The following is a 41,934-nucleotide window of genomic DNA, read 5'->3' as shown; positions in this document are numbered from 1 at the left end:
TGACCTGGAACGCAGACCACCCTAGGCTCGATCACGTAATCGTCGAACATACCTCAGAACGAGGTTACGCCATGTGCGTCCCCAGGCCACGCGCTATGCCTTCAGCGACTCCCTTCTGGCGACGTGATCTGCCAAAAGTCGATGCCTCCGCAGCCACCCACTACTCAGTGGGATGGTGACCTCATGTGCACTAGCCAACGGGCGACAAGGCAGGCGCTTCTGTCCATACCATCTACGAGCCGGGAAGACTTGTTCGCGGCCACCGTGCGGCGCGGGCGAAGAGCACTAGCACCTACTGGGACCTAAAGCGACCGGGCGTCGGTGGTAAATCGTGCGCCGTCTGAGCTGACCGATCGGTATGCAGAGGCCAGGTAGCCTGTGGCGGCGACGTACGGCTAGAGCAGTGTCGTGTTAGTGAGATGCGGACATGCGCAGTCGTGTGTTGCGGACCGGCACCGATGATCGGCCTGTCAGTGCGCTGGCCTGGGCTCCAAGCCCATGCACCGCCTCCACCACCACCCATTGACAATCCCATCAGGTTTTCAGGACAGCAGTTTGATGAGGAACGGGCTGCATTACAACCGTTTCGGTATTAACGATCCGGTGGTGGGGAGGTTTGTTAGTCAGGATCCGATATGGTTTGGTCGCGGTTGAATATCTACGAATTGGTCCCAATCCGATCGATATCCGATCCGCTGTGACTGACTTGCAGACAAGCTTAGAAGAACCTAGCGTTAGCGGCCGTCCAGTTCCGGATGGGAAAACGCACCATATCGTTCAGAAAAATTGCAGAAATAGCAATTCCACGTAGTCACGTACAAAAATCCCTGATGATATCTTGCCAGGAACAAAATTGGAATAGACAGTGCTTCAAATGGGCTCGAGTAGGGGAACCAATATGTACAAATATCGAGCCGAATCATCCCGGTAAGTAGCCGCAGCAACACTAGGCAACTATCACGCGGGCGTCATATTCACAGCAAGCAAATGACAAGCTATCTATCAAGTGCTCAAAGTGTTGAAAAGCGTGTGTAATTTGGAAAACGCATTGGAAGACATAGGACGGCGTATGGAGTCGGTGCGCCTGGAAGACGAAATTTTCCTTGTTGCTGCAACTAGGATCTTAATATATTTAATGGAGATTCATTATTAAACAATTTTGCACTATTGTTCGAAGAAAAATTTCACCTAGCTCAGTACATCGATGAATTACTAAGTGCGTATAAAATGGTGGGGTGAATGAGAGGGGTTGGGACATAAGGGACTTAGAAAATCCTGAAATAAAGTCCATATCGATTCAGTAGCTTAGGCAAGAGTTTGACACACTACCAAGTCTGGATTGGTACGATATCTGAATATACTGAATCGTGTGTAGCAGAAGGGGTTCACACAAGGTGGAGATAGAGCCTAAAATGTTTGAAAGAGTAGTGAAGTTCTCGTCTGGAATGACAATTTCTTTCCCCGATCCCCTATTTCCTCAGTAAGAGAGCAAAGAGGTTCGATGTCGTGCTTCGGCACTCTTTATGAAGAGTGTACAACTAAAAATGTTGACAAGCTCGATGGCTAAGGGAAATACTGCGATCAGGATTTCTGTGCATGTAAATCATCTTGTGACTGTCAAGCCCAAGCGAGTCCAAAATGTGGAGGGGTTCGACGTGATGGGTATGGGTGTCTTGCATGCTTATTCAGTGCGTGATAAAATCCGGTGGACCATGAATTTTGAAATAATAAATTGCAAAATTTACCATCGATACCCCTTGGGGGTAGGGGTCGTTGGGGAGGGGGCGGGCGGTTGAATGCAAGAGAAAAAACTAAAGTAGCCGGCATGCATACGCTGGATTGATCTGAAAGATAATACCAAATTACATCATGGTGTTGGTGAGTCGTGGAGCAAGTTTTATTTTTGGGTGGTGAGGGTGGGTACTTTACAAATACTCTATCGGACCAGAGCCAATTTATGGCGCATAGTGATTATATCCAGCTGGAATATCTGGAGCATACTGACCATTTTCAGATATTTCCACTACGATAATGAAGAAATCTCAATAAAGTGACACATCTATGCGCAAGCTAATATGGTCATAGCATCTTAGATGTACGGTCCCTCAGGAAGTCAAAGGTGCATTCTCATACAGCTGAACAGTCGAATGGGTTTGGGGAATAGGGATAGTCATACTACTAGGCGGGGTAGCAATCCGCCGCATGGAGCAGCGCCCGCTACGACGCCGCGTATCCGCGCAGAACTCTCTAGCTAGCGACCTGGCTGCCATCGGGCCTTGTGCCAAGCTCTACGGCACAACCCCAAGCACCGTGGCCAAGTTGGCGTGCGCGCACCTGCACGTGCACGAAGAGCCTATGGTCCCACGGACATGGTGAGCAAGCCAGCATCCTTCCAAAGAGCAAGAACAGTTGGCTGATTGCGCGCATGCGCAAGCAAGGCAGCTATCTGTCGAAGGACGATCATCATGGGGCAATTCGTGGAGACAGCACACTCAAGCACAGCCATAGCGCCTTGCATCGATGCCAGCAGCGTCACGGATCTAAGCCGACAACCCACACAATCGCACTCTGCCACGTAAGGCACTGAAGATATGTCTTCAGATGGATATGGTTGAAGTGTGAAACGTACGCTGGTTTCGTGCACATACGCAGCGCCGTAAATGAAGATCTCCAGCGGCAAACAGCACATGTTTTTGTTGCCATAAGACCTGGCGTCACAAAATTCACACCATGACTGCGTTCATTGACGGGGTCCACGAAAGCCGAGAGCGCGCGAGCGAGCGATGCCTATCAGTACCTTCGCCGTACGACAACTGAAGGACCCCAGGCGCGTGCTGCGCTCAGACTGGATGCGCCGACACGTTAGGTGTTTTTCTGTTGGTGGGTGTTTGGGTGGGTAGGGCCGTGCCTTCGGCCAGACGACGACCGCATCACCTACCTGCCCCATGAGCAGTGTCACGCTGCCCCACCGACGGCCTGGGCCGTACACCACCTTGTGGGCCTACCACTGGGATGCCGCGCGTCAACATCATGTGGGTGGGTTGCGCGTTGATGTGCCGGTATACACCGTCATCGCGGAAGGCACGTGCCCGAGGTACAGATCATCGAGCAGTGACCCCCACCGATGCCACCGCGCGCCTCCGGACAGGCCGCATAGACCCCATCCCTGTGGCCGCCGCACCATACCTCTAGCGCTGTGTTCTGTAAGGGTGCGACTGCACGCGGCAACCTCTGTCCTAGATCGTATGGGCTGATGTATCAGCCTATGGTCCATGTTGGTGTGCCCACCATTGAAGTTTGATCGCTGCAATACAACCCGCTGGACCTGGTCACACGCGTTGTCCGCGACACTGGGTGTGGGTTGTGGATGGGTGGGGGATGGGGTGTGGATGGGACCCTTCTTTGCCGGGGAGGCGGTGTTTGGCAAGTGGGGGTGCAACTAGGAATACGAACAGCCGTGGCCTACCTTGTGCAGGCCACCGACCCCTTGGGCCGCACCACGCGCTACCGCCATGACGCCCGGGGCCGCACCGTGGAAGTCATTGACGCCAAGGGAGGCTCCAAGCGCCTTGCCTGGGATGAGGCCGACCGCCTTGTGGCCTACACCGACTGCTCAGGCCAGACGACGCGCTTCGCCTACGACGTCCTGGGCCAGCCCGTGCTGCGCACCGATGCGCTGGGCCAGCAGACCCGCTACGAATACAACGATGCGGGCCAGCTGATACGTGTCATCGAGCCATCCAGCCCCGCAGGCCCCAGCAGCCAGCCCGCCAGCCCCACCCACCTCTACGTCTGGAACGGCGAAGGCCACCTGCTGGCCTACACCGACCCCATGGGCCAGAGCACCCGCTACACCTACGACGGCATGGGCCGCCCGCTCACCAGGATTGACGCCGCAGGCCGCAGCCTCGCCTACCACTACGACCGCGCCGGCCGCCTTATTGCCCTGGACAACGAGAACCACGCCCGCACCCACTTCCGCTACGACCTGCGCGACCAGCTCACCGACGAAGTCGGCTTCGACGGCCGCTGGCAGCGCTACATCTACAACGCCGCCGGTGAACTGACCCACGTCATCGAGGCCGGCGGCAGCGACGCCGGGCCCGGCAAGGTCACCTGCTTCGAGCGCGATGCCCTGGGCCGTCTGCTGGCCAAGCGCGCCCTGGGCCACACCGGCCCCGTGGAAGAAACCACCTACCGTTACGACGCCCTGGGCCGCATCCTTGCCGCCCAGAAAAACACTGCAGGTGGATCGCCCAACTCGGGCCGGAACCTGGAAACCTTCGCATTCGACCCCGCAGGCAACCTGCTCAACCCCAGCCGTGGTGGAGACCTCAGCAGCGGCGGCACCAGCAACGAACGCGAACAGGTGCCCACCAACCGGCTCGCCGTCTACCAGGACCTGCGCTTCCATTACGACCTGCACGGCAACATCGTGGAGCGCCGCATAGGGTGGCACACCGTACAGCGCTTTCGCTACAGCGCCGAGCACCAGATGCTCGAATCCACGGTCACGCGCTACCACGACAGGCCCGAACCGAAGATCGCCGGCTCGAACGCGCAGCCAGAGCCTGCCGCCACCGTCCAGACCACGCGCTACCGCTACGACGCGCTCGGCCGGCGCATCGACAAGCACGATGCCTTCGGGCGCACCACCTTCCTCTACGACGGCGACCTGCTCGCCGGAGAAATCCGTGGCTCACGCCTGAGCGAATACCTCTACGAGCCCGACAGCTTCGTGCCCCTGGCCAAGCTGGAGTCGGAATGGAAGAGCGAGGAAAACCGCAACGCACAGGCAGAAGCGGACCAAGCCAGCTTCGCCACCTACTACTACCACTGCGACCAGATCGGCGCCCCCCAGGAGCTCACCGACGAAACCGGCCGCATCGTCTGGGCCGCCAGCTACAAGGTCTGGGGCCAGACCCAGCAGTTGCAGTACCTGCGCACCGGCACGGACGATGCAGCGGTGTTCACCCACGACCAGCGCCCGCTGGCCCTGGCCGCGCAGGGTGAGGTACAAAGCCTTGCGCTGGTGGAGCAACCGCTACGGTTCCAGGGACAGTACTTTGACGGCGAGACGGGGCTGCACTACAACCGGTTCAGGTATTACGATCCTGTGGTTGGAAGGTTTGTGCATCAGGATCCGATTGGGTTTGGTGGTGGTAATAATTTTTATATCTATGGCCCCAACTCTGGAAGTTGGTATGACCCTTTTGGCTTAGCCAAGCGGCCACCACACAAGCTAAAAGCAAAAACAAAGGATGAGAATGGGAATGTTAAATCCGAAAGAGATTATGTAAGCGGAGGGATGACAGAAGAGGATAAGAAGCTTGGATATCCCCTATGCTCATTGGTGACGCACACTGAAAGAAAGGCTCTAAAAGAGGATGACTATTCGCCAACAGATACAATTGAGATGCATGGAGAATATGCTCCATGCTCGCATTGCAAAGGCGCGATGAACACTGCAGTTGATAGTGGAAGAGTTGCCCGGATATTATATTATTGGAAAGGTAAAATATGGGAAGCCGGAGCAGCTGCAAGAAAGCTGCGGAATAAGAAAAAGCGCTCCGCAGGAATGTGTTCGAATGATTAATAAAGGAAAATCATGAATGATATAAAAGAAATTATGAGCGTGGAATTGTGGCAATCAGCATCAAATGATAGAAGAAAAGAAATATGCAATGAAATATTAAATAGGCTACCTAAGAGATACAAGTTAATCAAGCCATTTATTGCGCAAAATCCAATCAACAAACAACCTATTGAAGTGCCATGCTTTTATGATGAAAAATATGAGACGCCTCTGAATCTAATATTTGGAGGAAATTTCCAATATGGATCATCGCACTCTCACATGGAAGAAATAAGAAATAAACATTTCACTGAAGAATGGCACATGATCTCACATCTCATTCATCCATCAAATGGAAACGAAAGGAAGAATGTCAATCCATTTTTAATGAGCAGATTTCCTTTGTATGAGTGGGTTGCAGAGGATAACATTGATCTATCAAGCGAATTAGAAAGGCCGGATTTTTCCAGCGAAGATGGTCCTTTTCCCATATATATAAGCGTCAACGAAGCATCTCAATTTTTAAAGAAAACTGGTTATAGGGCTCCTTGGGATTTTGAATGGGAGTATGTTGCAAAGGACTATCAGAATAATCTTTTTATTAGTGGAAACGATATTCCAAATTCTAATACTTTGGAAAAAATCTGTCTTACACAATTCGGCGATGCAAAATTAAATAAAGAAGCCGCAAATAACTTCGGCATAGCATCCCTATCAGTAGCAACATTTACTAGAATTGGACAACAAGACAGTGACATCATTATTCGAGGAGGAGGTGCTGGATTTTATCCATTTCAGCAATATTCACAGTTCGCAACATTATTGACGGAAATTCAATTACCTCTATCTAACATGCCAGGAGAATTATCTGGATTAAGGCTTTGTCTTGATATACCAAACGCCAAATAATCAATAAATTAAGCATTCGAACCGCTTTAGCCTTCATTCGCACAATCTCACTGCAGAACTGAACATGTAAGCAGCAACAGACTGACCTAATGGCTCTACTACGGCTCGGGCCACCTGCACCAGATCTCGCTGACAGTCAAGTGCTCAGCGGCATCGAACACACCCAAGGCACGCTGACCAGCCGCTATGGCTGGGACCCCATGGGCCGCCTCACCTCGCACAAGGTCAGCCAGCAAGGCGCACTCCAGGGTCAGCCCGGCAGGCCTTCACCCCAGGCCCTCTGGGACCGGGATACTCCCCTGCCCTCCGGCCAGCGCATCGCCCGCCTGTACCAGTACGACCCCACAGGCAACCTAGTCGCCACGCGCGACGGCCTGCGCGGCGACAGCCAGTACCGTTACGACGCCCTGGGCTGCATCCTTGCCGCCCAGAAAAATGCTGCCGGCGGATCGCCCACCTCGGGCCGGAACCTGGAAGCCTTCGCATTCGACCCCGCAGGCAACCTGCTCAACCCCAACCGTGGTGGAGACCTCAGCAGCGGCGGCACCAGCAACGAACGCGAACAGGTGCCCACCAACCGGCTCGCCGTCTACCAGGACCTGCGTTTCCAGTACGACCTGCACGGCAACATCGTGGAGCGCCGCATCGGCTGGCACACCGTGCAGCGCTTTCGCTACAGCGCCGAGCACCAGATGCTCGAATCCACGGTCACGCGCTACCTCGACAGGCCCGGCCCGAAGATCGCCGGCTCGAACGCGCAGCCAGAGCCTGCCGCCACCGTCCAGACCACGCGCTACCGCTACGACGCGCTCGGCCGGCGCATCGACAAGCACGATGCCTTCGGGCGCACCACCTTCCTCTACGACGGCGACCTGCTCGCCGGGGAAATCCGTGGCTCACGCCTGAGCGAATACCTCTACGAGCCCGACAGCTTCGTGCCCCTGGCCAAGCTGGAGTCGGAATGGAAGAGCGAGGAAAACCGCAACGCACAGGCAGAAGCGGACAAAGCCAGCTTTGCCACCTACTACTACCACTGCGACCAGATCGGCGCCCCCCCAGGAACTCACCGACGAAGCCGGCCGCATCGTCTGGGCCGCCAGCTACAAGGTCTGGGGACAGACACGGCAGTTGCAGTACCTGCGCACCGGCACGGACGATGCGGCGGCGTTCACCCACGACCAGCGCCCTCTGGCCCTGGCCGCGCAGGGTGAGGTACAAAGCCTTGCGCTGGTGGAGCAACCGCTACGGTTCCAGGGACAGTACTTTGACGGCGAGACGGGGCTGCACTACAACCGGTTCAGATATTACGATCCCGTGGTTGGGAGGTTTGTGCATCAGGATCCGATTGGGTTGTTTGGTGGGAATAATTTTTATTCCTATGGACCGAGCGCTCTAAATTTTCTAGATCCGTTAGGGTTAAGAACTGGTAACTCGACAGCTTTAGGGAAAGCCATCACAGGAAAAGATAATTGGCCTAGACGAAGAGCACACCACATACTTCCATCTGAGGCATATGATGATCCGAAGCGTACAGGCAGTTCGATGTTACGAGCACTTCAAGGGTGCGGAAAATTCAATCTTGATGGCAAAGGCAATGGAATTATGCTGCCTGCTAAGAAAAATTCAGCAACAACCCGATCTGCACACAGTGGATATCACAGTGACTACAATGAAGCCATAATGCAAGAGTTAGATCATATAGCTGCGACATATCCATGCCCTAATGATCAAGGTAAAGCAGTTCAGCGCTTACAGCAGAAGCTGCATGAAAGTTTAAGAAAGGGAAATCTGGAACTTCACTTCAAGAATGGTTTGCAGCCTGGCGATTGGCATTCTTTAATAAAGACATTTAGAAAGTAGTACACAATGACTATTGAAAGCCTGTTTGTTACCTCCATGGAAATTATAGATTCCAACATCTTTTTGGCAGGAAATACTATTACAGAAAACACAATAGTAGAAAGAAATCCTCGAATAGCATTAGATCTTGCCCAAGATCAGGGAATCCAAGGATTTGAACTATGGACAGATCTGCGTGAACAAATAACAAAAAATATTAATGAACGCATTTTTGATTCCAACCTTTCAAAAAGTGAGTTACTGAAATACTGGTATGATGCCGCATTTAATAAAATTGAAAATAAAATTCCAGAACAAATATACGACGCCATAGACGATATTCATTATGACCTATTTTGCATAGCCCTAAACTCAAGCTTAGGTGGAAATAAGGAAGTATTCTTCTCTCAAATTGAAGAGATTTATAAACAAGGAGGATGGCCTTGTGGATGGAAGGGGACCTATCCCCAGGGAGAAATTATTGTTTTCTTACCAAAATAGAGACAACTCAGCATTCAGATGCAAGACATAAAAATAAATCGCTGGCAAGAAAATATCCGGTAATGGTAGCATTTTCTTCGACTATAAATACCGTTACGACGCGTTGGGCCGGCGCATCGACAAGAAGGATGCCTTCGGGCGCACCACCTTCCTCTACGGCGGCGACCTGCTCGCCGGAGAAATCCGTGGCTCACGCCTGAGCGAATATCTCTACGAGCCCGACAGCTTCGCGCCCCTGGCCAAGCTGGAGTCGGAATGGAAGAGCGAAGAAAACCGCAACGCACAGGCAGAAGCGGACAAAGCCAGCTTCGCCACCTACTACTACCACTGCGACCAGATCGGCGCCCCCCAGGAACTCACCGACGAAGCCGGCCGCATCGTCTGGGCCGCCAGCTACAAGGTCTGGGGCCAGACACGGCAGTTGCAGCACCTGCGCACCGGCACGGACGATGCGGCGGTGTTCACTCACGACCAGCACCCGCTGGCCCTGGCCGCGCAGGGTGAGGTACAAAGCCTTGCGCTGGTGGAGCAACCGCTACGATTCCAGGGACAGTACTTTGACGGCGAGACGGGGCTGCACTACAACCGGTTCAGATATTACGATCCTGTGGTTGGGAGGTTTGTGCATCAGGATCCGATTGGGTTGGAGGGAGGAGAGCTTCTATATCTATATTCTCCCAATCCAATATTTTACTTTGATCCTTTAGGACTGATACGAGTTACAGGAAAGACCAAAGGTGGGCAAAACAGAGTATCTACTACTTGGAGAAGCACTAACGGACCATCTGTTAATAGAAGGCATCACCTAATACCGCAGGAAATGCTAAAGAACAAATGTTTTGTAAACAGATTACAAGCCATTGGTGCTAAAAATCCTAAAGATTTCGTAGATCGACAGATAGCCGATATAACAAATCTTCTTCATTTTGATATTCACTCTGATGGATGGAACAACGATTTTAAGTCATGGCTTTGCCAAAATCCAAACTTCTCTCAATCCGATCTTCAATCACAAATAAAGAAAATGATGAAAGACTACAATATACCAAAAAGCGCAAGAAGCTCTGGAGGAGGATATGGTGGATAAGAAACATCTCGAATATTTCAAAGATCTTCTTGAAGGTAAAGCCGAAATTTCATTTCAAGGCTATCTTGCACTCCACGAGGATTCATTGAAAAGCCAGTTTTCAGCAGCCAGGTTCGCTAGAATAAAGTTCAAAAATATTGAAGAAATTGAGAAAATTCTTATCGAAGAGAATATACCACACTCTATAGATAAGGAATCGGTGAAATACGAAAAATACCTTTCGACTTTTCACCCTGACTCTCTAAATGGAAAAGGCAGGTTAAAAGATGGCTTCAAAGAAACTCTCTTCAACGGGTTATTCAAAAAATTCAAAGAAAATGGCATTGCAGCTGCTGCAGATTTATACAAATACATAGGGTTCAAAGAAGAAAAAAAATCAAAAATAAATATAGAAAAAATGGCGGATATTGAGTATTTTGCAGAAATAGAAACAAAATTCGGAAGCAAAGATTTTGGTTTATTTATACTAAAATCACTAGCCTCCATTGGCAGGCAATTTTCAACTGCAGACGATATTTGCATGAGAGCAAAAGAAGCCATTAAAAATTTAGACAATTGATCTATTCAATATTAAAAGATAAAATTAAATAATATGATACGCGTTGTCATATGCGAACTAATTCAATAATCAGCCAGACCAATACATCGATACTCAGGACGCACCATCTTCCCATAAAGCGGTGAACTACTCCCCGGAGAAATCTGCCGCTCACACCTAAGATGTACGGTCCCAAGAAAAGGTGCGGATGCCACAGAGATCCATGCGATATTACACGACACTGTGATCAACCATCACAACGTAGGCCCAAAGACTCGCATCGTGTAGTTCAAGACGAATGGGCCAAAAGTCAAGGATATGCCAAATATAATTCAGGTGATGCGCCTTCTATTCTCTTAAATAGAAGTCCAAATCATGCCGCAATCACCACGCAACAAAATGCCAGTCGCGATGCTCGCGTTGCAGCAGGCAACGGGAAATGGTCAAGCACAATTCGAGAGGAATTTGAATATTCTTCAAAGGATCTTAAAGCTGCTGGAGTCTCGGAAAAATGCCGAAAGAGAGCACTAAAGAAGAGTTATCAGTATTTTGATGAAATTTGAGCATTTTGATTATGAATAATATTATTGAATCTATAAAAAATAGAGTATTAAATCAATATGACCGTGACCCGCCCCTAGAAGAAAAAAATATTAATGATATATCCAAAATATTAAACCTACCTGCAAATTACGTTGAGTGGATGCGCTGGGCCAACGGAGGAGAAGGGAAATTTGGTAGTCTATATTTATCATTCTGGCCAATAGATGAGCTGGAGATTCTAAATAATGATTTTTTGGTTAAAAAATATCTTGGGGATAAGGCCCTGTGTTTTGCCACTAATGGCGGTGGAGTAGGCTATATATTCAAACATCTTCCCAGTGATTCTTCCGTCTGGGCTATGCCTCTTGGTGATTTAGACTGGGCAAGCGCAAAAAAAATAGGTGATGATTTTCTCGATGCATTGCTCAATGCATTAAATCGAAGCGTCACCGAAGATTAGTCATTATGTAAAACTGCTTCATATTCACAGCGGTGCATCTATTCGTAAGCAGCTGTGCTTTTCCGGAGGGTTAGACTTGTTTAATAGATCCGCCATACACATGGCACTTCAGTACTTCCATAGAGTGGCGCGACAACTGGACAACAATCCACTGTATTTTTTAGTGGGCGCCGCGCATTGATCGCGATATGCGTTCGAGCGCACCGCCCCGCGACATAACGGCGACCTGCTCGCCGGAGAAATCCGTGGCTCACGCCTGAGCGAATACCTCTACGAGCCCGACAGCTTCGTGCCCCTGGCCAAGCTGGAATCGGAATGGAGGAACGAGGAAAACCGCAACGCACAGGCAGAAGCGGACAAAGCCAGCTTCGCCACCTACTACTACCACTGCGACCAGATCGGCGCCCCCCAGGAACTCACCGACGAAGCCGGCCGCATCGTCTGGGCCGCCAGCTACAAGGTCTGGGGCGAAGCGGTCATGCGCAGTGTGTTGCGCACAGGGACCGATGATCGACCCAGCGGAAATCGCGCTTGGGGTTCAAAGCCCGTTGCACCGCCTCCACCACCGCCCATTGAGCAACCCTTCCGGTTTCAGGGACAGCAGTTTGATGAGGAGACGGGGCTGAATTACAACCGGTTTAGGTACTACGATCTAGGATTTAATAGTTCCACTATCACACCCACACCAGGAAACAGGTAATTATGAAAATTAACACGCAAAAAGCAAAAAACTCTATTTTATCTTTAGGAGAAGCTTTTTTTCAAGATGACAAAATCTCATTGGCACAAAAATTTCAATTAAGTGCAGATCAAATAGATGAAGGGTTTGATTCACTAAAAAGATACACAAAAAATGGCAATATTAATGATCTTTCATCCCCTTCTGTAGACTGCGAGATGTCAATTGAAGAAGATGATGAAGATGAAGAAAATGAAGAGGCTCCATTGAGAATTTACTCATTAGATAGTGGGGGATGGGGATACGAAATGGATGTTCTTTTGAAAAATCAGCCATCGGATATAACAATGCGAGGAGAATTATCAGCAGACTTCAATACAAGTGATTTTGGAATAAAATTCCATTTATTCGAAGTTATGTAGTTGAAGCCGGGCAGGGTTGCAACTATATACAGCCACGCTTAGAAATTTGGCCGCAGGACTTCCGCTACGACCCCACCGGCCGCATCCTCGCCAGCCTCCCGGCACAAGACAGCCCGCTGGCCCGCGAACTGTTTGCCTTCGACCCCGCCGGCAACCTGCTGGACTCCCTACCCGGCAAAGACGGCCAGCCCGTGGACACCACTATTGGCGAGGTGGACGACAACCGACTGCGCTTCTACCAGGACCTGCACTTTGAATACGACGTGCACGGCAACGTCACAAAGCGCACCCGGGGCAACCAGAAGGCCGGCACCCAGGAAGTGCTGGACCTGACCTGGAACGCAGACCACCAGCTCATCGAATCGAACACCACACGCCACGGAGTCACTCAGGCCACGCGCTACGCCTACGACCCGCTGGGCCGGCGTGTCGCCAAAAGCGATGCCTTCGGCAGCACCCACTACCTGTGGGATGGTGACCTCATGGTGCACAGCCAACGGGGCGCAAGGCAGGCGCTCTATACACAGCCAACGGGGCGCAAGGCAGGCGCTCTATATCTACGAGCCGGGGAGCTTTGTACCGCTGGCCACCATCCAGGGAGCGGGCGAGGAACACAGCACCTACTGGTACCAATGCGACCAGATCGGTGCGCCGCTGGAGCTGACCGACGAGCAAGGCCAGGTAGCCTGGGCTGCGGACTACAAGGTCTGGGGTGAGGCGGTCATGCGCAGTGTGTTGCGGACCGGCACTGATGATCGGCCCGTCAGCGCACGGGCTTGGGGCTCAAAGCCTGTTGCACCACCTCCACCGCCGCCCGTTGAGCAGCCCTTCCGCTTCCAGGGGCAGCAGTTTGATGAGGAGACGGGGGCTGCATTACAACCGGTTTCGGTACTACGATCCGGTGGTTGGGCGGTTTGTTAGTCAGGATCCGATTGGGTTGTTTGGTGGTGAAAATTTCTATTTATATGGGGTCAATCCAATTGAATGGATTGATACTGCTGGTCTATCAACCCATCGAAATAGAATGGATCGGGTAGCAGGTAAATCTCCAGTTCATCAAACACATCAAAAAGTACCACAAGATATTTTTAACAAAAGACCTATTCTCAACTGCATAGACAGACACGCTTTGGAGAATCTTATTAATTTACCCAAGAAACAGGGCAGTTTGGAGGAAAGAAGGGAAAATGGTTTGGAAAATCCACCCACAATACTAATCACAATGACTATTCCGACGCCATATTGTCTGCAATAGATAGAGAAATAGCATCATCGGGCGGATGTCCCAAGCAACTCTCAAAAAGAGTAAATGAAATGCAGGATTTCTTACACAAAGAGTTAAAAAAGGAACACCAATAATGAAAAGTGAAGGATCTACATTCAAACTTTGGGACGATCTCTTGAAAAAAGGAGGATTCTAATGACGACCATAACTGACTTTCCGGCAGATGTGCAGGAGATTTTAATTTTCATGAGGGATAATACATTTCTCAGCACTATATATAAAGGCAGTGATAAAAATACAGAGATTGTCACAAATATACATAGAGCCTTAGAAATATATACAAATCAGGATATCAAAAAACCCTATTATTTTTTACAAGATATATTTTCCTCCGCACAAAAGAAAATTGGAATCCCGCCTCCACCCAATTATTTGGAAAAATTTGCAATACATCGAGACTCGGAAAATTATTACGAAAAAATAATAAATAACAACAAACATCTTATTATGGAATTAGGTATAGATGACGATGACTATGAATTTCTAATTAATATATTTTATGAAGATTTGTTGTTTTGCGCAAAATCCAGATTATTCTCCGAGGAAAAAATAGATTTCTTTGAAAGAGTATTTAAAATATATAAGTCATCGGGATTTCCTTGTGGTTGGAAGGGCAGTAGCAATCCGAACAAAGGTAGTTTTGTGGTTTATTCCAAGAATTAGACTCTTGGCCAATTGAAAATTGATTCGCAAAAAAAACTGTTTTCAGACGATCATCACCCATGAAATTTAATTTCATTGAGTTGAAATCGCGGAAAACTAGATTTTGCAAAACTCCTCTCAAGCAGCCTGTGCGTACATAGGCTACCGACAGCCACGACGCACTGGGCCAGCGAATCGACAAACACGATGCCTTCGGGCGCACCACCCTCCTCTACGACGGCTGCTCGCCGGGGAAATCCGTGGCTCACGGCTGAGCGAATACCTCTACGAGCCCGACAGCTTCGTGCCCCTGGCCGCCCAGGGTGAGGTACAGAGCCTGGCGCTGGTGGAGCAACCGCTACGGTTCCAGGGACAGTACTTTGACGGCGAGACGGGGCTGCACTACAACCGGTTCAGGTATTACGATCCTGCGGTAGGGAGGTTTGTGCATCAGGATCCGATTGGGTTGTTTAGTGGTGAAAATTTCTATGCATACGGTGTCAATCCAAATGAGTGGATTGACCCAAATGGTTTAAGCACTCATAGAAATAGAATGAATAAGGCCGCAGGGTTAGCACCCAAACATCAAACTCATCACAAAATTCCACAAGCATTGTTTAAAAAACGCCCAATATTAAAGTGTATAGATCAAGATGCTCTTGAAAATCCTATTAATCTACCTAAATATGCCGGAAAATTTGACGGTAAAAAAGGAAAATATTATAGCAAATCAACTCACAGAGGAAGTCACAACGAATATAGTGATGCGCTGCTAGATGCCATTGATAGAGAAATATCTTCTGCCGGCGGCTGTCCAAAAAAACTATCTAAAAGACTTGGTGATATGCAAAAACTTCCGCACAAAGAATTGAAGAATTGCACTCCAATACGAAAATCTGAAAGATCAAATTTCAAGTTGTGGGATAATATCTTAAAGAAAGGCGGTTTCTAATGATTTTAGAAAATGATTTTCCCACTAATGTTCAAGAGATTTTCCACCTCATGAAAGATGGGCCACTACTGCAAGCAACAGACAGAATTTCAGAAGAGCGAATATTAGATATTGATAAGGCGATGTACATGCAACAAGATGAAGACATAAAAAAACCTTATCGATTCATCATTGACATTACCGAAGATGCATCCGGAGAAATAGATTCTATACCTTTTGATGAGAAAAGAAAAAAATTAACAGAATTAATTGGAAACACCAATTATTTTGATCATCTCAGGGAATATTTCTCAAAACATGCCATTAGCAAAATTTTGGATCCCCAAGAAATCACTGACATATCAGAAGCCATTTATGAAGATCTGATATTATGTGCGAAAGCGAGATTGATGATGCCTAGCTCTCATCCATATTTCGAAAAAATGCTAGATGTTTATCTAAGGCAAGGATTCCCGTGCGCATGGATTGGCGGTAAAAATTGGAAGAAAGGAGATTTTGTAGTTTACTCACGAGAAATATTGGTGTAATAAAATATATCAAAATGATTCAGCTGATACGCGGGGCTGCTATCTGATTAAATCAGGCAACGCAGCCTTTCACACGGCTACGATGAACTGAGCAACCGCACGGACTGCTGGCTGCCCGGGGGCCGCCACGTCCAATGGCTCTACTACGGCTCGGGCCACCTGCACCAGATCCTCGCCGACGGCCAGGTGCTCAGCGACATCGAACGCGACGCCCTGCACCAGGAAATCGAACGCACCCAAGGCACTCTGACCAGCCGCTATGGCTGGGACCCCATGGGCCGCCTCACCTCCCACAAGGTCAGCCAGCAAGGCGCACTCCAGGGTCAGCCCGGCAGGCCTTCACCCCAGGCCCTCTTGGAGTCGGAATGGCGGAGTGAAGAACACTGTAACGTGCAGGTAGAGACGGAAGCAGCTCAGGCCAGCTTTGCCACCTACTATTACCACTGCGACCAGATCGGCGCCCCCCAGGAACTCACCGACGAAGCCGGCCGCATCGTCTGGGCCGCCAGCTACAAGGTCTGGGGCCAGACCCAGCAGTTGCAGCACCTGCGCACCGGCACGGACGATGCAGCGGCGTTCACCCACGACCAGCGCCCGCTGGCCCTGGTCGCGCACGGTGAGGTACAAAGCCTTGCGCTGGTGGAGCAACCGCTACGGTTCCAGGGACAGTACTTTGACGGCGAGACGGGGCTGCACTACAACCGGTTCAGGTATTACGATCCTGTGGTGGGCAGGTTCGTGCAGCACGATCCGATTGGTTTTTGGGTGGAAATAATTTATTTATGCAAACAATCCTCTCGAGGGGTTGCCCGGCATGGAGCGCATGCCCACCACCAGGCCTTCCTTCAATGTGGTGGCGATGCTGACCTTCACGCCGAACTAGTACGCTGTCCTGGCCTTGCCTTTGCGGATGCATTCCACCTCGGGTGCGTGCAAGGCGTACAGCTTTTCTTGTCCTTGGTGCGTTGGGCCAGGATACGGCCTGTGCGTTGCAGCAGGTCCTGGACCTTGGCCTTCGCCGCTTCGGGCAGCACGTGCATTTGGCGCTGCACCTCGCGGTGCACGCGCCCGACGCGGGTGCGCAGCGTGCGAACGGCGGGGCGCATGCGCTTGAACTGCTTGGCGTGCGCATAACGCCCGATCTGCGCGGCCAGGAATGGGGCCACCCGGTTGTAGTTCTGGCGCAGCCGCAGTCGAGATGCAAAGAACCATAAGAAAAGAACTAAGAAAAGGAACGCCTATAAATGAACAAAGAGGGAGACAGCTTCTCTCAATGGGATAAAATTTTACGAAGCTCTGGATTTTAACATGATTGATATAAATTCATTTCCTGCAAAAGTTGTTGAAGTTCTAAATTACATAAAGCAAGGTTCCATTATGGAACGAGAATACACTCCCAATGGGGATGATAAAAATGTTGCTACAGATATAAAAACAATATTGGCTGAGTATCTTGATCAAGATATCAACCCACCACATTTCCCATTGGTTGGAATAACTCAGGATGCCTCCTCAGAAATTCCGTACCCAATGGATGAGCCACTTCGAACGTTAAGGCGTTCTTTAATAGAATTTTCTGAGCAAGAAAATTTCTATAAACTTATCGCTCCAAGAATATTGTCGATTAAAGAATTCAGCAAAGATCAAGCCGAGCTTATAGCCGATGCAATCTGTAATGATCTGCTTCTTTGTGCATCATCAAGATTATTAATGACTGATTCGCATCCATATTTCGAAAACATGTTCAGCATATATAAAAGACAAGGTTTTCCCTACGGTTGGTTAGGCCAAGAAGACTGGAAATCAGGAGAATTTCTTATTTTTTCCAGGCCAACGACCTGCACGGCAACATCGTGAAGCGCCGCATAGGGTGGCACACCGTACAGCGCTTTCGCTACAGCGCCGAGCACCAGATGCTCGAATCCACGGTCACGCGCTACCACGACAGGCCCGAACCGAAGATCGCCGGATCGAACACGCAGCCAGAGCCTGCCGCCACCGTCCAGACCACGCGCTACCGCTACGACGCGCTGGGCCGGCGCATCGACAAGCACAATGCCTTCGGGCGCACCACCTTCCTCTACGACGGCGACCTGCTCGCAGGGGAAATCCGTGGCTCACGCCTGAGCGAATACCTCTACGAGCCCGACAGCTTCGTGCCCCTGGCCGAGCTGGAATCGGAATGGCGGGGTGAAGAAAACCGCAACGCACAGGCAGAAGCGGACAAAGCCAGCTTTGCCACCTACTACTACCACTGCGACCAGATCGGCGCCCCCCAGGAGCTCACCGACGAAACCGGCCGCATCGTCTGGGCCGCCAGCTACAAGGTCTGGGGCCAGACACGGCAGTTGCAGTATCTGCGCACCGGCCAAAGCAAAGAATTGGGAAATATCAAAGACTAGATCCTTGTGGTCCAACGGCACAACAGACCGTCGTTGTACAAGGAAAATCTTGTGTAGTTTTTGGCGGCATTGAAGCCAAAATGGTAGCCGACCATATTGACCCACTTGTTGTGGAGCACTATCGAACTGGAACTAACGATGTAGTTAAACAGACACAAGTTTCTTCAGTTCAGTCACACGGTCCCACATGCTCTAGAATTCAAGGCGGGCAAGCATTTGTATTCTCTAAATGTATGGCTTGGAAAATATGAACGATCACAGCAAAATCAATTCTCTTCAGAAAGAAAAATGTATTCTGGCTGGATCTCCAGAATCTTATCCGGATGATAGTTTAAAAATTGGCATCGCCTTGCAAACGAAAGGAAAACAACCCGTAACAGGAATGAGAGCCCATCCTGAAAATGGGACTGCCGGCTGGTATATTTGGGCAGGAGAGTACTCTGAAGATCCTGATTTTTTTAAGCCAATACACATTGGCCACGTCCCAGATGTATGGCCCGCACTCATGCCGTACTTGGCTCTTGCACCAGGTTATAGATTTATCATTGACAATGAGGGTTACGAGGATATTTGGCATGAGCCAGTTATTACGAAAAAATAAGAACCTTCTGCAAAACTCAGCTCTCCAAAACTTTATCTCCATCAAGTCAACTTGATACAATTTACAATTGGCCGAAAATAAAGATTTTATGCATCACCCCAAAACTAATTGGGTAAGTTCATCAACAAAGAAGCCACTTCATCACAAGGAACATCTCCTTTTTAAAAATGATTATAGATTACCAAAAAATCAACCTAATATTAAGAACATATATTAATGGAGATATATGCACAAACATTGAATCAAAAGATAAAACGCCCTCAACTAGAGAAGATGCAGTAGCAATGGGTTTCGACGGAACAGGAGATCCAAGCGATCATGAATTATTTGAAAAATACTATCCGACAGTTCGAAAAAATCAAGGTGTTAATTTTAAATTGTACACATTCAAAGGAGAAATATGGAGTAGTGGTCTTGATTTCCACGGATTTAGACTGTCAAATATTTTTAAAATAATTAATGAAAAAATAAACACAAGATTATTCATGGATGAATCAAAAACAAATGGAGCAGTTATAATAAATGACTTATGCGTTTGCAGATTTTCATATTTCAAAAAAAATCCACTTGCTCTTACTTTTGAAACTGACAAGGGAATATTTTAAGAAATGAGTGGAAAAAAAATATCCACGACTGCCATCAATAGTGAGTTCAAAGAAATATTTATAAATCAAACAGGAAGAAATAACAAAAAAATAAACAAATTGAAAAATATCATAAATCAAAATTAAATATTAATTTAATAAAATTCATTAAAATACCGCCATGCAAACTCCCCGTGCGGCCGGCAGGACTTCCGCTACGACACCACGGGCCGCATCCTCGCCAGCCTGCCCGCACAATGCAGCCCGCTGGCCCGCGAACTATCTGCCTTCGACCCCGCCGGCAATCTGCATGGCATCCATGCCCGGCAAAGATGGCCAGTCCGTGGACACCACCCTGGGAGTCGTAGGCGACAACCGCCTGCGCTTCTACCAAGACCTGCACTTTGAATACGACGTGCACGGCAACGTCACCCGCCGCACCTGCGGCAACCAGAAGGCCGGCATTTCAGCAGGTGTTCTGAACCTCGGTGTCTTCCTTGGACGCTGGTTCAATTGCCTTGCGATCGCATCCAGGCCCGCTTGCGAGTAGCCCGACAGGTCGAGTCCTTTGGGAAGATACTGCCTGAGCAACCCATGCGTGTTCTCGTTGGTGTATTGACCCAGCAGAACCTGCACAGGTCAGGCCCAACGCCGCCCCTTTTCCAGGGCCGATAGGCAACACCTCGGGACTGGTCATCCCCGACACGGCCCCCCACCTCCACGGAGCCACGGCCCCCCATCAAACCCCTCGCCTAGGAAAAAAAGCTGGTGGCAGCGCCGGGGCAGCGACGTTGTGCACACAGGTCTGGATGTCGTGGGCATCATCCCCGGCGTTGGCGAAATTGCCGACGGCGCCAATGCTTTGATTTATCTTGCCGAGGGCGATAAAGTCAACGCAGCCATGATCCCGGCCGCTGGGATGGCGGCCACCGGAGTCAAGTATGGGAAGAAGGCCGCAGCAGCGGCAACAGAGGAAGCTCTCACCCTTATGGAATAACAGAAGATGAAGGTCTTGTTATCTGTGTGGATGGTGAGAATATCTCTATGTCGAAAGAACACGGAAAGATTCATGCGATATACGATCCATTGGAACAGAGGGCAGGGCTTGATGGAAACCCTCCAGACACAGCACCACTTGGTGTACTTGAAGCCGCTGGCGCAATATTGGCTGGAAGAATAACTGGATGCAATCCTATTTTAGTAGAAGCTCAGCTCCGTATTTTTCATCAATCGAAAGGATTGGATTCCGCCATTGTACGAGCAGACCCCATCGGCAAAATACCAATAGGCTCCTGAAAAATTGGACCAGGAAAAACCACTCAAGGAGGTCCGCATAGATAGCGGAGCACATATGAAATCCACACCCATAACTTTTGATAAATGTCTGGCGATCGAGGATGATTACTATATGTTTTCATCAAGGCCGGATGGCATCGATGATTCTGCAGAGTTCAGTAGGATTTTCTTTTATGATGCTCAATCTTCGGGAGATCCTTGGAGACACCTAGATTTGCCTAATTTCACAACAGTTAGCATCTGCTCTTCAATCAAGGCTATGGGAGATAGGAGAAAATATGTAATTCTATCGAATAATGGGGAGGTATCAGTTTATTGGCCTGGTGGCGCGAGCACCGAGAATATCGCAGAAGCAGGATTGGACAAAGAACTTCCAATATATGGATATTTGAATTCTTTAAAAGAAATAGATGGCGTATTATACGCATGTGGAGGTGGAGGTGGAGGACAAATATATAAACGCGGCACAAATGGATGGTGCGATATTGCAGGAAAACTCAGGAAAAAGAGCCCTACCCCAAAGGCTAATTTATCACTAAATACTCTTGAAATAGGTGATGATATTTCTGATATAGATGGTTATTCAGAAGATGATCTTTATGCTGCTGGACGAGATGGAATATATCACTTTGATGGAAAATTGTGGAGTGAAGTTGATATTTCAACTGACGAAATAATCATGAGTATTTTCTGTGCCCCAGATGGAGCTATCTGGGCATGCGGATTCAACGGGGCCATACTTCGAGGTGATTTCAAGAATGGCTTCAAAGACATGAGTCATTATGATGACAACATGATTCTGACCAAGATGGTTTTCTTTCAGAACAAAATATATTTCTCTTCCAATAAAGGACTTTTTTCATTGGACTATAAAAAAGAAAAATCCAAATTGTATAAAATCAAAGAAATAAAGGAATGTGAGGATATTTCGGTTCACAAAGAAACCTTGATATGCATAGGTCCAAAAAAGATAACTATTTTCAATAACAACGGTCATCGCGAATTAAAGCATCCCGATTTAAAATAATTGGGGTTCACTATTTTTCAAAAAACAAAAACAACTCATTGAGCAAACGCCACAGGTGCCATCAAAGGCCGCATCGGCCCGCGAGACCTAGTCGCCACACTTCGCGAAGCCCTGGGCCACGAGTGGCAACAGGAATACGACAGCCGGGGCCACTTTGTGCAGGCCACCGCCCCCCTGGGCCGCACCACGCTGGTACCAGTGCGACCAGATCGGCGCGCCGCTGGAGCTGACCGACGAGCAGGGCGAAGTAGTCTGGGCTGCGGACTACAAGGTCTGGGGTGAGGCGGTCATGCGCAGTGTGTTGCGGACCGGCACCGATGATCGGCCGGTCAGCGCTCGGGCTTGGGGCTCAAAGCCTGTTGCACCACCTCCACCGCCACCCATTGAGCAACCCTTCCGCTTTCAGGGACAGCAGTTTGATGAAGACACCGGACTGCACTACAACCGGTTTCGGTATTACGATCCGGTCGTTGGGCGGTTTGTTAGTCAGGGTCCTATTTGACTCTTGGGTGAATTTAACTTAAATCAATACACCATAAATCCTATTGAGTGGTTTGATCTACTTGGTCTCCCTGGAAGAAAATAACACAAACCTCGAATCGAGCCGGGAAATAGCAGAGAGGGATTCCAACATATTGACGAAAGACATATAAGTGGCACTCATCCCGATGGTTCTGGTGATTTGCTTGAACCAGGTACAGCGCAAGCAGAGTTACAGAAATTTTGTGAATACCGTGTAAAAAATGGAGTAAGAGTTAGTGATCCCAAAAAACGCATTCAAACTTACGAAAAAAAGAATGCTAGTCAATGGAAAAGCTGACAGAATCAAAGGTGTTTTTTATTCGCACGATGGCAATAGAACAATTACGGTATATAAAGCTAGAAGCGAGCAAATAATGATAGCTGCATCCTTTTCGAAGGTAAATGAAGAAAAACCATCTGGTTTTGATTTGGGAGACATGGAATTTATATTAGATAATGAAATAATTACATCAAAAATAAACAAAAAATTCAAGATGATGATTTATCTATCACTAATTTCATTGATCGATGATTTGCTATCTATAAAAAATGGTGGAAAAACAGAGTTCAGCGCTACAGATTCTTCATTCTCATTGTCATTCTCAAACAATAAAAATAGACTTTATATAAAGCATCAAGGAAAACAATTTGGACCATATGAATTTCACTATTTCATGCGAAAAATTTATATTGCCTCACAAGAATTTTATTCATTAAAAAACTCCATAGATAGAGAAGATCCGGCATTTCATGATTTAACCGATGCCTTTGATCAGCTGAAATTTTTCATCAAAAATAGTTAATCGCCTTAATTCAATCATTGAATACATGAATTCAGGAAATATGAATATCTGATTTTGTAGATATTATTTACGCAAGGTGCTATAAATTTTTCAAATTATGGGAGATCTCACCCTGCAGTCCAGATTAAAAATTCCGTAAGTCGTCGATGTTATCTGACGTATTCAAATAGAATATTCTTAAATCAGTGAATACAGTTTGCGTAATTCTTAGTAGACATTAAGCAAACACCAGAGCGCGAGCTTGCAATAATCTTAAATCTTTAGCGCATGTTACGAGCCTACATGCAAGCTGTTAATTCCATCGAAGAATTTTTCATACTCATTTTCTCAAAACACAGGTAATTGCTCGTCGTAAAAGAAAATTTCTCAAAGTGCATAACCCGCTCTAGAGGTCTATGAGCTACTACATCGAGCAGAATTCCTTGGAATAAATAATATGCAAGATTCAACACTAGATAAATTTGGCGAAGACATTATCCACACAGTTAGAGACTCATCTATAGAAAGAGTCACCGACTGTGCAAACGGGAAATACACAACAGATGAAGCAAAGAGGTTGCAAGAGTTTTATGCATCACTTTCAGGAAATCAGAAATTTCATTTTGATTTCCTAGTCGCTTTCGCAGTTGATTCCGCTTTATTCAGAATTCTACGAATGGCAGAGCAAGAAGTTATTGGCATAAGCTATCAAGGAGTTGAAGATATATCAGAAATAAGTGACGGCTTAACTGGCGAAATTTATGGCAATAATGGCTGGATAAAAAAATACAGCAAATTCATAAATTCAATGGAATAGATCCCCGCTGGAGCTGACCGACGAGCAAGGCCAGGTAGCCTGGGCTGCGGACTGCAAGGTCTGGGGTGAGGCGGTCATGCGCAGCGTGTTGCGGACAGGCACTGATGATCGGCCCGTCAGCGCGCGGGCCTGGGGTTCCAAGCCTGTTGCACCACCTCCACCGCCGCCGATTGAGCAGCCCTTCCGGTTACAGGGGCAGCAGCTTGGTGAAGAGACAGGGCTGCACTACAACCGACTTCGGTATTACGATCCGGTGGTGGGGCGATTTGTTAGTCAAGATGCTATCGGGATACAGCGAGGACAAAATGTATATGCAGATAGCCGCAGTGAGGTAATCAGTCTTGCGAAAAGGTGTGCTTGTGGTGCGCCTATGGAGCATCCCGCCCACCCTAACAAAAAACAGGCAGTACAGAAGGTCGTCTACCACATGTTCATCCGAATAATCATGAAGAAACCGTAGGCGATTCACACAATTCATCCTAAATAATTATGTCATCATTTTTATTGTATTTTGAAGAGAAAAATCAAGAATCTAAAAATTACAAGGAATTTACTGAAGTTGGATTATTTCGGATACCTGAAACAATATTTGCCGGCAGTATTCGTGCAACCATTAACGGACGCAGTTTTAATGCGGCAATAATTTCAGATAAGTCGCATCAAAGTTGCAACGAATTTTTTCAAAAAAATAGTGAGCGCGAAGATAATATAAAAATATTGTTCAATTTTATTGAAAATAGATTATCCAATGATTGCATTATCCCAAATATCGCAAAATTCATCTTTAACAATCAATCGACCATTAATTTAAATGCGAAAGAGTTTTCAATAAATATTGACGATGCAAGAAATAATTTTAATCGTGATTTTTTTGATAAAGGATATTTTCTTAGAATTAGGTGAATGTGCAAGTTTGTTAGGCATGCTCAAAAATCAAATTAATCCTTACAAACTCGGACCGGCAGCGGCGGTGGATTCAACCTGTCAACGCAACACCTTCATCAAACATTTCAGCAGGCGTTCTGAACCCCAACGTCTGCCTGGGACGTCGGTTCAATTGCCTTGCGTAGGCGAAATTGCCGACGGCGCCAACGCTTTGATTTATCTTGCCGAGGGCGATAAAGTCAACGCAGCCTTGAGCGAGGCAGCCATGGTCCCGGGCGCTGGGATGGCGGTTACCGGAGTCAAGTTACAGAAAATCTCAATGAAGCTGCAAAACGGATACAGATGCCATCTCCAATGGTTATGGAAAATGAGGATCACGGATGCAAGAATACCTATGGCAAAGCTGCGCAAGAGTTGAGAAACCTGGATTGGGATCAACATATTAAGAACGCCAGCACCAACGTAACAAAGGCAAAGAAATGAATGCAACAGAACTGATGTTTTTTTTAGGCCATAGCAGCACGCATGAGCCGCTCGACGAATTTTTAACCAAAAATGGCATTAAGAGTCGACCGAAAATAGGCCGGTCATTGGAAACGCTTATCCCCATAAAAGGACAAGGTCTTTCAATGTCATTTGAAATAGATGCAAAAGGAACTGGGATAGCACCCAAAAGCGAAGGTGCTTTCATATTTAGCCAACTTGAAATTCGAATATCTGGAGATGCCGGGAGGAATGGAATTTACACCGGACCTTTACCTTATGGTTTAAGCGCAAATGACAGCAGAAATGCTATAGAGAAAAAACTGGGACAGCTCAAGCGCAGAATGCCGGAGATTGATAACTATTTTCTTGACAGTATTGTATGGACAGTCGCTTTTGAAGAGGATAAATTGGAATTCTTTCAGCTTGGTGTTCCTACAAATGTCAAAAGAAAACATGGACTTTGCCCCTGATTGAGATGTACGGTCCCAGGAAGTCATGGTGCATTCTTCAGCCTGGAACAGGAGAAAGCACTATGGCAATCCGCCTGCATGGCAGCGCCCGCACAACGCCGCGTATCCGCGCAGAGTTCCAGCTAGCGACCGGCTCCCATCGGTCCTTGGCCCAGCTCTACGGCATCAACCCCAAGACTGTGGCCAAGTGGCGCGCGCGCACCTCGGTGCTCGATGAGCCCATGGGTCCTCGGGACAGAGCAAGCCAGCATCTTTCCCAGGAGCAAGAACACCTGGCGATTGCGTTACGCAAGCAAGGGCATCTGTCGCTGGACATTCGTTCAAGGCTACAACTTCGGCAAGCACTCGAAGGCGCACAGGTGGAAGACGCCATTTCGAGCGATTTGCGAGGCATGGGAGAAAGATCCAGGCCGCTTTAGACTTCATCAGCACCATCTCACTGTGGGACTGAACATCCAACTGTAGCAAACAGGAAATGACTGAATCATACTTGGAAAATAATCCTAAAATCATTTCTAGTATAAAATCAATAATAAAAGAAATGGCCAATGAAAATTACGACCTATTGCATACAGAAAAACTGCTAGGCAATGCATCGCCACAGGAATATACTGAGCGTTCTCGTGACATCTTTCGCGGAAGATTAATTACAATGCCACCCGACGATGCATTGCAGAAATCATACATATTTGATCTTCCAGAAGATCCAAATGATAAATACGCCATCGATGTATTTCTATGGAGCAACGGCGAAGAAAGTGACGCCGTGGCGACCTTTTGCGTAAGAAGAAATCCGAAGTCCAATGCTCAAGCAGTTTATCTTTATGATCTAAAAACTCCATAACACGTCCGGATATACGCCCCACCGGCCGCATTCTCGCCAGTCGGCCCTTCCAGGGAAGCCCATGAGCCGGGAAGTTTTGTGCCACCGGCCAACATTCAGGACGCGGGCGAAGAACCCAGCACCTACTGGTGCCAATGCGACCAGATCGGCACGCCGCTGGAGCTGGCCGACGCACAGGGCAAGGTGGCGTGGGCTGCGGACTACAAGGTGGCAGCGCTGGGGCAGCGACATTGTGCGCACAGGTCTGTATGTCGTGGGCCTCATCCCCGGCGTTGGCGAAATTGCCGGCGGCGCCAGCGCGTTGATCTATCTTGCCAAGGGCGATAAAGTCAACACAGCCTTGAATGCAGCAGTCATGATCTTGAGGGCCGGCATGGTGGCCACCGGGACCAAGTATGGAAAGTAGACAGCAGCGGCGACCACAGAAGCCCAGGAAAGAAGTTTGGCGTGAAGCAGCAGAAACTGGTTCATAAAAGCAGCCCCACATGCTAAAGGCGCTGTAGCGGAGAAAGCAGATGACCAAGGGGGTGGAAAAGATAAAGTCAATCCCACGAATCACAAGGATTCCGGTAAAAAATCGACGATGCCTTTGATGAGTACATGCAATCGTTTTCAAGAGTTAAATAGTCTTGATTTTGATAAATACGTGGAAGACATGGTTCTATCTCATAGAGCCGTCAAACCAAAACTACCATCAACATAAGCAATCACAATGAACATCGAAAAATTGCTATCACTCTTGGGCCATACTTCTACAAGCGATAGTTTTAAGTATTTTCTTCTAGAAAATGGCATAAATAAATTACCAAAAGGAGATTTCACAACAAGAATAAAAACCAAGGACAAATTGATTTCCATGGAATTTGATCCCACGGATTCATACAAGGAGAAATATCTTTCTCAACCCATTGGGGATGGCGGGTTCACTTTTGAATCCATCGACATCAACAAAGGCTTCGAAGAAGAAATACCATTCAAGCTCGACTTCACAATGGATAAGAGCCAAGTCGAAGAAAAATTGGGTAAATCGGTCAGCAAAAACAAGGAAGACCTTGTCCAAATATATCAAAAAGAAACCTATATAGTTATTCTATTCTATAAAAATAAATGGAAAGGCATAGAAACAATAAGAATAAGGAAGATGAACAAATTTGACGAAAACAATCTCAGCCTCAAATAGGCCCTCCTGTTCCAAGGGATGAAAACTCTTGAAGAACAATAATCACCATATATTGCATGAGCTGGATCTAACAGAAGATGAGCACGCCTTTTAAATTGGAAGACATTCAGTATTTTGGAGAAACCGAAGCAAAATTCGCCGACCAAGAGTTTGGCTTATTTATACTGGAATAAATTTCATCCATCGGCAGAAAATCCTCTGAGGCAGATGAACGCGAATTGGATGCGCCGGTCCAATGAAGGCGCAGGAAATTTTGGCGACCTATACCTGACGTTCTGGTCGCTGAACGAACTGGAGCAACTCAACAAAGTGATATTAGCCACTTATAGGAAATATTTGGATGAATAAAGAATATTACATCATGGCCATCAACGAGGAGTTTGGATGTCCTGCTGGATTTTATCATTCCGTACTTGCTAAAGATTTTGAAGAGGTAAAAGCGGACTATGGTTATAACCCCTGGTATGCCGGCCCCAAAAGATACGGAGGAACACTACCATCGCTTCCTGAGAAACTTATTTTGATGGAGAAAAATGAATATAACTATGATGTTCGCAAGGGTGCAGATTACTTTTATGTCATAAGTGCTGGATTCGCAAGATGTCTTCCAGAAATCAAACATAATTTTTCCGAAATCAAGCGTGTTGATTGCGTCGATAGCAAAGGTATTGCTAGAAATACCAGGGATGTTTTTATTGCAATACCAAAGAAGTTCAAAGCCGAAAACTGCTTGGATATTTCAAAGAGCAAACAAATATCCCCAAGAGGCGTTGAATATGAAAGCCTCCATTTCAAGGAGGACTTGGATTTTGACATTTTCGACATTGTGAATATCTCGTCCAGCCAGGCAAGTCTAATTTGTTCAGAGAAGGCAAAAAAGATATTCGAAGATCATGGCATACGATGTGTGAAATACATACCCATAAGTGATATAAACGCAAGCATGCAATCGCATATGAGTGAGCTATACAAACCCGTTGGATTTTATGATCCGGTATGAAAATTCAATTTTCGCTGGCTATTTGATTAAAGTAGAGTATCGATATGAGCATTGGCTCGTCTAAAATTTCTTTTGAAAATATGCACAGGATTTGAAGAAACCAACACCCCATAGAAAAAATAGAATCACCACCTTTCGACGAAAGAAGAAGCAAACTCATTGAGCTATGCGGCACATTAATTACTTCGATTGTCTTGTTGAGTATTTTTCCAAGCACAAGATCAGCACCCTTCTTGATCCTCAAGAAATCATGGATCTTTCCGAGTCCATATATGAAGATCCTATGCTGTGTGCAGAAGCAAGACTGCTAGTGCAGGATTCACATTCTTATTTTGAAAAAATGCTCAGCGTATATCATCGACAAGGCCATCCCTGTGCCTGGACTGGTGGTAATAACTGGAGAAGTGGAGATTTTGTTGTCTATGCGACATAACTATCGACATCAATGACGTTTTGCTATTTGAAGTGTTGTCACGGAATCTATGTCAATGGTCAAAGATATTCCAAATGCAAAAATACAGATCATGGATCTATTGAAGATCATCTGCAATCATCAAATTACCCAAAACAAGCAAATTTTGGACGAAGATAACTCATTCGAAATTTCACGTGTCTTAGAAAACTACATTTCCAACCCAAAGCACAAGAGGCAGAGGTACACGATGCCTCCAGAATCAAGTGTGGCAGAAATGGAAACACGGGAAGGATTGGGGCTATTTGACAAGCTTTCAGACATTGATCTCTGGATTGATGGAGAGCCATCTGATTTAACTGCTGTATTCAGAATAAAAACATCGGCATGCACTGGTGAATCCACTGTATTTCTTTATGACTTGAAGGTATTATAGATATTCAATCGTACAACACAGGAAAATGTCCCGCATACTTTTGCGATCGCATTATTCCAAATTTGATTTTCATGAGCAAGATGACAGCACCCCTCATTAATAAACTCATTATTCATCCATGAAAAATCTCATCAATCTCAAGAAAGTCATTGAGGAAATTTCCATTAATGAAGGATGGCTATACGCAAAGACTGATATCGATATAGAAGATGATGCCAAGGTATTTTTCTATAGCGCGGATTTAAATCAGAGTCCCCAGGATGAATTACAAGTTAGAGAATTATTTTTCAGGGCAGGATTTTCCCCCTATCTTTCAAAAGAAGATGTGGAGGATATAATCGAAAATCTGGAACAGCAAGTGGAATTCCCCACCATCGTTGACTATATAAATGCGATACGTTTTTATAAAAAGCATGATGCATTTATCGTTATGTGACAATGATCAAAAAACCCCAAGGAATGACAAGTGATGGCAGCAAGAGGAAGCGCAGCGCTTTCTGGCCGCCACGGGCTATCGCCTGCCTTGGGACCATGAGTGGAAGTACGTTGCGAAGGCGGGCACGGAGCGGCTGTATGTGTGCGGGGACGTGGTTCCCCAGCGCGATCCGTCCGGGGATGTGTGCCTGACCCAGTTTGGCGATGGACAGGGCCATATGGGCCAATCCGTGCACAGCCGTTGTTGTGGCGCTCCTGGCACAGCAATGTTCTGGTGGCGTCATTTTTCGGCTTTAGGATGGCGGGCCATGCGCAATTCCCACTCCCTTTGGACGGCAGCAGCCCTGGGCCTGGCAGCCTGTCTCGGCACCAGCCCGGCCCACTCGGCTCGCCCCATGATCACGGACGATGCCCGCATCGTCGATGCCAAGTCCTGCCAGCTGGAAAGTTGGGTCAAGTCCAGGAAGGACAGCACGGAATTCTGGGCGCAGCCGGCCTGCAATTTCACGGGCAATCTGGAGCTGACGCTGGGCGCGGCACGCACGCGCGAGGACGGCAGCAGCCGGACCACGGACGTGGTGATCCAGGGCAAGACCCTGTTCAAGGAACTGCAGCCCAATGGCTGGGGCTGGGGCCTGGCCGTGGGCAATGCCCGGCATCCGAATGACGAGGGCCAGGGCCGGGGAGATCTGTACGCCTATGTGCCCGTCACGTTCTCGCTGCGCGATGACCGGCTGTTCTTCCACACCAACGTGGGCTGGCTGCGCACGGCGCAGACACATCGCAACCTCATGACGTGGGGCCTGGCAACCGAGGCCCAATTGAGCCAGAGCACCTGGCTGATTGCCGAGACATTCGGCCAGAACCAGGGCAAGCCCTTCTACCAGATGGGCCTGCGCTACTGGCTGGTGCCTGGACATGTGCAGATCGATGCCACCTACGGCAATCGCGCAGGCAGCAGCACGCAGGAGCGGTGGTTTTCCATCGGCTTGCGGCTGCTGTCTTCGCCGTTCCTGCCCTGAGTCCTTTCCAGCTTGCGCCCTGCCCGGCCCTGCCCGCTGCTCACAGCGCGCCAAACCGCCTGAGCACCATGAAGGCCGCCATGGCCAGCACGCCCAGCATCAGAGAGAGTTGATTGGCGCAGGCCAGATTGCCATCCAGCACGTTGTTGTAGATGGCCAGTGACAGGGTTTCCGTCCGGCCGATGATGTTGCCGCCCAGCATGAGCGACAGGCCGACCTCGCCCAGCGCACGGCCCCCCGACAGGATCAGGCCGGCCGCAATGCCGCGCCGGGCCAGCGGCAGCTCGATGCGCCAGAACACCGACCAGGGGCGGTGCCCCAGCATGGCCGCCGCCTCCAGCAAGCGTGGCGAGGTGCCGGCAAAGGCGGCCTGCGTGGGCTTGACCATGAGCGGCAACCCGGCAATGAAAGCCGCAATGACCAGGCCCGTTTGCGAAAAAACGATGTCGGGCCGCAGCACATCGGGCAGCAGCTGGGTGAGCAGCCCCTGCCGGCCCAGCAGCACCAGCAGGCCGTAGCCGAGCACGATGGGCGGAAACACCAGCGGCAGGCTGACCAGCGCGTCGACCAGCTGGCGCCCCGCAAACCGGCGCCGCGCCAGCAGCCAGCCCATGCCTGCACCTACCAGCAATTGCAGCAGCAGGCTCCAGGCGATGACCTGGGCGGTCAGGGCCAGTGGCGCCTGGGCGCAGACGGAGGTGGCCATGGATTGTCAGCTGCCAGCAGGGAATGGGTGGCCCATCAAAGGCCGTGCCGCTCCAGCACCTGGCGGGCCTGCGGCGTGGCGATGAAGTCCAGCAGCGCCTGCAGTTGCGGCGAAGCGGCGCGGCCCTTGAGCACGGCCAGGCTCAGTTCGATGGGCGGATGGCAGCTGGCCGCCACCGGCACGCTGGCGCCCACGCGGTCTTTCAGGGCCAGGGCCTCGGTCTTGTTGACAAAACCTGCGTCCACCTCGCCGGTGGTCACATAGGCGCTGACCTGGGGCACCGTGGCCACTTCGACCAGGCGTTCGCCCAGCGTCTGCGCCAGGCCCAGGCGCTCCAGGCAGATACGCGCCGCGTTGCCGTACACGGCCTTGCTGCGGTCGGCGATGGCAATGCGCTTGAATTCGGGCCTGGCAAGGTCCTGCACGCTCTCCAGGCGCCGGCCGCGCGCGGCGACCAGCACCAGCTGGCCCTGGCCAAGGGTGATGTAGCGCTCGGCCAGTTGCATGGGCTCGACAAAGGCGCGGTCGCCGATCAGCACGGCGATCTCGGGGTTCTGGCGGGCCTGGGTCTCGATCTGCTTCATGTTGCCGAAGCTGGCCTCGGCGCGAATGCCCGTGGCCTGGCTGAAGGCCTGCAGCAGTTCCAGCACGGGCTTGCGGTAGCCGGCGCCAGCGGCCAGCAGCAGGCCCTCATCGGCATGGGCCAGGCTGGCCGAGCCAGCCAACAACAGCGCCAGGAGCGGCGCCAGGAGCGGCGCCAGGCCGCGGGACAGTATGCGTTTGAACATGGATTCCTCCTCTTGGAACACGGCGTTGAAGCCTGCGCCCCTCTCTCTACGAAATGTTCAATCGTATACGACGAATCAACGCATCCACCCCTGCGTGCCTGCTGCAACGCCCGTAAAAAAGCCTCCATGCATGACACATGGAGGTCGCCAGGCATGGCTGCCTGCGTCTTCGGCCAAGGTGTCTGGCCGCAGCGCTTACTTGTTGGGCTTGGCCGCAGGGCCGGCAGCGATGGGCGCCACGCCTTCGGGCTTGACGTAGGTGACCGAGGTCACGTAGTGCACGCCGTCGTATTTTTCTGCGCCGTTTGGGCCGATGCGCTCGCCGCCGCTGCGCTCGTCGTGCGTGGCTTCGGCCACGTAGGTGCCCTTCCAGGGCATGTCGAACTGCACCAGGCCCTGCTCGTCGGCATGGGCTTCCTTGCTCCAGCCCGATTGCACGGTCAGAACCACCTTGGCCTTGGGCAGGGGCTGGCCCTTGTAGATGACCTTGAACTCGCCGGCCTTGCCCGAGGGCACGACATCCAGAGTCAGGCGCGGGGCCTGGGCGGCAAAGCCGGTGATCAGGCGCGCAGCCGGGTGGTACCAGTTGCGCAGTTCCTGCTCGCCCTTCTTGCTGGTGTACAGCGGGTAGCCGGCATCCTCGGCCACGATGCTGTCGCCCTGGCCGGCCTTGAAGGGCAGCGCAAAGCCGGTGCCGGTCTTGCGGCCATCGGCCGCCTTCTCGCCCTGGGCAGACACCAGGGTGGCCACGGGCTTGCCGAATTTGTCGAGCAGGCCCGGCGATGTCTCGCGCAGGTTGTCGCCAAACTCGCCAAAGCGGATCACGGCGGTTTCGCCGGCCGGCTGTTCCAGCCAGATCTGGTGGGCCTGGCTGGCGCCGCTGGCGGCCAGGAGTGCGGAGACAAGAATCCAGTGTTTCTTCATTGCAGCTTCCTCAAAGGACAAAAAAACAGCCATCGGCGCCACAACGGGCCGACGGCATGAAGGTGCTTGGGGAGTGGGGTGCGGCCGCATGTCGCCGCATTGATTATTGAATGCGAATGGTTTGCATTCTATGCGCATTGCACACCGCCCCGGCGCAGTTCACCAGGTGGCTGCAATCGGGTCCGGCCCAGCGCTCAGGCGGCATCCTCGATGCGCACCGGCTCGCCCGTGAAGGCCAGCGCCTCGGCGGCCTGCTCCCAAGGGCTCCGGTCAGCCGCCCTGGCCGGGCGCAGCACAAAGCCCTCGCCTTCCGCATGCGTGGTGCTATCGGCGGGCGGCAGCGGCAGGCCCATGCGCTCATGCGCCTGGGCCACCAGGGTGCGGGCATAGATTTCCGCAGCCATGCTGCGCAGGCGCGGCTTGTAGACCTTGCCCACGTTGGTGGTGGGCAGCGCATCGATGATGCGCACATAGCGCGGGCGCGCAGGCGCTTCGTCCACGCCGGCTGCGGCGAAGGCCAGCAGTTCGGTTTCATCGGCCCGGGCGCCGGGGTGGAGCGCGGCAAAGGCCACAGGCACCTCGCCCGCATAGGCATCGGGTGCGCCCACGGCGGCGCAGGCCTTGACGGCGGGATGGCGCTCCAGCGCCTGCTCTATCACCTGCGGATCGATGTTGTGGCCGCTGCGGATGATGACGTCCTTGGAGCGCCCACGCAGCCGCAGCAGGCCATCGGCGCCCACCGAGCCCAGGTCGCCCGTGATCAGCCAGCCGTCATCGGTGAGGTAGCTGGACGGCTCAATGCCGCCCAGGTAGCCGGAAAACAGGTTGGGCGACTGGAACACCACCATGCCGGTTTCGCCGGCCGCCGCTTCCTGGTCCGATGGCCTGCCGTCCGGCCCCATGCGGCGCACGGCCAGCCGCGCAAACGGCAGGCGCAGGCCCACATGGCCGGCCGCCGCGTGCAGGCCGGGCGGCGTGATGGTGGAGATGCCCGTCATCTCGGTCATGCCCAGGCTCTCGTGCACATGGAAGCCGCTGTGCGCCTTGAAGCGCGCCGCCACCTCGGGTGACAGCGGCGCGGCGCCCGTGCGGAAGTAGCGGATGGAGGACACATCGGCCCCCTGCAGCGGCACCTCCACCAGCGCGGCCAGCACCGTGGGCACGGCCGACATCAGCGTGGGCCTCCACTGCGCCACCATGCGCCAGAAGCCGGCAATCACGGCCTTGTTGCGGAACAGCCCCGTGGTCGGAATGATGACGTGGGCCCCGGCCGAGAAGCAGGCCAGCGAGCCCGGCAGCACGCCGGCCACATGGAACAGCGGGTAGCCGTTGATGGTGCGGTCGGCCGTGTTCAGGCCCTGCATCTGCACGCTCGCCCAGGCGGTGTAGACCTGGGCGCCATGCGTCTGCACGGCGATCTTGGGCGCGCCCGTGGTGCCCCCGGTATGGAAGTAGGCCGCCACGTCGCCGGCCTGGGGCTGGTGCCCGCTCACCAGCCGGTCGGAGGGCTGGGCGGCCAGGGCGGCATGCAGATCGCTGGCGGGCCAGCGCTGTCCATCCCCCTGGGGAACCCGGCCTTCATGCGAGACCCAGAGCACATGCGCCAGGTCCGCATCCAGCGCCGTGACTTTCTCGCGGATGCCGGCATCGTCCTCGTCCGCCCAGGCGATCAGAAAGCGCGCGCCCGTGGTCCGCATCAGGGCGGAGATCTTCTCGGCACTCAGCAGCGGATTGATGGGCTGCACGATGCCCGCCGCCTCGCCGCCCCACAGCGCAAAGTGGTACTCCATGCAGCCGGGCAGCAGGATGGCCACCGTGTCGTCGGCGCCCATGCCCAGCGCATGCAGGGCGTTGGCCGTCTGGTGGATCCTGCCCAGCAGTTCGGCATAGCTCAGGTGCAGGGCGTCATGAACGCTGCCGGCCTGGGGCAGGAAGCTCAGGGCCCTGCCCTGGCCGTGCTCACGCGCGGAGTTACGAAAGAGGTCGTAGACCGTTTGCGCCGTGATCAGCCCGGCCATGGGCCGGCTTTCGATGGACTCCACATCGGCCAGGGAACGCACGGCCCGCAGGGGCCGGAACATGGATTGCGCAGGGAGAGGACTCATGGCCATGGATTCACTCCGCGCCCAGGCCGTTGGTGCGCACCACCTCGCCCCAGCGCGTGTAGTCGCTGCGGATCAGGGCCTCGGTGTCCTGGGGGTTGAGGTAGGCGGCCGTCACGCCGATCTTCTCGAAGCGGTCGCGCACCTCGTCGGTGGCCAGCAGCTGGCGCGAGGTGGCGCTGAGCTTGTCGATGATGGCGCGCGGCGTGTCCCTGGGTGCCACCAGGCCGCCCCAGGACGATGCCTCATAGCCGCCAAAGCCCTGCTCGGCCATGGTCTGCACGCCGTCCAGCGCCTTCACGCGCTGGGGCGTTCCCACCGCCAACGCCCTCAGCCGGCCACTGCGGATATGGGGCAGCGCAGACACCATGTCCGCATAGATCACCGGCACCACGCCGCCCAGCGTGTCGTTCATGGCGGGTGCGCTGCCCTTGTAGGCCACGTGTTGCATGGTGTGCAGCCTGGCGGATTTCATCAGTTCCATGCTCAGGTGGCCCGAGCTGCCCGCCCCGGAGCTGGTGTAGTCCAGCGTGGCGGGCTGGGCCTTGGCGTACTGGAACAGCGATTTGAGGTCGGTCACCTTGGGCAGCGACTGCGCATTGACCGCAATCACATTGGGCAGGTCATAGATCTTGGTGACCGGGGCGAAATCCGTGGCCGGGTGGAACTTGACGTTCTTGAAGAAATGCGGCGCCATGATGGTGGGCGTGACCATCATCATCAGCGTGTAGCCGTCGGGCGCTGCCGTGCGGAACTGGCCTGCCGCCACCGCGCCCGATGCGCCGGGCTTGTTCTCTATCACCACGGGCTGGCCCAGCTGCCGCGCCAGCGCCTCGGCGTAGACGCGCGCCGCGCCATCGGTGGGTCCGCCCGGCGGGAAGGGAACGACCAGGCGAATCGGCCTGTCGGGCCAGGCGCCGGTATCGGTATTGGCCTGCGCCGCGCCGCACAGCGATGCGAACGCAGCCACGCCGATGGCGCCCAGCGCCATGCCCTTGGCCAACGCCTGTCTTTTTGTGATGCCTGCCATCTTGTCTCCTTGAATGTCTATCTGTTCTGGCTGGCCCATTCTGCCCAGCGCACCCTCTTTGACAATGGTGGCGGTGGTTGACATCATGTCAAAGAATATTGACACCCCCTCGGACTGCAACGCATGGATCTCCTGGCATTCAACATCCTTGTCCAGATCATCGAGCACGGAAACCTGAGCCAGGCGGCAAAGTTCTTGAACATGTCGCGGGCCAACGTGAGCTACCACCTGGCCCGGCTGGAGAAGTCCCTGGGCGCATCGCTGCTGCGCAGAACGCCCCAGGGCGTGGAGGCCACCGAGGTCGGCCAGCGCATCTACCGCCATGCCCGCAACATCCTCAACGAGACCGAGCTGGTGCGCGAGCTGGCGCAAAGCAGCACGGATGAAATCTCGGGAAAGATCGGCCTGAGCGTGCCCACCGGCTACGGCCACCTGGTCATGGCGCCGTGGCTGATCGAGTTCAAGCGCGCCCATCCGCAGGTGGTGCTGGACATCCGCCTGGAGAACTTCATAGACAACCTGCTCAAGGACAGCGTGGACATCGCCATCCGCGTCATGTCCGACCCGCCGCCCATGCTGGTGGCGCGCGACATGGGGCCGGTGCGCTACAGCCTGTGCGCCTCCAGCGACTGGGCGCAAAGGCACCGCCTGCCGCAAACCCCGTCCGAGCTGACGCGCGCACCGCTCATCACCTCGGGCGGCGAAAGCGGCAAGGTGTGCCTGCAGATCGCCAGAAACGGCCAGCCGCTGCAGGAGCTGGACATCACGCCCACGCTGATGTCGCGCAGCTACCCCTTTCTGTGCGACTGCATCACCTCCGGACTGGGCGTGGGGCTGGTGCCGGACTACATGGTGCGCCGCGAGGTGGACGATGGCCGCGTCGTGCTGGCCATGCAGGACTACGAATTGCGCATCAACCAGGGCCGCATGTTCATGCTGTACATGCCCAACCGCTTCCAGTCCGCCGCCACACGCGCCCTGATCGATTTCCTGAGCGACAGGATGGGGCTGGCGCGGGTGATCAGACCGGGGGATCTTCCCGATGCCCCAGACGCGTCGCAATCGCCAGGCCGAAGTTTGTAGACGACTGGTCGGTTTTTGCGCTAGACTCTCACCCCATGAAGAAACCCGCACAGGAAACACGCCAGCACATCCTTGATGTGGCCAAGGCGTTGATGACCCAGAAAGGCTATACGGCCGTCGGCCTGGCCGAGGTCGTCGCGGCTGCGGGCGTGCCCAAGGGCTCCTTCTACTATTACTTCAAGTCCAAGGAAGAGTTCGGCCAGGCCCTGCTGCAGGAGTACTTCGACGAGTACCTGGCCAAGATCGATGCGCTCATGGAAACGCCCGATCCGGCCATCTCCCGGCTGATGACCTACTTTCGCCAGTGGACGCAGAACCAGTGCTCGGCCCATGCAGGAGGCCAGTGCCTCGTGGTCAAGCTGGGCCCCGAGGTCTGCGACCTGTCCGACGACATGCGCTCGGTGCTGCGCACCGGCACCGACTCCATCATCACCCGGCTGACCGACTGCGTGCGCGCCGGCCAGGCCGATGGCTCCATCACCTCGGATCTGGACGCGCCTGCGCTGGCCGAATCGCTGTACCAGCTGTGGCTGGGCGCCTCCCTGCTGTCCAAACTGGGCCGGCATGAGGAGCCCTTTGCGGCCGCCCTTGTTTCCACCAGGCGGCTGCTGGCCTGAGCAGGTCCGGCAGCCGCTTTTTATTTGCCTTGCTTGTAGACGACTGGTCAACTTCAACCACCAATCTCACCCGCCTCACCGTTTTCTCCTACCCCTTCAACCACCACCTTCAGACACCATGACCGACCACAGCCTCCATACCGATCTGTTCTCCCCCACCCAACTGGGCGGCCTGTCGCTGGCCAACCGCTTCGTCATGGCACCGCTGACCCGCAGCCGTGCCGGTGACGACGGCGTGCCCACCGAACTGCACGCCGCCTACTACGCCCAGCGCGCCAGCGCGGGCCTGTTGATCAGCGAAGCCGTCAACATCTCCGCCCAGGGCCGGGGCTACAACCTCACGCCCGGCATCTGGACCGAGGAACAGGTCGCCGGCTGGAAGAAGGTCACCGACGCCGTGCACGCGGCCGGCGGCAAGATCGTGGCCCAGCTGTGGCACGTGGGCCGCTACTCGCACGTGGACCTGCAGCCCGGTGGCGTGGCCCCTGTCGCCCCGTCTGCCATCAAGGCCGAAGGCGTCACCTTCACGCCCAACGGCGTGGCCGAGGTGTCCATGCCCCGCGCCCTGGAAACCGGCGAAATCCCCGGCATCGTCGAGCAATACCGCCATGCGGCCGAATGCGCCAAGCGCGCAGGTTTTGACGGCGTGGAAGTGCACTCGGCCAACGGCTACCTGCTCGACCAGTTCCTGCGCGACTCCACCAACCACCGCAGCGACGCCTACGGCGGCAGCATCGAAAACCGCGCCCGCCTGACGCTGGAAGTCACCGACACCGTGGCCAAGGTCTGGGGAGCCGACCGCGTGGGCATCCGCCTGTCACCCGTCACGCCCAACGCCGGCAACACGCCGCTGGACAGCGATGTCATGGCCCTCTACGGCTACCTCATCCCCCAGCTCAACCGCTTTGGCCTGGCCTACCTGCACTTCGTGGAAGGCGCCACCGGCGGCTCGCGCGAACTGCCGCCCGGCGTGGACCTGGACGCGCTGCGCAAGCTCTTTGACGGCGCCTACATGGGCAACAACGGCTATGACCTGGAACTGGCCATGGACCGCCGCGCCAAGGGCCTGGTCGATGCCGTGGCCATCGGCCGCCCCTTCATCGCCAACCCCGACCTGGTGGCGCGCCTGCGCCACGGCAAGGAACTGGCCGTGGCCCCGCACGAGGCCTACTACGGCGGCGGCGCCCAGGGCTACACGGACTGGCCAGTGGCCGCCTGAGCCGGCCATCCGCCCCACGATCTGCGGCACACTGGCTGACCTGCGTCCTCATCGAATGACCCATCGAAAGACCAAGCCATGCAACTGCTGATCGTGGGCGCCACGGGGCTGGTGGGCAGCCAGGTGCTGCAACAGGCCCTGGCCGACAGCCGCATCACCCGCGTCGTGGCCCCGGTACGCCGGGCGCTGCCGGAGCATCCCAGGCTGCTCGCCCCCATCGTCGATTTCGAGCACCTGCCCGAAGAAGCCGACTGGTGGCGCGCCGACGCCCTGGTCTGCACCCTGGGCACCACCATCAAGACAGCCGGCAGCCAGCCGGCGTTTCGGCGCGTGGACCATGACTATCCGCTGCTGGCCGCCCGCCTGGCGTGGCAGCATGGCACGCCCACCTATGTGCTGAACTCGGCCATGGGCGCCGATGCCGGCTCGCGCATCTTCTACAACCGCGTCAAGGGCGAACTCGAGCACAACCTGCAGGCGCAAGGCTTTGCCTCCCTCACCTTCGTGCGCCCCGGCCTGATCAGCGGCCCGCGCACCGAGCACCGGCCGGGCGAGCGCCTCATGGTCGGCGTTCTTGGCGCCCTGGGCCCGCTGCTGCCCCGGCGCTGGCGGCTCAACCCCGCGCACCGCATTGCCCAGGCCTTGCTAGAGGCAGCGGTCAACGCCAGGCCCGGCGTCCATGCCGTGGGCTCCGGAGCGCTGGCCGAATGACTCTGCCGCACAGAACAGAACCTCTCAGGAAGCTCGCATGAATCCGCATATCGCTCCGGTCGATCTCGCCAAGTCCTACCGGCTGATCAACCACGGCCCCACCGTCCTGGTCTCGGCCCGCCACGGCGGCGTGGATAACGTCATGTCGGCAGCCTGGTGCTGCGCGCTGGACTTTGCGCCCCCGAAGCTCACCGTGGTGCTGGACAAGGCCACGGCCACGCGCGCCCTGGTCGAGCAAAGCGGCATGTTCGTGATCCAGATCCCCACGGCCGCCCAGTTGCAGCTCACGCACCAGGTCGGCACGCTCAGCCTGTCCACCAATGCAGACAAGCTCGCCGCCAGCGGCGTTCAACTGTTCGGCATGGAAGGGTTCGACCTGCCCTTCGTGGACGGCTGCGCCGGCTGGCTGGCCTGCCGACTCATCCCCGAGCCCCACAACCAGCAGGCCTACGACCTGTTCATCGGCGAGATCGTCGGCGCCTGGTCCGACACCCGCGTGTTCAGCGACGGCCACTGGCACTTCGAGGACGCGGACCCGGCCTTGCGCAGCCTGCACTATGTGGCGGGCGGGCAGTTCTATGCGATTGGGGAAGGGCTCAAGATTTAAAGGGTTCATCCTGTCTATCCTGAGCCCTTTGCCAGCAAACCGGGCGCTGCCGGATCAACTCATGCCTACGATTTTTGAATCCACTGCATTTCCAGCCCCCTGTACTTTATGTATGAACACATGGTGAACAAACAGCGCCGTTTGCCCTGCACCTGGCCTTCAAAAAGTATTACGACAGATGGGTGGGGACTGAAGCCATCCCGCAAATGCGGTATGGCCTGATGCACCACGACTGGGAAGACTTCTGCCTAGGCGGACGCGGGAGGCCATCGGATCCGTCCGCCGCCAATTCCCAATGGTTTGAAAGGCAGATACCCAATGATCAAGCAGACCCCCATATTGCGCCCTACCCTCATCGCCGGAGCCGTGCTCGCGCTTGCGGCTTGCGGAGGTGGCGGAGGCAACGAAGTGACGCCACCGGTTGCACCACCAACGCAAACGACACAGGAGTTGGTGCAGAAGTACATGGACGCCAGCCAGGCCTTGACCGCCACCCAGTTGCCCGCCAAAGGCACCGAGCGCTTTGCGCATCTCGACGACTGCTACCTGGGCAACGGCAGCAGCAAGGCGCGCCTGATCACCAATTGGGATGAAAACCAGGCCCAGATCCAGACCTCCAATGCCTACCAGATTGGGCGGAGCTTCGAAAATCTGCAAATCCTGGCGGAGCGCAAAACCACCAATGCCGACGGTTCCGCCCGGCATGAGGTGGATATCAGCTACGACGAAAAATTCACGGACGGGACCAGCACAAGGGACCAGCGCGAAACACTGATCGCAGGCAACAGCAGCGGCACCTGCTCCACACCCCGCAATGCAGCCGAGATGCGCGCCCTGGGCAATCAGCGCGTGGTAGGCGTGGGACTGGTGTCGCGCAACCGCGCCAATGTGATGCGCCAGCTGGCCGACGGCCAACCATCCGCCAATCCGTTTCAATTGCGGCGAGAGGTGCAGTTTGGCATTACCGATCCTGCTCGGCTGGCAACT

43 protein-coding genes and 11 pseudogenes (1 of these 54 only partly in view) are annotated in these 41,934 nt (G+C 52.7%); 47 read left to right on the top strand and 7 right to left on the bottom strand.

Annotated elements, in window-relative coordinates; genetic code table 11:
* Positions 1 to 3,463 precede the first annotated feature (3,463 nt).
* The 18 genes and pseudogenes from ACFPFG_RS33555 to ACFPFG_RS33575 all read left to right on the top strand — a co-directional run.
* Positions 3,464 to 5,596 (top strand): annotated as a pseudogene (locus ACFPFG_RS33555) (RHS repeat-associated core domain-containing protein); the annotation flags it as partial.
* Positions 5,597 to 5,608: 12 nt separating this feature from the next.
* On the top strand, positions 5,609 to 6,484 hold the full coding sequence (locus ACFPFG_RS33550) for a hypothetical protein (protein WP_183021401.1): 876 nt from the start codon (positions 5,609 to 5,611) through the stop codon (positions 6,482 to 6,484).
* 1,014 nt (positions 6,485 to 7,498) lie between these two features.
* Positions 7,499 to 7,579 (top strand): annotated as a pseudogene (locus ACFPFG_RS33540) (hypothetical protein); the annotation flags it as partial.
* Positions 7,580 to 7,612: 33 nt separating this feature from the next.
* Positions 7,613 to 8,344 (top strand): RHS repeat-associated core domain-containing protein, encoded by a 732-nt coding sequence (locus ACFPFG_RS33535; protein ID WP_374617790.1) that lies wholly within the window; start codon positions 7,613 to 7,615, stop codon positions 8,342 to 8,344.
* A 6-nt stretch (positions 8,345 to 8,350) separates the two neighbouring features.
* Positions 8,351 to 8,824: a hypothetical protein gene (locus ACFPFG_RS33530; RefSeq protein ID WP_183021407.1), complete on the top strand. Its 474-nt coding sequence runs from the start codon at positions 8,351 to 8,353 to the stop codon at positions 8,822 to 8,824.
* A gap of 319 nt (positions 8,825 to 9,143) precedes the next feature.
* Positions 9,144 to 9,536: pseudogene (locus tag ACFPFG_RS33580) on the top strand (RHS repeat-associated core domain-containing protein); the annotation flags it as partial.
* A gap of 364 nt (positions 9,537 to 9,900) precedes the next feature.
* Positions 9,901 to 10,470 carry a hypothetical protein gene (locus ACFPFG_RS33520; RefSeq protein WP_183021408.1) on the top strand — a complete coding sequence of 190 codons (570 nt, stop codon included), beginning with the start codon at positions 9,901 to 9,903 and terminating at the stop codon, positions 10,468 to 10,470.
* Between the two features lie 161 nt (positions 10,471 to 10,631).
* Positions 10,632 to 11,012 carry a hypothetical protein gene (locus ACFPFG_RS33515; RefSeq protein ID WP_380110180.1) on the top strand — a complete coding sequence of 127 codons (381 nt, stop codon included), beginning with the start codon at positions 10,632 to 10,634 and terminating at the stop codon, positions 11,010 to 11,012.
* Positions 11,013 to 11,023: 11 nt separating this feature from the next.
* On the top strand, positions 11,024 to 11,452 hold the full coding sequence (locus tag ACFPFG_RS33510; protein ID WP_197956205.1) for an SMI1/KNR4 family protein: 429 nt from the start codon (positions 11,024 to 11,026) through the stop codon (positions 11,450 to 11,452).
* Between the two features lie 376 nt (positions 11,453 to 11,828).
* Positions 11,829 to 12,104, top strand: a pseudogene (locus ACFPFG_RS33505) (RHS domain-containing protein); the annotation flags it as partial.
* Between the two features lie 50 nt (positions 12,105 to 12,154).
* Positions 12,155 to 12,553 (top strand): hypothetical protein, encoded by a 399-nt coding sequence (locus tag ACFPFG_RS33500; protein ID WP_374617777.1) that lies wholly within the window; start codon positions 12,155 to 12,157, stop codon positions 12,551 to 12,553.
* Between the two features lie 191 nt (positions 12,554 to 12,744).
* Complete coding sequence (locus tag ACFPFG_RS33495; RefSeq protein WP_380110179.1) at positions 12,745 to 13,269, top strand: hypothetical protein; 525 nt, start codon at positions 12,745 to 12,747, stop codon at positions 13,267 to 13,269.
* A pseudogene (locus ACFPFG_RS33490) lies at positions 13,181 to 13,562 on the top strand (RHS repeat-associated core domain-containing protein); the annotation flags it as partial. The gene ACFPFG_RS33495 and the pseudogene ACFPFG_RS33490, both read left to right, overlap by 89 nt.
* A 411-nt stretch (positions 13,563 to 13,973) precedes the next feature.
* Positions 13,974 to 14,501, top strand: coding sequence for a hypothetical protein (locus ACFPFG_RS33480; protein WP_380110177.1), 528 nt, complete (start codon positions 13,974 to 13,976; stop codon positions 14,499 to 14,501).
* 334 nt (positions 14,502 to 14,835) lie between these two features.
* A pseudogene (locus ACFPFG_RS33475) lies at positions 14,836 to 15,015 on the top strand (RHS repeat-associated core domain-containing protein); the annotation flags it as partial.
* Positions 15,016 to 15,033: 18 nt separating this feature from the next.
* Positions 15,034 to 15,432: an AHH domain-containing protein gene (locus ACFPFG_RS33470; protein WP_380110389.1), complete on the top strand. Its 399-nt coding sequence runs from the start codon at positions 15,034 to 15,036 to the stop codon at positions 15,430 to 15,432.
* Positions 15,432 to 15,959, top strand: a complete 528-nt coding sequence (locus tag ACFPFG_RS33465; protein ID WP_380110175.1) for a hypothetical protein — start codon at positions 15,432 to 15,434, stop codon at positions 15,957 to 15,959. Before ACFPFG_RS33470 ends, ACFPFG_RS33465 begins: the two co-directional genes overlap by 1 nt.
* A 72-nt stretch (positions 15,960 to 16,031) precedes the next feature.
* Positions 16,032 to 16,718: pseudogene (locus ACFPFG_RS33575) on the top strand (RHS repeat domain-containing protein); the annotation flags it as partial.
* A 33-nt stretch (positions 16,719 to 16,751) separates the two neighbouring features.
* Here the strand turns inward: ACFPFG_RS33575 and ACFPFG_RS33455 are convergent.
* A pseudogene (locus tag ACFPFG_RS33455) lies at positions 16,752 to 17,152 on the bottom strand (IS5/IS1182 family transposase); the annotation flags it as partial.
* Positions 17,153 to 17,267: 115 nt separating this feature from the next.
* Here ACFPFG_RS33455 and ACFPFG_RS33450 point away from each other — a divergent pair.
* The 4 genes from ACFPFG_RS33450 to ACFPFG_RS33435 all read left to right on the top strand — a co-directional run bounded on the left by ACFPFG_RS33450 (position 17,268) and on the right by ACFPFG_RS33435 (position 19,567).
* Positions 17,268 to 17,816, top strand: a complete 549-nt coding sequence (locus ACFPFG_RS33450; RefSeq protein WP_183021416.1) for a hypothetical protein — start codon at positions 17,268 to 17,270, stop codon at positions 17,814 to 17,816.
* On the top strand, positions 17,813 to 18,361 hold the full coding sequence (locus ACFPFG_RS33445; protein ID WP_380110173.1) for an RHS domain-containing protein: 549 nt from the start codon (positions 17,813 to 17,815) through the stop codon (positions 18,359 to 18,361). Before ACFPFG_RS33450 ends, ACFPFG_RS33445 begins: the two co-directional genes overlap by 4 nt.
* Positions 18,362 to 18,608: 247 nt before the next feature.
* Positions 18,609 to 18,962: an immunity protein Imm33 domain-containing protein gene (locus ACFPFG_RS33440; RefSeq protein WP_220808886.1), complete on the top strand. Its 354-nt coding sequence runs from the start codon at positions 18,609 to 18,611 to the stop codon at positions 18,960 to 18,962.
* 167 nt (positions 18,963 to 19,129) lie between these two features.
* A complete protein-coding gene (locus tag ACFPFG_RS33435) occupies positions 19,130 to 19,567 on the top strand; it encodes a hypothetical protein (RefSeq protein WP_380110171.1) in 438 nt (145 codons plus the stop codon).
* Positions 19,568 to 19,933: 366 nt separating this feature from the next.
* Here ACFPFG_RS33435 and ACFPFG_RS33430 read toward each other — a convergent pair.
* A pseudogene (locus tag ACFPFG_RS33430) lies at positions 19,934 to 20,158 on the bottom strand (hypothetical protein); the annotation flags it as partial.
* Between the two features lie 202 nt (positions 20,159 to 20,360).
* Here ACFPFG_RS33430 and ACFPFG_RS33425 point away from each other — a divergent pair.
* The 19 genes and pseudogenes from ACFPFG_RS33425 (at position 20,361) to ACFPFG_RS33330 (ending at position 31,160) form a co-directional block, all read left to right on the top strand.
* Positions 20,361 to 20,543: a hypothetical protein gene (locus tag ACFPFG_RS33425; protein WP_259649322.1), complete on the top strand. Its 183-nt coding sequence runs from the start codon at positions 20,361 to 20,363 to the stop codon at positions 20,541 to 20,543.
* Positions 20,544 to 20,590: 47 nt separating this feature from the next.
* A complete protein-coding gene (locus tag ACFPFG_RS33420; protein ID WP_380110169.1) occupies positions 20,591 to 20,842 on the top strand; it encodes a hypothetical protein in 252 nt (83 codons plus the stop codon).
* A 55-nt stretch (positions 20,843 to 20,897) separates the two neighbouring features.
* Entirely contained in the window at positions 20,898 to 21,869 is a 972-nt protein-coding gene (locus tag ACFPFG_RS33415) for a hypothetical protein (RefSeq protein ID WP_380110166.1), read from the top strand.
* A gap of 190 nt (positions 21,870 to 22,059) precedes the next feature.
* A pseudogene (locus ACFPFG_RS33405) lies at positions 22,060 to 22,446 on the top strand (RHS repeat-associated core domain-containing protein); the annotation flags it as partial.
* Between the two features lie 181 nt (positions 22,447 to 22,627).
* Positions 22,628 to 23,194, top strand: a complete 567-nt coding sequence (locus tag ACFPFG_RS33400; protein ID WP_380110164.1) for a hypothetical protein — start codon at positions 22,628 to 22,630, stop codon at positions 23,192 to 23,194.
* Between the two features lie 436 nt (positions 23,195 to 23,630).
* Positions 23,631 to 23,990, top strand: a complete 360-nt coding sequence (locus ACFPFG_RS33395) for a hypothetical protein (RefSeq protein ID WP_183021422.1) — start codon at positions 23,631 to 23,633, stop codon at positions 23,988 to 23,990.
* Entirely contained in the window at positions 23,977 to 24,450 is a 474-nt protein-coding gene (locus ACFPFG_RS33390; RefSeq protein WP_380110382.1) for an RHS repeat domain-containing protein, read from the top strand. Before ACFPFG_RS33395 ends, ACFPFG_RS33390 begins: the two co-directional genes overlap by 14 nt.
* Before the next feature lie 29 nt (positions 24,451 to 24,479).
* The gene (locus ACFPFG_RS33385; protein ID WP_380110162.1) at positions 24,480 to 24,893 is read left to right on the top strand and encodes a hypothetical protein; all 414 of its coding nucleotides are present in this window, start codon (positions 24,480 to 24,482) and stop codon (positions 24,891 to 24,893) included.
* Entirely contained in the window at positions 24,832 to 25,293 is a 462-nt protein-coding gene (locus tag ACFPFG_RS33380; RefSeq protein WP_380110160.1) for a hypothetical protein, read from the top strand. Before ACFPFG_RS33385 ends, ACFPFG_RS33380 begins: the two co-directional genes overlap by 62 nt.
* Positions 25,294 to 25,354: 61 nt before the next feature.
* Entirely contained in the window at positions 25,355 to 25,831 is a 477-nt protein-coding gene (locus ACFPFG_RS33375) for a hypothetical protein (RefSeq protein ID WP_380110158.1), read from the top strand.
* A 62-nt stretch (positions 25,832 to 25,893) separates the two neighbouring features.
* Positions 25,894 to 26,145, top strand: a pseudogene (locus ACFPFG_RS33370) (integrase core domain-containing protein); the annotation flags it as partial.
* 161 nt (positions 26,146 to 26,306) lie between these two features.
* Entirely contained in the window at positions 26,307 to 26,675 is a 369-nt protein-coding gene (locus tag ACFPFG_RS33365) for a DUF7668 domain-containing protein (RefSeq protein WP_380110155.1), read from the top strand.
* 78 nt (positions 26,676 to 26,753) lie between these two features.
* The gene (locus ACFPFG_RS33360; RefSeq protein WP_380110154.1) at positions 26,754 to 27,002 is read left to right on the top strand and encodes an RHS domain-containing protein; all 249 of its coding nucleotides are present in this window, start codon (positions 26,754 to 26,756) and stop codon (positions 27,000 to 27,002) included.
* Positions 26,929 to 27,081: a hypothetical protein gene (locus ACFPFG_RS33355; protein ID WP_380110398.1), complete on the top strand. Its 153-nt coding sequence runs from the start codon at positions 26,929 to 26,931 to the stop codon at positions 27,079 to 27,081. Before ACFPFG_RS33360 ends, ACFPFG_RS33355 begins: the two co-directional genes overlap by 74 nt.
* A 306-nt stretch (positions 27,082 to 27,387) precedes the next feature.
* Positions 27,388 to 27,855, top strand: a complete 468-nt coding sequence (locus ACFPFG_RS33350) for a hypothetical protein (protein ID WP_183021429.1) — start codon at positions 27,388 to 27,390, stop codon at positions 27,853 to 27,855.
* A 340-nt stretch (positions 27,856 to 28,195) separates the two neighbouring features.
* Positions 28,196 to 28,855, top strand: coding sequence for a hypothetical protein (locus tag ACFPFG_RS33345; RefSeq protein ID WP_374617757.1), 660 nt, complete (start codon positions 28,196 to 28,198; stop codon positions 28,853 to 28,855).
* A 488-nt stretch (positions 28,856 to 29,343) separates the two neighbouring features.
* Positions 29,344 to 29,703 (top strand): hypothetical protein, encoded by a 360-nt coding sequence (locus tag ACFPFG_RS33340; protein WP_183021432.1) that lies wholly within the window; start codon positions 29,344 to 29,346, stop codon positions 29,701 to 29,703.
* A 118-nt stretch (positions 29,704 to 29,821) separates the two neighbouring features.
* Positions 29,822 to 30,139 carry a DUF7716 domain-containing protein gene (locus ACFPFG_RS33335; RefSeq protein WP_154834253.1) on the top strand — a complete coding sequence of 106 codons (318 nt, stop codon included), beginning with the start codon at positions 29,822 to 29,824 and terminating at the stop codon, positions 30,137 to 30,139.
* A gap of 307 nt (positions 30,140 to 30,446) precedes the next feature.
* Positions 30,447 to 31,160, top strand: coding sequence for a hypothetical protein (locus ACFPFG_RS33330; RefSeq protein ID WP_183021433.1), 714 nt, complete (start codon positions 30,447 to 30,449; stop codon positions 31,158 to 31,160).
* Positions 31,161 to 31,200: 40 nt separating this feature from the next.
* Here ACFPFG_RS33330 and ACFPFG_RS33325 read toward each other — a convergent pair whose 3' ends face one another.
* The 5 genes from ACFPFG_RS33325 to ACFPFG_RS33305 all read right to left on the bottom strand — a co-directional run bounded on the left by ACFPFG_RS33325 (position 31,201) and on the right by ACFPFG_RS33305 (position 36,710).
* Complete coding sequence (locus ACFPFG_RS33325; RefSeq protein WP_183021434.1) at positions 31,201 to 31,866, bottom strand: molybdate ABC transporter permease subunit; 666 nt, start codon at positions 31,864 to 31,866, stop codon at positions 31,201 to 31,203.
* A 35-nt stretch (positions 31,867 to 31,901) separates the two neighbouring features.
* Positions 31,902 to 32,654 (bottom strand): molybdate ABC transporter substrate-binding protein, encoded by a 753-nt coding sequence (gene modA, locus ACFPFG_RS33320; RefSeq protein ID WP_380110150.1) that lies wholly within the window; start codon positions 32,652 to 32,654, stop codon positions 31,902 to 31,904.
* Between the two features lie 195 nt (positions 32,655 to 32,849).
* On the bottom strand, positions 32,850 to 33,578 hold the full coding sequence (locus tag ACFPFG_RS33315) for a DUF4198 domain-containing protein (protein ID WP_197956186.1): 729 nt from the start codon (positions 33,576 to 33,578) through the stop codon (positions 32,850 to 32,852).
* 194 nt (positions 33,579 to 33,772) lie between these two features.
* Positions 33,773 to 35,689, bottom strand: a complete 1,917-nt coding sequence (locus tag ACFPFG_RS33310; RefSeq protein WP_380110148.1) for an AMP-binding protein — start codon at positions 35,687 to 35,689, stop codon at positions 33,773 to 33,775.
* 4 nt (positions 35,690 to 35,693) lie between these two features.
* Complete coding sequence (locus ACFPFG_RS33305) at positions 35,694 to 36,710, bottom strand: Bug family tripartite tricarboxylate transporter substrate binding protein (protein ID WP_212645876.1); 1,017 nt, start codon at positions 36,708 to 36,710, stop codon at positions 35,694 to 35,696.
* A gap of 123 nt (positions 36,711 to 36,833) precedes the next feature.
* Here ACFPFG_RS33305 and ACFPFG_RS33300 point away from each other — a divergent pair, with 123 nt between their 5' ends.
* From ACFPFG_RS33300 to ACFPFG_RS33275, 6 genes are all read left to right on the top strand, one after another.
* Positions 36,834 to 37,793: a LysR family transcriptional regulator gene (locus tag ACFPFG_RS33300; RefSeq protein WP_312371679.1), complete on the top strand. Its 960-nt coding sequence runs from the start codon at positions 36,834 to 36,836 to the stop codon at positions 37,791 to 37,793.
* Positions 37,794 to 37,828: 35 nt separating this feature from the next.
* Entirely contained in the window at positions 37,829 to 38,410 is a 582-nt protein-coding gene (locus ACFPFG_RS33295) for a TetR/AcrR family transcriptional regulator (protein ID WP_183021440.1), read from the top strand.
* A 118-nt stretch (positions 38,411 to 38,528) separates the two neighbouring features.
* Positions 38,529 to 39,629: an alkene reductase gene (locus ACFPFG_RS33290; RefSeq protein ID WP_197956183.1), complete on the top strand. Its 1,101-nt coding sequence runs from the start codon at positions 38,529 to 38,531 to the stop codon at positions 39,627 to 39,629.
* A 78-nt stretch (positions 39,630 to 39,707) separates the two neighbouring features.
* The gene (locus ACFPFG_RS33285) at positions 39,708 to 40,340 is read left to right on the top strand and encodes a Rossmann-fold NAD(P)-binding domain-containing protein (RefSeq protein WP_312371685.1); all 633 of its coding nucleotides are present in this window, start codon (positions 39,708 to 39,710) and stop codon (positions 40,338 to 40,340) included.
* Between the two features lie 37 nt (positions 40,341 to 40,377).
* Positions 40,378 to 40,947, top strand: a complete 570-nt coding sequence (locus ACFPFG_RS33280; protein ID WP_380110145.1) for a flavin reductase family protein — start codon at positions 40,378 to 40,380, stop codon at positions 40,945 to 40,947.
* A gap of 318 nt (positions 40,948 to 41,265) precedes the next feature.
* Positions 41,266 to 41,934 carry the 5' end (the start) of a hypothetical protein gene (locus tag ACFPFG_RS33275; RefSeq protein ID WP_380110142.1) on the top strand. It continues 816 nt past the right edge of the window, so 669 of the gene's 1,485 nt are visible here — the first part of the coding sequence; its start codon is at positions 41,266 to 41,268; its stop codon lies beyond the right edge, outside the window.

This window comes from Delftia deserti (assembly GCF_042653485.1).
Classification (GTDB): Bacteria; Pseudomonadota; Gammaproteobacteria; order Burkholderiales; family Burkholderiaceae_C; genus Comamonas; species Comamonas acidovorans.
This window is presented reverse-complemented; position numbering and strand designations above follow the sequence as displayed.

What these genes read in the sequence shown, in the direction of transcription:
- ACFPFG_RS33470 (WP_380110389.1), top strand. Translation starts at nt 15,034, where the DNA reads ATGAATAAGGCCGCAGGGTTAGCACCCAAACATCAAACTCATCACAAA.
- ACFPFG_RS33345 (WP_374617757.1), top strand. Translation starts at nt 28,196, where the DNA reads ATGAATAAAGAATATTACATCATGGCCATCAACGAGGAGTTTGGATGT.
- ACFPFG_RS33480 (WP_380110177.1), top strand. Translation starts at nt 13,974, where the DNA reads ATGACGACCATAACTGACTTTCCGGCAGATGTGCAGGAGATTTTAATT.
- ACFPFG_RS33305 (WP_212645876.1), bottom strand. Translation starts at nt 36,710, where the DNA reads ATGGCAGGCATCACAAAAAGACAGGCGTTGGCCAAGGGCATGGCGCTG.
- ACFPFG_RS33325 (WP_183021434.1), bottom strand. Translation starts at nt 31,866, where the DNA reads ATGGCCACCTCCGTCTGCGCCCAGGCGCCACTGGCCCTGACCGCCCAG.
- ACFPFG_RS33375 (WP_380110158.1), top strand. Translation starts at nt 25,355, where the DNA reads ATGAATGCAACAGAACTGATGTTTTTTTTAGGCCATAGCAGCACGCAT.
- ACFPFG_RS33285 (WP_312371685.1), top strand. Translation starts at nt 39,708, where the DNA reads ATGCAACTGCTGATCGTGGGCGCCACGGGGCTGGTGGGCAGCCAGGTG.
- ACFPFG_RS33420 (WP_380110169.1), top strand. Translation starts at nt 20,591, where the DNA reads ATGTCGAAAGAACACGGAAAGATTCATGCGATATACGATCCATTGGAA.
- ACFPFG_RS33500 (WP_374617777.1), top strand. Translation starts at nt 12,155, where the DNA reads ATGAAAATTAACACGCAAAAAGCAAAAAACTCTATTTTATCTTTAGGA.
- ACFPFG_RS33335 (WP_154834253.1), top strand. Translation starts at nt 29,822, where the DNA reads ATGAAAAATCTCATCAATCTCAAGAAAGTCATTGAGGAAATTTCCATT.
- ACFPFG_RS33380 (WP_380110160.1), top strand. Translation starts at nt 24,832, where the DNA reads ATGCAAGAAATAATTTTAATCGTGATTTTTTTGATAAAGGATATTTTC.
- ACFPFG_RS33340 (WP_183021432.1), top strand. Translation starts at nt 29,344, where the DNA reads ATGGTCAAAGATATTCCAAATGCAAAAATACAGATCATGGATCTATTG.
- ACFPFG_RS33395 (WP_183021422.1), top strand. Translation starts at nt 23,631, where the DNA reads ATGCAAGATTCAACACTAGATAAATTTGGCGAAGACATTATCCACACA.
- modA (WP_380110150.1), bottom strand. Translation starts at nt 32,654, where the DNA reads ATGTTCAAACGCATACTGTCCCGCGGCCTGGCGCCGCTCCTGGCGCCG.
- ACFPFG_RS33440 (WP_220808886.1), top strand. Translation starts at nt 18,609, where the DNA reads ATGAACGATCACAGCAAAATCAATTCTCTTCAGAAAGAAAAATGTATT.
- ACFPFG_RS33520 (WP_183021408.1), top strand. Translation starts at nt 9,901, where the DNA reads ATGGTGGATAAGAAACATCTCGAATATTTCAAAGATCTTCTTGAAGGT.
- ACFPFG_RS33290 (WP_197956183.1), top strand. Translation starts at nt 38,529, where the DNA reads ATGACCGACCACAGCCTCCATACCGATCTGTTCTCCCCCACCCAACTG.
- ACFPFG_RS33315 (WP_197956186.1), bottom strand. Translation starts at nt 33,578, where the DNA reads ATGAAGAAACACTGGATTCTTGTCTCCGCACTCCTGGCCGCCAGCGGC.
- ACFPFG_RS33350 (WP_183021429.1), top strand. Translation starts at nt 27,388, where the DNA reads ATGAACATCGAAAAATTGCTATCACTCTTGGGCCATACTTCTACAAGC.
- ACFPFG_RS33530 (WP_183021407.1), top strand. Translation starts at nt 8,351, where the DNA reads ATGACTATTGAAAGCCTGTTTGTTACCTCCATGGAAATTATAGATTCC.
- ACFPFG_RS33435 (WP_380110171.1), top strand. Translation starts at nt 19,130, where the DNA reads ATGATTATAGATTACCAAAAAATCAACCTAATATTAAGAACATATATT.
- ACFPFG_RS33415 (WP_380110166.1), top strand. Translation starts at nt 20,898, where the DNA reads ATGAAATCCACACCCATAACTTTTGATAAATGTCTGGCGATCGAGGAT.
- ACFPFG_RS33450 (WP_183021416.1), top strand. Translation starts at nt 17,268, where the DNA reads ATGATTGATATAAATTCATTTCCTGCAAAAGTTGTTGAAGTTCTAAAT.
- ACFPFG_RS33295 (WP_183021440.1), top strand. Translation starts at nt 37,829, where the DNA reads ATGAAGAAACCCGCACAGGAAACACGCCAGCACATCCTTGATGTGGCC.
- ACFPFG_RS33300 (WP_312371679.1), top strand. Translation starts at nt 36,834, where the DNA reads ATGGATCTCCTGGCATTCAACATCCTTGTCCAGATCATCGAGCACGGA.
- ACFPFG_RS33310 (WP_380110148.1), bottom strand. Translation starts at nt 35,689, where the DNA reads ATGGCCATGAGTCCTCTCCCTGCGCAATCCATGTTCCGGCCCCTGCGG.
- ACFPFG_RS33385 (WP_380110162.1), top strand. Translation starts at nt 24,480, where the DNA reads ATGTCATCATTTTTATTGTATTTTGAAGAGAAAAATCAAGAATCTAAA.
- ACFPFG_RS33465 (WP_380110175.1), top strand. Translation starts at nt 15,432, where the DNA reads ATGATTTTAGAAAATGATTTTCCCACTAATGTTCAAGAGATTTTCCAC.
- ACFPFG_RS33280 (WP_380110145.1), top strand. Translation starts at nt 40,378, where the DNA reads ATGAATCCGCATATCGCTCCGGTCGATCTCGCCAAGTCCTACCGGCTG.
- ACFPFG_RS33510 (WP_197956205.1), top strand. Translation starts at nt 11,024, where the DNA reads ATGAATAATATTATTGAATCTATAAAAAATAGAGTATTAAATCAATAT.
- ACFPFG_RS33550 (WP_183021401.1), top strand. Translation starts at nt 5,609, where the DNA reads ATGAATGATATAAAAGAAATTATGAGCGTGGAATTGTGGCAATCAGCA.
- ACFPFG_RS33330 (WP_183021433.1), top strand. Translation starts at nt 30,447, where the DNA reads ATGCGCAATTCCCACTCCCTTTGGACGGCAGCAGCCCTGGGCCTGGCA.
- ACFPFG_RS33365 (WP_380110155.1), top strand. Translation starts at nt 26,307, where the DNA reads ATGACTGAATCATACTTGGAAAATAATCCTAAAATCATTTCTAGTATA.
- ACFPFG_RS33515 (WP_380110180.1), top strand. Translation starts at nt 10,632, where the DNA reads ATGTACGGTCCCAAGAAAAGGTGCGGATGCCACAGAGATCCATGCGAT.